The sequence below is a fragment of the Arthrobacter sp. Soil761 genome, from assembly GCF_001428325.1.
Lineage (GTDB): Bacteria > Actinomycetota > Actinomycetes > Actinomycetales > Micrococcaceae > Arthrobacter.
The window spans coordinates 167,287-223,629 of the sequence record NZ_LMSF01000002.1; the positions used below are offsets into that span (position 1 = coordinate 167,287).

51 protein-coding genes and 3 pseudogenes (2 of these 54 cut by a window edge) are annotated in these 56,343 nt (G+C 67.6%); 18 read left to right on the forward strand and 36 right to left on the reverse strand.

All coding sequences use genetic code 11. The features are described from left to right. Window positions 1–957, reverse strand: the 5' portion of a protein-coding gene (gene lysS, locus ASG79_RS03205; RefSeq protein ID WP_056388386.1) for a lysine--tRNA ligase. It extends 582 nt beyond the left edge of the window; only the first 957 of its 1,539 coding nucleotides appear in the window; its start codon is at window positions 955–957; its stop codon lies beyond the left edge, outside the window. A gap of 68 nt (window positions 958–1,025) precedes the next feature. On the opposite strand from lysS, the pseudogene ASG79_RS24370 reads away from it, so the two are divergent. Continuing rightward, window positions 1,026–1,594, forward strand: a pseudogene (locus ASG79_RS24370) (hypothetical protein). Here ASG79_RS24370 and atzF read toward each other — a convergent pair. The 5 genes from atzF to ASG79_RS03235 form a co-directional block, all read right to left on the reverse strand. Beyond that, window positions 1,572–3,419, reverse strand: coding sequence for an allophanate hydrolase (atzF, locus tag ASG79_RS03215; protein ID WP_056388387.1), 1,848 nt, complete (start codon window positions 3,417–3,419; stop codon window positions 1,572–1,574). The pseudogene ASG79_RS24370 and the gene atzF overlap by 23 nt on opposite strands. Next, a complete protein-coding gene (gene uca / locus ASG79_RS03220) occupies window positions 3,416–7,183 on the reverse strand; it encodes an urea carboxylase (protein WP_056388389.1) in 3,768 nt (1,255 codons plus the stop codon). Before uca ends, atzF begins: the two co-directional genes overlap by 4 nt. Further along, window positions 7,180–7,857 (reverse strand): urea amidolyase associated protein UAAP2, encoded by a 678-nt coding sequence (locus ASG79_RS03225; RefSeq protein WP_056388391.1) that lies wholly within the window; start codon window positions 7,855–7,857, stop codon window positions 7,180–7,182. The genes uca and ASG79_RS03225 overlap by 4 nt, the downstream gene beginning before the upstream one ends. Continuing rightward, window positions 7,854–8,744: an urea amidolyase associated protein UAAP1 gene (locus ASG79_RS03230; protein ID WP_056388393.1), complete on the reverse strand. Its 891-nt coding sequence runs from the start codon at window positions 8,742–8,744 to the stop codon at window positions 7,854–7,856. The genes ASG79_RS03225 and ASG79_RS03230 overlap by 4 nt, the downstream gene beginning before the upstream one ends. Before the next feature lie 65 nt (window positions 8,745–8,809). Beyond that, window positions 8,810–10,312, reverse strand: coding sequence for an amino acid permease (locus ASG79_RS03235; RefSeq protein ID WP_056388394.1), 1,503 nt, complete (start codon window positions 10,310–10,312; stop codon window positions 8,810–8,812). Between the two features lie 229 nt (window positions 10,313–10,541). Here ASG79_RS03235 and ASG79_RS03240 point away from each other — a divergent pair, with 229 nt between their 5' ends. Both ASG79_RS03240 and ASG79_RS03245 read left to right on the forward strand, forming a co-directional pair. Beyond that, window positions 10,542–11,213, forward strand: a complete 672-nt coding sequence (locus tag ASG79_RS03240) for a TetR/AcrR family transcriptional regulator (RefSeq protein ID WP_056388396.1) — start codon at window positions 10,542–10,544, stop codon at window positions 11,211–11,213. Window positions 11,214–11,271: 58 nt separating this feature from the next. Next, complete coding sequence (locus ASG79_RS03245) at window positions 11,272–12,108, forward strand: alpha/beta fold hydrolase (RefSeq protein WP_018770971.1); 837 nt, start codon at window positions 11,272–11,274, stop codon at window positions 12,106–12,108. 11 nt (window positions 12,109–12,119) lie between these two features. On the opposite strand, the gene ASG79_RS03250 is transcribed toward ASG79_RS03245, so the two are convergent. Then, the gene (locus ASG79_RS03250; RefSeq protein WP_056388398.1) at window positions 12,120–13,622 is read right to left on the reverse strand and encodes an MDR family MFS transporter; all 1,503 of its coding nucleotides are present in this window, start codon (window positions 13,620–13,622) and stop codon (window positions 12,120–12,122) included. 121 nt (window positions 13,623–13,743) lie between these two features. Next, a complete protein-coding gene (locus tag ASG79_RS03255) occupies window positions 13,744–14,310 on the reverse strand; it encodes a type 1 glutamine amidotransferase domain-containing protein (RefSeq protein ID WP_056388400.1) in 567 nt (188 codons plus the stop codon). Window positions 14,311–14,806: 496 nt separating this feature from the next. Here ASG79_RS03255 and ASG79_RS24435 point away from each other — a divergent pair. Next, on the forward strand, window positions 14,807–16,305 hold a 1,499-nt coding region (locus tag ASG79_RS24435), incomplete at its 3' end, for an HNH endonuclease signature motif containing protein (RefSeq protein ID WP_235509725.1). Between the two features lie 361 nt (window positions 16,306–16,666). Here ASG79_RS24435 and ASG79_RS03265 read toward each other — a convergent pair. Further along, window positions 16,667–17,194, reverse strand: coding sequence for a TetR/AcrR family transcriptional regulator (locus ASG79_RS03265; RefSeq protein ID WP_082581651.1), 528 nt, complete (start codon window positions 17,192–17,194; stop codon window positions 16,667–16,669). A gap of 251 nt (window positions 17,195–17,445) precedes the next feature. Here ASG79_RS03265 and ASG79_RS03270 point away from each other — a divergent pair, with 251 nt between their 5' ends. Further along, window positions 17,446–17,712: a hypothetical protein gene (locus ASG79_RS03270; RefSeq protein WP_018770249.1), complete on the forward strand. Its 267-nt coding sequence runs from the start codon at window positions 17,446–17,448 to the stop codon at window positions 17,710–17,712. 56 nt (window positions 17,713–17,768) lie between these two features. On the opposite strand, the gene ASG79_RS03275 is transcribed toward ASG79_RS03270, so the two are convergent. From ASG79_RS03275 to dacB, 14 genes and pseudogenes are all read right to left on the reverse strand, one after another. Continuing rightward, a complete protein-coding gene (locus tag ASG79_RS03275; protein ID WP_056388405.1) occupies window positions 17,769–18,698 on the reverse strand; it encodes a 4-phosphopantoate--beta-alanine ligase in 930 nt (309 codons plus the stop codon). After that, complete coding sequence (locus tag ASG79_RS03280) at window positions 18,699–19,592, reverse strand: Rossmann-like and DUF2520 domain-containing protein (protein WP_018770251.1); 894 nt, start codon at window positions 19,590–19,592, stop codon at window positions 18,699–18,701. Next, window positions 19,585–21,273 (reverse strand): PH domain-containing protein, encoded by a 1,689-nt coding sequence (locus tag ASG79_RS03285; protein WP_056388407.1) that lies wholly within the window; start codon window positions 21,271–21,273, stop codon window positions 19,585–19,587. The genes ASG79_RS03280 and ASG79_RS03285 overlap by 8 nt, the downstream gene beginning before the upstream one ends. Next, the gene (locus ASG79_RS03290) at window positions 21,270–21,782 is read right to left on the reverse strand and encodes a PH domain-containing protein (protein WP_056388408.1); all 513 of its coding nucleotides are present in this window, start codon (window positions 21,780–21,782) and stop codon (window positions 21,270–21,272) included. The genes ASG79_RS03285 and ASG79_RS03290 overlap by 4 nt, the downstream gene beginning before the upstream one ends. After that, a complete protein-coding gene (locus ASG79_RS03295) occupies window positions 21,763–22,311 on the reverse strand; it encodes a DUF3180 domain-containing protein (protein ID WP_018770254.1) in 549 nt (182 codons plus the stop codon). The genes ASG79_RS03290 and ASG79_RS03295 overlap by 20 nt, the downstream gene beginning before the upstream one ends. After that, entirely contained in the window at window positions 22,308–22,853 is a 546-nt protein-coding gene (folK, locus tag ASG79_RS03300; RefSeq protein WP_056388410.1) for a 2-amino-4-hydroxy-6-hydroxymethyldihydropteridine diphosphokinase, read from the reverse strand. Before folK ends, ASG79_RS03295 begins: the two co-directional genes overlap by 4 nt. Then, on the reverse strand, window positions 22,850–23,242 hold the full coding sequence (gene folB, locus ASG79_RS03305) for a dihydroneopterin aldolase (protein WP_056388411.1): 393 nt from the start codon (window positions 23,240–23,242) through the stop codon (window positions 22,850–22,852). Before folB ends, folK begins: the two co-directional genes overlap by 4 nt. A 13-nt stretch (window positions 23,243–23,255) precedes the next feature. Continuing rightward, the gene (gene folP, locus ASG79_RS03310; RefSeq protein WP_018770257.1) at window positions 23,256–24,194 is read right to left on the reverse strand and encodes a dihydropteroate synthase; all 939 of its coding nucleotides are present in this window, start codon (window positions 24,192–24,194) and stop codon (window positions 23,256–23,258) included. Window positions 24,195–24,203: 9 nt separating this feature from the next. Continuing rightward, entirely contained in the window at window positions 24,204–24,848 is a 645-nt protein-coding gene (gene folE / locus ASG79_RS03315; protein ID WP_056388414.1) for a GTP cyclohydrolase I FolE, read from the reverse strand. Between the two features lie 9 nt (window positions 24,849–24,857). Further along, window positions 24,858–26,921 carry an ATP-dependent zinc metalloprotease FtsH gene (gene ftsH / locus ASG79_RS03320; protein ID WP_018770259.1) on the reverse strand — a complete coding sequence of 688 codons (2,064 nt, stop codon included), beginning with the start codon at window positions 26,919–26,921 and terminating at the stop codon, window positions 24,858–24,860. Window positions 26,922–27,141: 220 nt separating this feature from the next. Further along, entirely contained in the window at window positions 27,142–27,693 is a 552-nt protein-coding gene (gene hpt / locus ASG79_RS03325; protein WP_018770260.1) for a hypoxanthine phosphoribosyltransferase, read from the reverse strand. A 30-nt stretch (window positions 27,694–27,723) separates the two neighbouring features. Then, the gene (tilS, locus tag ASG79_RS03330; RefSeq protein ID WP_200953139.1) at window positions 27,724–28,797 is read right to left on the reverse strand and encodes a tRNA lysidine(34) synthetase TilS; all 1,074 of its coding nucleotides are present in this window, start codon (window positions 28,795–28,797) and stop codon (window positions 27,724–27,726) included. 111 nt (window positions 28,798–28,908) lie between these two features. Beyond that, window positions 28,909–30,039: a zinc-dependent metalloprotease gene (locus tag ASG79_RS03335; protein ID WP_026265930.1), complete on the reverse strand. Its 1,131-nt coding sequence runs from the start codon at window positions 30,037–30,039 to the stop codon at window positions 28,909–28,911. Between the two features lie 162 nt (window positions 30,040–30,201). Further along, window positions 30,202–31,724: pseudogene (gene dacB, locus ASG79_RS03340) on the reverse strand (D-alanyl-D-alanine carboxypeptidase/D-alanyl-D-alanine-endopeptidase). Between the two features lie 155 nt (window positions 31,725–31,879). Between dacB and ASG79_RS03345 the strand changes: the two are divergent. From ASG79_RS03345 to ASG79_RS03355, 3 genes are all read left to right on the forward strand, one after another. After that, a complete protein-coding gene (locus ASG79_RS03345) occupies window positions 31,880–32,368 on the forward strand; it encodes an inorganic diphosphatase (protein WP_018770264.1) in 489 nt (162 codons plus the stop codon). A gap of 177 nt (window positions 32,369–32,545) precedes the next feature. Then, window positions 32,546–33,889, forward strand: coding sequence for a carboxylesterase family protein (locus tag ASG79_RS03350; RefSeq protein WP_082581652.1), 1,344 nt, complete (start codon window positions 32,546–32,548; stop codon window positions 33,887–33,889). Between the two features lie 4 nt (window positions 33,890–33,893). Further along, window positions 33,894–34,646 (forward strand): DUF429 domain-containing protein, encoded by a 753-nt coding sequence (locus tag ASG79_RS03355; RefSeq protein ID WP_018770266.1) that lies wholly within the window; start codon window positions 33,894–33,896, stop codon window positions 34,644–34,646. Between the two features lie 7 nt (window positions 34,647–34,653). Here ASG79_RS03355 and ASG79_RS03360 read toward each other — a convergent pair whose 3' ends face one another. Continuing rightward, entirely contained in the window at window positions 34,654–37,095 is a 2,442-nt protein-coding gene (locus ASG79_RS03360) for a phosphoketolase (protein ID WP_056388416.1), read from the reverse strand. 222 nt (window positions 37,096–37,317) lie between these two features. Here ASG79_RS03360 and ASG79_RS03365 point away from each other — a divergent pair, with 222 nt between their 5' ends. Continuing rightward, window positions 37,318–37,917, forward strand: a complete 600-nt coding sequence (locus ASG79_RS03365; RefSeq protein WP_056388417.1) for a hypothetical protein — start codon at window positions 37,318–37,320, stop codon at window positions 37,915–37,917. Between the two features lie 47 nt (window positions 37,918–37,964). On the opposite strand, the gene ASG79_RS03370 is transcribed toward ASG79_RS03365, so the two are convergent. The 4 genes from ASG79_RS03370 to serS all read right to left on the reverse strand — a co-directional run bounded on the left by ASG79_RS03370 (window position 37,965) and on the right by serS (window position 42,163). Beyond that, the gene (locus ASG79_RS03370; protein WP_056388418.1) at window positions 37,965–38,549 is read right to left on the reverse strand and encodes a histidine phosphatase family protein; all 585 of its coding nucleotides are present in this window, start codon (window positions 38,547–38,549) and stop codon (window positions 37,965–37,967) included. Window positions 38,550–38,611: 62 nt separating this feature from the next. Continuing rightward, a complete protein-coding gene (locus tag ASG79_RS03375) occupies window positions 38,612–39,505 on the reverse strand; it encodes an HAD family hydrolase (RefSeq protein ID WP_056388605.1) in 894 nt (297 codons plus the stop codon). Between the two features lie 195 nt (window positions 39,506–39,700). Beyond that, window positions 39,701–40,744 carry a hypothetical protein gene (locus ASG79_RS03380; protein WP_056388607.1) on the reverse strand — a complete coding sequence of 348 codons (1,044 nt, stop codon included), beginning with the start codon at window positions 40,742–40,744 and terminating at the stop codon, window positions 39,701–39,703. A 138-nt stretch (window positions 40,745–40,882) separates the two neighbouring features. Beyond that, window positions 40,883–42,163, reverse strand: coding sequence for a serine--tRNA ligase (gene serS, locus ASG79_RS03385; protein WP_026265933.1), 1,281 nt, complete (start codon window positions 42,161–42,163; stop codon window positions 40,883–40,885). Window positions 42,164–42,251: 88 nt separating this feature from the next. On the opposite strand from serS, the gene ASG79_RS03390 reads away from it, so the two are divergent. After that, entirely contained in the window at window positions 42,252–43,334 is a 1,083-nt protein-coding gene (locus ASG79_RS03390) for a diacylglycerol/lipid kinase family protein (protein ID WP_018770273.1), read from the forward strand. A gap of 67 nt (window positions 43,335–43,401) precedes the next feature. On the opposite strand, the gene ASG79_RS03395 is transcribed toward ASG79_RS03390, so the two are convergent. The 3 genes from ASG79_RS03395 to ASG79_RS03405 form a co-directional block, all read right to left on the reverse strand. Next, window positions 43,402–43,605, reverse strand: a complete 204-nt coding sequence (locus ASG79_RS03395) for a hypothetical protein (protein WP_056388420.1) — start codon at window positions 43,603–43,605, stop codon at window positions 43,402–43,404. A gap of 94 nt (window positions 43,606–43,699) precedes the next feature. Beyond that, complete coding sequence (pheA, locus tag ASG79_RS03400; RefSeq protein WP_056388422.1) at window positions 43,700–44,680, reverse strand: prephenate dehydratase; 981 nt, start codon at window positions 44,678–44,680, stop codon at window positions 43,700–43,702. After that, window positions 44,680–45,006, reverse strand: coding sequence for a rhodanese-like domain-containing protein (locus tag ASG79_RS03405; protein ID WP_056388424.1), 327 nt, complete (start codon window positions 45,004–45,006; stop codon window positions 44,680–44,682). The genes pheA and ASG79_RS03405 overlap by 1 nt, the downstream gene beginning before the upstream one ends. Window positions 45,007–45,215: 209 nt before the next feature. On the opposite strand from ASG79_RS03405, the gene ASG79_RS03410 reads away from it, so the two are divergent. The 5 genes from ASG79_RS03410 (at window position 45,216) to ASG79_RS03430 (ending at window position 48,693) form a co-directional block, all read left to right on the forward strand. Next, on the forward strand, window positions 45,216–46,625 hold the full coding sequence (locus ASG79_RS03410) for an amidase (RefSeq protein WP_056388609.1): 1,410 nt from the start codon (window positions 45,216–45,218) through the stop codon (window positions 46,623–46,625). Between the two features lie 148 nt (window positions 46,626–46,773). Next, window positions 46,774–46,998 carry a hypothetical protein gene (locus ASG79_RS03415; protein WP_056388427.1) on the forward strand — a complete coding sequence of 75 codons (225 nt, stop codon included), beginning with the start codon at window positions 46,774–46,776 and terminating at the stop codon, window positions 46,996–46,998. Between the two features lie 131 nt (window positions 46,999–47,129). Beyond that, window positions 47,130–47,333 carry a hypothetical protein gene (locus tag ASG79_RS03420; protein ID WP_018770279.1) on the forward strand — a complete coding sequence of 68 codons (204 nt, stop codon included), beginning with the start codon at window positions 47,130–47,132 and terminating at the stop codon, window positions 47,331–47,333. Between the two features lie 250 nt (window positions 47,334–47,583). After that, a complete protein-coding gene (locus ASG79_RS23985; protein ID WP_018770280.1) occupies window positions 47,584–48,048 on the forward strand; it encodes a lipopolysaccharide assembly LapA domain-containing protein in 465 nt (154 codons plus the stop codon). A gap of 63 nt (window positions 48,049–48,111) precedes the next feature. Continuing rightward, entirely contained in the window at window positions 48,112–48,693 is a 582-nt protein-coding gene (locus tag ASG79_RS03430; RefSeq protein ID WP_056388429.1) for a dihydrofolate reductase family protein, read from the forward strand. A gap of 63 nt (window positions 48,694–48,756) precedes the next feature. Here the strand turns inward: ASG79_RS03430 and ASG79_RS03435 are convergent, their stop codons facing one another. The 3 genes from ASG79_RS03435 to ASG79_RS03445 are packed head-to-tail and all read right to left on the reverse strand — an operon-like array spanning window position 48,757 to window position 52,908. After that, window positions 48,757–50,271: a carboxyl transferase domain-containing protein gene (locus tag ASG79_RS03435; RefSeq protein WP_056388432.1), complete on the reverse strand. Its 1,515-nt coding sequence runs from the start codon at window positions 50,269–50,271 to the stop codon at window positions 48,757–48,759. A gap of 1 nt (window position 50,272) precedes the next feature. Then, a complete protein-coding gene (locus tag ASG79_RS03440; RefSeq protein WP_056388435.1) occupies window positions 50,273–51,481 on the reverse strand; it encodes a CaiB/BaiF CoA transferase family protein in 1,209 nt (402 codons plus the stop codon). A 59-nt stretch (window positions 51,482–51,540) separates the two neighbouring features. Further along, the gene (locus ASG79_RS03445) at window positions 51,541–52,908 is read right to left on the reverse strand and encodes an SLC13 family permease (RefSeq protein ID WP_018770284.1); all 1,368 of its coding nucleotides are present in this window, start codon (window positions 52,906–52,908) and stop codon (window positions 51,541–51,543) included. A 136-nt stretch (window positions 52,909–53,044) separates the two neighbouring features. Here ASG79_RS03445 and ASG79_RS03450 point away from each other — a divergent pair, with 136 nt between their 5' ends. From ASG79_RS03450 to ASG79_RS03455, 3 genes and pseudogenes are all read left to right on the forward strand, one after another. Then, window positions 53,045–53,743 (forward strand): FadR/GntR family transcriptional regulator, encoded by a 699-nt coding sequence (locus ASG79_RS03450; RefSeq protein WP_056388437.1) that lies wholly within the window; start codon window positions 53,045–53,047, stop codon window positions 53,741–53,743. 164 nt (window positions 53,744–53,907) lie between these two features. Further along, window positions 53,908–54,186 (forward strand): annotated as a pseudogene (locus ASG79_RS24280) (cytosine permease); the annotation flags it as partial. 64 nt (window positions 54,187–54,250) lie between these two features. Beyond that, complete coding sequence (locus ASG79_RS03455; RefSeq protein ID WP_268760734.1) at window positions 54,251–55,312, forward strand: purine-cytosine permease family protein; 1,062 nt, start codon at window positions 54,251–54,253, stop codon at window positions 55,310–55,312. An 84-nt stretch (window positions 55,313–55,396) separates the two neighbouring features. Here ASG79_RS03455 and ASG79_RS03460 read toward each other — a convergent pair whose 3' ends face one another. Further along, window positions 55,397–55,858, reverse strand: a complete 462-nt coding sequence (locus ASG79_RS03460; RefSeq protein WP_056388438.1) for a DUF4190 domain-containing protein — start codon at window positions 55,856–55,858, stop codon at window positions 55,397–55,399. A 35-nt stretch (window positions 55,859–55,893) separates the two neighbouring features. Then, window positions 55,894–56,343, reverse strand: partial view of a LysE/ArgO family amino acid transporter gene (locus ASG79_RS03465; protein WP_056388440.1) — the 3' portion only. It continues 123 nt past the right edge of the window; only the last 450 of its 573 coding nucleotides appear in the window; its start codon lies off the right edge, out of view — the gene reads right to left on this strand; its stop codon occupies window positions 55,894–55,896.

Genomic DNA, 56,343 nt, shown 5'->3' on the forward strand with positions numbered 1-56,343 from the left:
AAGGACGCGTCCGGCACCCACGGCGTCGGCGGCGTCGAGGATGATCTCCTTGATCCGCTCTGCCATCACGAACTGGTCCGCCCAGGCCTCGTAGCACTCAAGGGTGGTGAATTCGGGGCTGTGGGTGGAGTCCACGCCCTCGTTGCGGAACACGCGGCCCATGTCATACACGCGGTCGATGCCGCCCACGACGGCGCGCTTGAGGTACAGCTCGGTGGCGATGCGCAGGGTCATCTTCTGGTCGAAGGCGTTCATGTGGGTTTCGAACGGCCGGGCCAGGGCTCCGCCGTGGACCAGGTTCAGGATGGGGGTTTCCACTTCCACGTAGCGGTGCCGGAACAGCGTTTCGCGGATGGAGCGGGTGATGGCGGCACGGGTGTAGACCATTTCGCGGGCTTCGTCGCGGACCATCAGGTCCACGTAGCGCTGGCGGACGCGGGTTTCCTCGTTCAGGTCCGCGTGCAGGACCGGAAGCGGGCGCAGGGCCTTGGAGGCCATGGACCAGGAGTCCGCCATGATGGACAGCTCGCCGCGGCGGGAGGAGATGACTTCGCCCTTGATGAACACGTGGTCGCCGAGGTCAACCAGGGCCTTCCAGTCGGCGAGCGCCTCCTCACCCACGTTGGCCAGGCTCAGCATGGCCTGCAGGCGGGTGGCTTTGCCGTCGGTGCCGCCTTCCTGCAGGGTGGCGAAGCAGAGCTTGCCGGTGTTGCGGATGAAGACAACGCGGCCGGTGACGCCCACGGTGTCGCCGGTGGTGTCGTCGGCTTCGAGGTGGGCGTACTTTTCCCGGATCTCGGCGAGCGAATGCGTCCGCTCCACCCCCACGGGGTACGCCTCCGTGCCGCGCTCAAGAAGTTTGGCGCGCTTTTCCATGCGGATCCGCATCTGCTCGCTGGCATCAACGGGCTCCGGGGCGTTCTTGGGCGAGGGGGTGTTTTGGGAAGTCACAATCATCAAGTTTACCGGGCATTGGGTGCCAGGACTTGCAGCTGGCCCGCAGGCTCACACCCTGGGATGGGCGGGTGAAAGAACGGGTACTTCCAGCGCACGACGGCGGCAGGCTGGCTTTGTACAGCTACGGCACCGAAGACGCGCCCGGGCAAAAGCGGGTGCTTCTGATCGGCGGCGCGTTCCTCACGGCCCTGATCTACCGCCCGTTCTCCATCGCTCTGGCGAAAGGCCTGGGAGAGGGCTGGGCGGAGCGGTGGCGCTGAACGCCGTGCAGGAGTTCACCGGAACCGCAAAGGTCCCGGACAGGCTTGCGGTGTACGACGCAGCGGTGAACATCGACGGCAACATCGACACCGCGTGGCTGGACGGATTCGAGGACGCCGTCAACGGCGGCAAGGTGGGCCACGCCCTGGCGCACATGAAGAAGGCCACCAGCCCGGGCTACAAGGAAACGGCGGAGCGGCTGCACCAGGCAGTTCCAGGCAGCACTTTCCAGCTCTCCCCCAAGTGCTTCCACGGGTCCATTCCGGCGGCCGTCAAGGAGCTTGTGACCGACATCGCGGCGTATTTCACGGGCGGGCATCCGGACGGCGGAACCCGCCCGGATGCTGCCGGCACTATCCCCGCTCGCCGCGGCTGAACCCGGCCAGGGCCGCCTCCCCCAGGTCCCGCCACACGGTCCGCGGCTTCGGTTCCACGCTCCGGTCCGCCAGCCAGTCACCCCAGGCCGTGATGTCCTTCCCGCCCGCAGCGGCAACCGCATCACAGGCGAACCCGACGGCGCTGGAGCCGTCCGAAAGCTCCACGGATCCCAGGAGCATGGGTTCCGGGAGGGCGGCCAGGAACGTCCCCAGGGCCGCAGGGGACAGCAGCCACCGCTCCCCCACCAGTTCCGCGCCGTCATCGGACCGGTAAACGCCCGGCTTTGCCGGCACCGTGTCCAGCGCCACCATGCGGTAGCGTGCGGCGGTCCGGACCGGACCATCCCACGAGGCTCCGAGTTCCTCCAGCTGCGGCGCTAGCGGCTGGCCCTTGCGGTGCGCACCCACCACCACCAGCGGCACGGCCGTTGCGCCCGCTGCCAAAGGCCAGGGCGTGGACGACGACGGGTGGGCGCCGGTGCGGCCAACCTCCGCTGCTGCGCCCGGAGCGAAGAGGGCGGGAGCGTCCGGGGTTAGCTCCAGGCGGCGGGCGATATCGGCCGCCACGGCATCGTCGAAGGTCCGGCCGACCACCGTGAGGCCGAACTGCGCGCCGTCCACTTCCCCGGCAGGGACAGCCACGGCACAGAGGTCGAACAGGTTACAGAAATTGGTGTAGGTGCCCATCAGCGAATTCACGCCTACCGGGTCCGCGGCCACCTCAGCCAGCGTGGGGTGGAAGGGCGCCGTGGGAACCAGGAGGGCATCGAAGCCGGCGATCCGGGCCAGCGCCCTGGTCCGCAGTTCCTCCAGCCGGGCGGTATCGGCAACGTACCGGGAGGCGGAAACGGTACCGGCCGCCCGGATGATGCCCGCCACGGTGGGATCGATGCCCGCCTGGCCGTCAGTGCCGGCGTCGTGCTTTGCCAGGAAGGCCCCCACCGCAGCGTGGCGTTCGGCCACCAGCGCGCCGTCGTACAGCAGCCGTGCTGCCTGCAGGAAGTCGTCGAATTCGATTGCTTCGGCATCCACCCCGCTGGACCGCAGGCGGTCAACCTGCCGCTTGAATTCCGCAGCCCACTCAGGGGGCAATGCGGGCAGGCTGGCGGGATATGCCACGCGGGGACGTGCCGGCGCGGCAAGTCTGATGTCCGCGGGCCAGGACCGGGAGTTGCCGGCCATGGAGCCCATGGCCAGCTCGGCGGTGGACAGGTGCCGGGCAAAGATGGTGACGGCGTCCCAGGACCGGCAGGCGGGCACCACCCCCTCCGTGGAGACGGCGTTCAGTGTTGCCTTGATGCCCACGATGCCCTGCAGCCCGGCGGGGACCCGGCCGGAGCCCGCCGTGTCCGTGCCGATCGCGATGTCCACCAGTCCCAGTGCCACCGCCACCGCGGAGCCGGAGCTGGAACCGCCGGAAATGTACTCCGGCCGGCGCGAATCCCGGACGGCGCCGTAGGGGCTGCGCGTCCCCACCAGCCCGGTGGCGAACTGGTCCAGGTTGGTGGCGCCCAGGACCAGGGCACCGGCGGCGCGGAGGCGGGCCACCGCTTCCGCATCCTTTTCCGGCGTGTAGGCAAAGCCAGGGCAGGCTGCCGTGGTGGGGATGCCCGCCACGTCAACATTGTTCTTGACGGCCAAAAGCAGCCCGGCCAACGGCAGATCCGCGCCACCTGCCACGGCGGCGTCGATCGCTGCAGCCTCCGCCAGGAGGTCCTCGCCGCTGCGGACCGTGATCCAGATTTCAGGCCGGTTTACTGATTCCAGCGCCGCGAGTGCCGCCTTGGCGCGACTGGTGGCACTGCTGTTGGTTGCCGGGCTCATACTGCTGCCTCTTCCAGTTCCTGGGCGTCGTCTGCCGGTTCAAGGCCCAAGTCGGCGCCGAGGACCACTACCGCCTCGCCGGCCACCACCTGGGAGCCGGCGGCCGGCAGGACGCGGAGCACCACGCCCTCGCACGGCGCTTCGAGGACCGTTTCCATCTTCATTGCTTCCAGCGAGACCAGCGGCTGGCCCTTGGCGACACGGTCGCCGGCCTTGACGTCCACCTTCCAGACGCTGGCGGCGAACGGTGCGGAGATGAGCGATCCGCCGTCGGGAACCACCACGTCGTCAACAGCGGGGGCCACGACGGAGGCGAGCGCGTCCGCCCGGTCGAACTCGCCGGCGTCGGCCCAGGCCTGCCGTTCCACCGCGAACGCTGCGCCCTGCTTCTCCCGGAACGCGTCGATGGACTGGCTGTTGTCGGCAAGGAACTGTTCGTGCTCGGCGAGGGAGAACGTGCCCTCCTCGATCTCCACGCCGCGGCCGCGTCCTGCTGCCATGTCCGCGCGCAGGTCCAGGAGTTCCTCGGGGCTGACGGGGTACCAGGAGATGCGGTCGAAGAACCGGAGCAGCCAGGGCGAACCGGGTTCGAACGGGGCCGAACCGGCGTACCGCGACCACACCTGGGTGGTGCGGCCGACGAACTGGTAGCCGCCGGGGCCCTCCATGCCGTAGATGCACATGTAGGCGCCGCCGATGCCTACCGCGTTCTCGGGCGTCCAGGTCCGGGCGGGGTTGTACTTGGTGGTGACCAGGCGGTGGCGGGGGTCCAGCGGGGTGGCCACGGGGGCGCCGAGGTAGACGTCGCCCAGGCCCAGGACCAGGTACTCGGCGTTGAAGACGGTGTCGAAGACGTCGCTGACGGAGTCCAGGCCGTTGATCCGCCGAATGAATTCGATGTTCCACGGGCACCAAGGGGCGTCGTCGCGGACGCCTGCCATGTAGCGTTCGATTGCTTCGCGGGTGGCCGGATCGTCCCAGGACAGCGGCAGCCGGACGGTGCGGCTGGGGACCACCAGTTCTGAGCTGGCGGGCAGGGCGGACTCGATTTCCTGGACCAGGTCCAGCAGCCGCCCGGTGGACAGGACGGACGGGTCCACCTTGATCTGCAGCGACCGGATACCCGGGGTGAGGTCCACGATGCCGGGTACCCGGAGCGCTTCGATGTGCTGGTGCAGGGCGTGGACCCGGGCGCGCAGGCCCAGGTCCAGCACCATCTCGCCGTATTCCACCAGCAGGTTGTCGTCTCCGGAGCGGCGGTACGTGACCGCGGGCCGGTCGGAACCTTCCGGCACCCGGCCCAGCACGCCGTCGTCGCCGTCGCCGCGTACCGTGCGTGCGGGACGGCCGGCTGCCGGGCTCACCGCCGGGAGGTGCGCTGAAAGATTGCCGGACCAGCCGGCGTCGCCCGGGAGCACCAGCTGGCGGCCGGGTCCCAGGTCCCTGGCCGACGGCGCCTGGCTGGCTTTGATGGGCACGAAGCGGACTTTGTCCCCCGGGCGCAGCTGGCCGAGCTTCCAGCGTTCGGCCGTCACCACGGTGACGGGGCAGACGAAACCGCCCAGGCTGGGTCCGTCCGGGCCGAGCAGGATGGGGGTGTCGCCGGTGAAGTCCAGGGCACCCACCGAGTAGGCGGTGTCGTGGATGTTGGAGGGGTGCAGGCCTGCTTCGCCGCCGTCGGTGCGTGCCCAGCGGGGCTTGGGGCCGGTGAGGCGCACGCCGGTGCGGGCGGAGTTGAAGTGGACCTCGTACTCCGCGCCGTACAGTTCCTCGATGTCCTCACGCTGGAAGAATTCCGGGGCGCCGTGCGGGCCCTCGGCCACGGCCAGTTCCCAGGTGGAGGTGAGGGCGGGACGGCTGTCGAGGGGCACCGCTGCCGCGGCGGCTTCCTCGGGTGCGCCGGCGGCAGGCTTGACCGTCCGCAGCACATCGCCCGCGCGCAGGACCCGTCCGGCGTGGCCACCGAACTGGCCAAGGGTGAAGGTGGAGGCGCTGCCCAGGTACTCGGGAATGTCCAGGCCGCCCTGGAACAGGATGTAGCCGCGCAGGCCCTTGCCGGCTGCGGTGCCGGCGTCGAGCGTTCCGCCTGCCGGGACCGTCACGGGCGTCCAGGCGGGCACCTCCGTTCCGTCAACTGTCACAGCCACTTCGGCGCCGGTAACGCAGACGGTGGTGGCGTGGGTGAAGGTCAGGCTGGGGCCGGTCATGGTGAACTCGAGGCCCGGGGCGCCTTCGGGGTTGCCCAGCGCGGTGTTGCCAAGCCGGAATGAGAGATCGTCCATGGGGCCGCTGGGCGGAACGCCGATCTGCCAGAGGCCGGTGCGGCCGGGCCAGTCCTGCACGCTGGTCTGCAGGCCGGGCCGGCCCACGGTGATGCGCGGCTCCGGGTCCCCCACGTTGTCCAGGGTGCTGGTGGAGTGCTGAACGCTGCGCACCACCTCCAGGCCGGTGGCGGCGCGGAGCAGCCCTAAGTTGGTCTCGATGCCGTCAATCCGGGTGTTGCCCAGCGCTGCGGCGAGGAGGTCGAAAGCTTCGGTGCGGTCAGTGCCGGAGGTGATGATCTTGCCCAGGAGGGGGTCGTAGTTGGTGGAAACGTCGGTGCCGGTTTCCACCCAGGCGTCCACGCGTGCTTCTGCCGCCGTGGGGTAGGCGGCGTTGGTGACGGTTCCGGCGCTGGGCTGGAAGCCCCGGGCCGGATCCTCGGCGTAAACGCGGGCCTCCACGGCGTGGCCGGTCACGGGCAGGCTGTCCGGCACGTCCGCAAGGACTGCCTGGGCCTGGCTGCCGCCCTGGGCCAGGCGGAGCATCCATGCCACCAGGTCCACCCCGGTGACGGCTTCGGTGACGGGGTGCTCCACCTGGAGCCGGGCGTTGACTTCCAGGAAGGAGGCTTCCTTGCGGGCGGAGTCGTAGACGAACTCGACGGTGCCGGCGGAGCGGTAGTTAAGGGAGGCGCAGAGGGCCCGGGAGCTGCGGTGCAGTTCTTCCCGCAGTTCGTCCGGAAGGTCGGGTGCGGGTGCCTCTTCGAGGACTTTCTGGTGGCGGCGCTGCAGGGAGCAGTCGCGGTCCCCCAGGCTGACCACGCGGCCTTCGCCATCGCCAAAGATCTGTACCTCGACGTGCCGGGCGTTCTCCACGTACCGCTCGGCGAAAACCCCTGCGGTGCCGAAGCTGGCGCCTGCCAGGCGGGCCACGCGGGGGAAGCTGTCCACAAGCTCGGCCTCGTTGCGGCAGACCGTCATGCCGATCCCGCCGCCACCGCCGGTGGCCTTGAGCATCAGCGGGAAGCCAATCGCGGTGCTGGCCGCAACGGCGTCGTCCACGTCCCCAAGCAGCCCTGAACCGGCGATCATCGGCACCCCGGCTGCCCGGGCGGCGTCGCGCGCTGTGTGCTTGGTGCCGAAGATGCGCAGTTGCTCGGCGGTGGGGCCCACGAAGACCAGTCCCGCCGCTTCCACGGCCTCGGCGAAGGCCGCATCCTCGGAGAGGAAGCCGTAGCCGGGGTGGATGGCGCCGGCGCCGGTTTCCTTTGCCGCCGCCAGGATTGCGTCCACCCGGAGGTAGGATTCCTTGGCCGGCGCAGGCCCCAGCAGTACAGCCTCGTCGGCGAGCCGGACGTGCTTGGCGCCGCGGTCCGCCTCGGAGAAGACGGCAACGGTGCGCAGGCCCAACCTGCGGGCGGACTCAATGATGCGGCACGCGATCTCGCCGCGGTTGGCGATCAACAGTGTGTCGAAGGTGTTCGGCGTGTCAAAGGGGTTCACAGCGCAGCCTCCGGCCGGGTGACGATCATGCGGACGGGGGTGGGGTTGAAGCCGTTGCACGGGTTGTTGATCTGCGGGCAGTTGGAGACCAGGACCAGGGTGTCCACCTCCGCCTTCAGTGCCACGCGCTTTCCCGCGGCGGACAGGCCGTCAACGATGCCCAAGGCGCCGTCCGGGTCCACCGGGACGTTCATGAACCAGTTGATGTTGGACACCAGGTCCCGTTTGCCCAGGCCCCAGCGCGAGCCCTCGATCAGGAAGTTCTCCACGCAGGCGTGCTGTTCGCGGGTGTGCTGGCCGTAGCGGAGGGTATTGGATTCCTGTGAGCAGGCGCCCCCGATGGTGTCGTGCACGCCCACTTCGTCTGCAACGACAGTCATCAGGGCAGCGCCGGTGTCGGCGCGCAGGACCGAACCGGTGGTGAGGACGATGGACTGCTGTGCGGCGATGGTGGCTGCCGCCGAGTAGCGCACGGTGGTGTCCGCCGCGGCGTACAGCAGGCAGTCAACCGCCTGGTTGCCTTCCAGGTCCACGATGGTCAGCACGTCGCCTGCTGCCACCACGGCAGACCAGGGGCCGCGGGCTTCGACGAACTCATCAAGTACAACGGCGCCAGGGGCCAGCGCGGTGGCGGCGGCGTCCGGGATGGGCGTGGTGTCAACGGCAGTGTTCATCGGGCGTTCCTTGCGGCGAGGTCGTGTTCGGTGTTGAGGAGGGCCTGCAGGTGTTCCGGGGCCAATGGTCCGGCCAGGTGGCCGGCCTCCAGTGCTGCCAGGTCCTGCGGCGCGTGCCAGGCGACGATGTCGACGGCCGTCCCCGCAAAGTCAGCGCGCGGGTCCAGGGGGTGGGCGGTGTTGGCCAGTACCAGCACGGTGTCCAGCTGGAGCAGGAGTTCGACGGCGGCACCGGGCCCGGCGCTTCCGGTAAAGGTGATGCTGCCGGCAGGGTCGACGGTGATGCCTTTGAAGAAGGAAATGGACGGCGCCACGTCGCGGGTGCCCAGGCCGTTCTTGAGGGCGCCCAGGGTGAGCAGTTCGCGTGCTGCCGGGGAGGGGCTGTGGGCGGTTCCAGCGCCGTACTTGGCGGTGTTGCCGGCGAGGGTGGTGGCGCCGGTGAGTGCGTCATGCCGGGACGACGTGTCCGCCACGATCGTTGCCATCAGGCGGCCGGCGTCGGACAGCAGCGGGTGCCCGGCGGCGGGGTAGGCCTGCCACGGGACCTTGACGGTGTCGGCGACGTTCAGTCGTTCGTGGGTGGCCCCGGCGCGGTACAGGAGTGCGTGCACGCAGGCGTCGCCTGCCGTGTCGGTGAGCCGGACCCGGGTGCCGCGCGCCAGGGACATGGTGGTGTAGCGGCCAAAGGCGACGGATTCCGCCCATGTGGGGGACGCGGCGTCGGCCCCGTCCACTCCGGGCAGTCCGGCCAGAAGGTGCGCGGGCGCGGACGCTGCCGGTACGTGGCGCATGGTCTCAGCGGTCCTGCCGTGCTGTTCCCGGGCGTGGGCGCGGGCACCGGCCGTGGTGGCCGTCCCGGCGGCTGGCGTTTCGATGGTCTGTGTCATGTCAGTCCTGTAGGTCTTGGAAGCGTGGCTTGCGGAAGCGTGGTTTTTGGGTGCGGGGCCGCGGGTCAGGCCTTGGCGGCCAGGTTCCTGCTTCGGACCCAGATGCCCAGGAGCAGCACCGCGGTGACCATCAGCGGCGCGGACCAGAGAAGGATGCCGTTCTCGCCTGTGGGGTCGTACACCTCGGGCCGGGGCCATGCCAGGTTGACCACCATGACGCCGCCGTAGAGGACGGCGAGGATGTTGACTGGAAGGCCCCAGCGGCCCAGGGAGAAGAGGCCTGCCGGCATGGTCTGCCCCACCCGGTTCCAGTCGCCGCGGAGGCGGTTGACCAGCTGCGGGACGGTGACCAGGAGGTAGGCGAGGTAGACCATCACGATGCAGACGCTGCACAGGGTGGTGAACAGGGCGGCGTTGCCGACGTTGATGGCCAGCACGGCGACTGCAAGGGCGCCGATCACGATGGAGGGCCACATGGGGGTGCCGCGGGTGGGGTGCACGGAGGAGAGCAGGGCCGACGCCGGGAGCTTGCCGTCGCGGGCCATGGAGAAGACCAGGCGGGAACCGGCGGTCTGGATCGCCAGGGTGCAGACGAAGATGGCGATGGCGACATCCACCAGCAGGACCTTGCCCCAGAAGGTGCCCAGGACCGCGGTGAGGACGTAGGGCAGGCCTTCGGTGGCGAGGCGGCCGTCGTCGAGGCTGGGCGCTGCCATGAGGGCGGTGATGATCATCAGCGCCCCGCCGATGCCGGAGATGAGGAGGGCGGAAAGGATGGTCCGGGGTGCGGTGCGGCGCGGGTCCTTGGTTTCCTCGGACAGTTCACCGGCGGAGTTGAAGCCCACCATGACGTAGGCGGCCATCAGCCCCGAGACCAGGAAGGCTCCCACGGCGCCCAGGTCCGATCCCTGCAGCACGGTGGTGTCCGCAACCACGTCGGGTCCGCGCTGGGCGGCACTGACGAGGGCCAGGATGACGGCAGCGACGCCCACGATCTCGCAGGTGACACCCACGGAGTTGACGTGGGCCATCAGCTTCACGCCCAGGGAGTTGATGATGGTGGTGGCGACCAGGAGGACGGCGCCGAGGACCACGGCGTTGGAAGCGCCGGTCACCGTGTTGAGCGCGGAGTCGCCGCCCACCACCTGGAAACCGTCCCAGAGCTGGGGCAGGACCACCTGCAGGGCGATTGCGGCAGCAGCTGCGGTGACCACCTGTGCGATCGCCATGAACCAGCCGGCGAACCAGCCTACGCCTTCCCCGCCCACGCGCCGCGCCCACTGGTAGACGGCACCGGACAAGGGGTAGCGGGCCGCAAGTTCGGCGAAGTTCAGGGCCACGAGCAGCTGGCCCACCAGCACTACGGGCCAGGTCCAGAAGAAGGCCGGCCCGGCGAAGGAGTAGCCGAACGCGAAGAGCTGGAAGATGGTGGTGAGGATGGAAACGAACGAGAAGCCTGCGGCAAACGAAGCGTAGCGGCCGAGCTTCCGGTGGAGGGTGGGCTGGTAGCCAAGGGACGTCAGGTCTGCGTCGTCCTGGTGGACGGTAGGGAGAACGGTTGATGTCATCGGGAATCTCCGGGGCTGGAAAGGGATCTTGGGGGCGAAGCCTCCCGGCACTGCAGCGCTCGGCCGAAGGCTGCGGATTACCGGTCACTTGATAGTTTTCCAGCGGGATGTCCCCAAACAGTTTCGCCTCTGTAAAAGGCGGATAGACATCCTGTTTCCGGCAGATTTCCGTCCCCTCACAACGTCCGGGCGTCATTTCCGCCGCGCCCGGCAATGCAAGAATGGGGCCGTGACTTCAGCCGGACCGGGACGCCCCCGCCACCAGCAGCCCTCGCGGCCAGGTGCCACCGCCCGCGATGAAATCCTGGACGCCGCGGCGGAGCTTTTCACCACCCACGGCTTTGCCAGCACCTCCACCCGGTCCATCGCGGACGCGGTGGGCATCCGGCAGTCGTCCCTGTACCACCACTTCAAGACCAAGGACGACATCCTCGAGGACCTCCTCGAGGGGACGGTGTCCGGTGGGCTGACGTTCGCACGCTCGGTGGCCGCGCTTCCTGCCGACGCACCTGGAACCGAAAGTCCGGCTGGAAGCCGGCTGCACGCCGTCGCGCTTTATGACGGCACCCAACTGTGCAGCGCCCGGTGGAACCTTGGCGTGCTGTACCACCTGCCCGAGGTCCGGAGCACCCGCTTTGCCCGGTTCCTCAACAACCGCCAGGAACTCAGGCGGCTCTACGGGGAACTGGGCGCCGGGTTGTCAGCCTCCCCGCACGGACCCGACGGCGGCGACTTCACCTTCCGCCTGGTCGAATCCCTGATCTACCTCCGCGCGGACGGCGCGGCCAACGCCGAATCGGCACTGCAGGCCGCCGACGCCGGGCTGATCCTGTGCGGGCTCGGGGACCGGCTGCCGGCCATCCGCGCCGCGAGCCAGGCCATCATCGACCGCCTTGCCTGACCTCCGGGCCGCCGGTGGCCGGGATGCCCCGCCCGGCTTGCTCGGCTAGGCTCGGAACATGACGCGAGAGAACATCAGGACCCCCGACGGCGGCACTGTGGAGCTCTTCTCCACCGGCGCTGAGCTTGCTTCTGCCGGTTCGGGCGTGGTGGTTGTGCCGCCTTCCATGGTGACCGCCGCGGATTACACCAAGTTCGCCCAGAAACTGAGCGCCTCCCTGGGCCGGCCCGTACACACCTTCAACCGGCGCGGCCGCGGATCCTCGTCACCGCAGCCCGAGGACTACACGCTGGACGTGGACATCCGGGACCTGGACACGGTCATGAAGCACACCTCCAGCACCGACGTCTTTGGGCACAGTTTCGGCGGCGCCGTCGCACTGCACGCGGCCCGGACCCTTCCGGTGGAGCGGCTGGCCGTCTACGACCCCGCGGTCTCGGTGAACGGCAGCGTCACGGCCGACTGGATCGTGGAGTACGAGCGTGCCATCGCCGCAGGAGACCATGACCGCGCCCTCGCCGTGATCCAGCGCGGGCTGGAAGCCGGCGGCTCCTTCTCATCGCGCATGCCGCTGTCCATGCTGACCCTGGCCAACAAACTGACCGCCGGCACCACCGAGGGCAAGCAGCAGCGCGAGCTGATGCGCACCGGAGTCCGCGAGATCAAAGCCATCATTGCCGCCGACATGCCGGCCGAACCGTTCCAGGCGCTCCCCCTGGAGACGCTGATCGTGGTGGGCGAAAAGAGCCCCGCCTACTTCGGCATCGCCTGCGGCCAGATCCACGACGTGCTTTCCGGCTCCAGCTACACCATCCTGCCCGGGCTGGGCCACGACGGCGCCATCAAGGCCCCGGACAGGCTGATCAAGGAACTGAGCGACTTCTTCGCCGGCTAGCGCGGCCTGGGCTAATGTCCTGCGCCGTGGCCCGCGCCGGCGCCTTCGGTCTTGCGCATCATCGCTGAAAGCACGACGGCGGCAAGGGCTATGACGGTTGCCGTCAGGAAGGCGGCGCTCATCCCGGCGACGAGTCCCGACGTCGCGCTCACAACCGCGAAGATTGACACCAGCAGCGCCGTGCCAGCGGCACCGGCCACCTGCTGGGTGGTGCTCATGATCGCGGAGCCGTGCGAGTAAAGGTGCGGCGGGAGCGGGTTGAGCCCGGTGGTGAAGGCGGGGGTAAACAGCAGCGCGAGGCCGAAACTCAGCCCAACGTGCAAGGTGACGATCCACCACACCGCTGTTCCGGCGTCGAGCATTGAAAACTGCCAGAGGGTCACCACCATCAGGACGGACCCGGTAATGGTGAGCGGCAGCGGACCCACCTTGTCGAACGCCCGGCCGATGACCGGGCCCAGCAGGCCCATGGCCAGGCCGCCGGGGAGCAATGCCAGGCCGGTTTCCAGCGAACCCAGGCCCCGGACCTGCTGGAGGTAGAGCGGCAGCAGGATGACGCCGCCGAACAGGGCCATCATGGCCACCACCATCAACAGGACGGAGACGGTGAACATCCGGAACTTGAAGGCGCGCAGGTCCAGCAGCGGCGCGGCTGCTTTCTGGAGGCGCACCTGGCGGAGGACGAAAACCGTCAGGGCGGCCACGCCGATGACCAGGGCTGCGATGGCGCCGGCACTGGGGCCGGCCTGGCCGCCATGCCCGCCGCCGATCTGGCTGAGCCCGTAGACCAGGCCGCCAAAGGCCGGGACGGTGAGGATGACGGACAGCACATCCAGCCTGGCCTTTTCAGGCTTCCCAACGTTGGTGAGGTATTTGGCCCCGATGGCCAGCGCCGCCAGGGCAACCGGCAGCACGAAGACGAACATGAAGCGCCAGGTGAAATGCTCCAGGATCAGGCCGGACACTGTGGGACCCATTGCGGGTGCCACAGAGATGGCAATGCTCACGTTGCCCATGACGGCGCCGCGCTTGGCCAACGGGACCAGGGTGAGGATGGTGGTCATCAGCAGCGGCAGCATGATGGCGGTGCCGCCGGCCTGGACAATGCGCGCCAGGAGCAGGACCTCGAACCCGGGAGCCACCGCCGCAAGCGCCGTTCCACCCGCGAACAGGCCCATGGCCAGCATGAAGACGGCGCGCGTGGACAGGCTCTGGAGGATGAAGCCGGTAGTGGGGATCACCACCGCCATGGTTAGCATGAACCCCGTGGATAGCCACTGGACCGTGGGAGCGTCCACGCGAAGGTCCACCATGAGCCGCTGCAGGGCGACGTTCATGATGGTCTCGTTGAGGATCACCACGAATGTCGCCACCAGCAGCGTGCTGATGATGGTTACCGATTCACGGGACATCTTCTCCGGCGCTGCGGACTGGGTTCCTTCGCGGGTTTCAGCGCGTATTCCTTCGCCCTGAACGGGCTTGCCGCTGGCGTTCGGAGAGACTTCGGTAGACATGGGTGTTCCCTCAGGGGTTTTTGGAAGTGATGCACGGCCGGCGCCGCTGCAGATGCAAACACTCTACCCGCTGGAGTAATTCCTCCATACGGGTTTTTCAACCCTGAGGGAACATTGGGGGTCAGGCGGTCTGGCCCGCGTGCTGGCCTTCGGAGATCTCTTCCACCAGCTTGTTGTTGAAGGCCGGGAGGTCGTCCGGGTTCCGGCTGGTCACCAGGCCCTGGTCCACCACCACTTCCTGGTCCGTCCAGTTGGCGCCGGCGTTCTTCAGGTCGGTTTCAAGCGTGAAGTAGGACGTGACGTTCCGGCCCCTGATGACTCCCGCCTCGATCAGCAGCCAGGGTCCGTGGCAGATGGATGCCACGGGCTTGTGCTGTTCAAAGAAGCTGCGCGTGAAGCTCTGGGCATCCTTGTCCACCCGCAGGTGGTCCGCGTTGACGACGCCCCCGGGAAGCACCAGGGCGTCAAAGTCCGTGGCATTCGCCTCTGCCACGGTGAGGTCGACGTCGAAGGTGTCGCCCTTCTCGGTGCCGTTGTAGCCCTGCAGCTTGCCGCTCTTGGGTGCCACCAGGGTGGGCTCGCCGCCGGCATCCTTCACTGCCTGCCAGGGGCTGGTGAGCTCCACCTGCTCCACGCCGTCAGTGAGCAGGAATGCCACCTTCTTGCCTGCGATGTTGTGCTCTGACATTGATCCTCCTCATACTTGCGGTTGCACGCTTTTGGCGCACAGGTCCCGCTTCGAGAGTTGTTTGCCTGACGCTTTCCAGCCTAGGAAAGTTGAAAGTCATAAGCAAGCTGACTATTTACTTTCCGGGGTACGTGCTTTGTTCGGTTCGGCGGCTGCGCCGGCAAGGACGACGGCGGCACGGGGCTGCACGCTGACGGGTTGTCTGCGGGCCTTTCGGGTTCCTTCTGCGCACGGCAAAGGGAGCTGCGAGTCCTGCGGATTGTGCCTCGGCGCCCTTTTCGCTGCGGATATCTTTTGGCGCTGCGCATCTTCCCTTTCGCGCGGCATATTTGGGGTGCGAAAAGGAATGTGCGTGTCGACAAGGCGTACGACGGCGGCACGGGGCTGGCACGCTCGCGGCACCTTGGCTGCGGCTGACGTTGGGGTACGGGCAGGAGCCTGGGGGCAGGGCTGGTCGGCAGGCCTGATTGTCAGTGCCTCGCTGGATGATGTACCCATGGGAATCGGCACGGGTGTTGGGGTGGTTTTGGAGGGTGTTTCTGCCTCTGTTGCTGCCCTCGATGCTCTTACCCGTAAGGATGCTTTCCTTGCTGCCGGGTCCGGTGTTGGTGCTGACGTGGATGTGCTGCAGCGGCGGTATGAGCTCCGGCTGGAACGGCTGGAGGCAGTCTCCCGGGTCGAGGCTCAGCTCGCCGCGGTGAAAGCTCGTGATGCCGTGGAGTGCGTCGGTTTCCAGCAGGCACTCCTTGCCCCCGACGCCCCCGCCCAGGACCGCACCTACGCCGAGATGTCCGCGGTGGAGGAGATCGCCGGTGTCCTGACTGTCAGTTCGGCGGCCGCGGGTGCTTTGGTGGAACAGTCCCGCTGGGTGTGTTCCCTGCCGCCGCTCCTGGGCGCCCTGTCAGCCGGTGCCGTGTCGTGGCAGCATGCCAGGATTGTCGCCGATGAAACCGAGGGGCTCAGCCCGGACGGGGCTGCTGCCTTGGTGGCGCACTTCTTCGACCCCGACGCGCCCAACCCCGCCCGAGGCGCCGCGCCCGGTGAACTTGTCCCTGCCCGGTTCCGCGCGAAGGTCCGCGCCTGGCGGGAACGCCACCACCCCGAAACCCTCGAAAAACGCCACGCCAAAGGCGTGGCGGACCGGCGGATGGAATACACCCCGGACCGTGACGGCATGGCCTGGCTCTCGCTCTATCTCCCCGGCGACACCGCCTGCGCCATCTGGAACCGCACCACCGCCACCGCCCGCGGCCTCCAAGGCCCTGACGAGCCCCGCACCCTCACCCAACTCCGCCCCGACATCGCATCATCATTCCTCCTCGGCGCAGGAATCACCACGGCCACGGGTGAGGCTGCTCCGGGTGAGGCTGCACGGGCTACAGGTGATACGGCGGCCGCAGGCAGCGTTTCCGGCACAGGGAGTAGCGGTGGCGTTGGCAAGGTCCCCACCCCTCGGGCCGATGTCCTGGTCACCGTCCCGGTCTTCGCCCTGCTCGGACTCACCGATGAGCCGGCGGTGCTGGACGGCCTGGGCCCCATCCCGGCGTCGATGGCACGGAGGCTTGTCGCGGACGGGGCGGAGTCGTTCTACCGCGTCCTGGTCGACCCCCGCGACGGGGCACCCCTGGAGATCGGAAGCACCCGCTACCGGCTCCCCGAAACCATCAAACAATGGATCCGCATGCGGGACCGGAAATGCACCTTCCCCGGCTGCACCAACCACACCCCCGACAACCACACCGACCACCTCACCGCCTGGGAACACGGCGGCAGAACAGCCGTCCGGAACCCGGCGCAGCTTTGCCCCAAACATCACCGTTTGAAGCACGCCCGCGCCTGGACCCCCGACCCCGCCACCAACAACGGACCGCCCGGCTGGACCTCACCCACCGGCCGCCACTACAACCCCGAACACCACGACCCCCAACCAACCCACCGGCCGCCAGGAATAGTGCCGCTTGCCGCCGTTCCAGGAAGAGTGCCGGAAAAACGGCANGGACCCCCGACCCCGCCACCAACAACGGACCGCCCGGCTGGACCTCACCCACCGGCCGCCACTACAACCCCGAACACCACGACCCCCAACCAACCCACTGGCCACAATGGCCCATGCCCGCTGCTGCAACCCCGGGTGGAGATCCCGGCCCGGAGCACCCACAGTGGGAACCAGACGACGACACCTTCATAGACCTCAACGACCTGTCACCGGACGACCCCCTCTGGGCAGACTTCTACACCACGCCATTCGCGCCCTTTCCGGACCGCGTTGGCGCCGGGCAGTAGCAACTGTGGCGCCGGAGCAATGCATCGCGTCGTACCTTATGCCTCGCCTCGGACGCCTATCTGGCGTCGGGCGCTATGCCCGGTGGTGCTCGATGAGCCAGCGCGCCATCTGCCGGGCGCGCTTGGCGGCCTGGAGGTCACCCTCGGTGGCTGAAGTTATGGAGCCCTTCATCAGGATGTGCCAGGAACGCGAAAATTCCTCCGGTCGGGCCAAACCGGCTTCCTCCGCCAGCCCCCGGACGTGCCCGCGGACCTTCGCCAGGTAGTCGATGCTCGCCTGGCCCAGAGGGTGGGAGGGCCCCATCTCCAGCAGGACATTGATAAAGGCACTGCCTTCGAAATCGTCCTGCTGGAACCAGTCGCCCAGGACGTCGAAGATCGCCAATAGTTGCTCAACGGGAGTGCTTCCCTTGCCGCGGGCCTTGGAAATGATGCTGTCCTCCGTCCACTGCTTATCCCGCCGTTCCAGGAAGGCCAGGACCAGCGAATCCTTGGATGGGAAATGCCGGTAGAAAGTCGCCTTCGCTACACCCGAACGCTCGATGAGCTCGTTGACGCCCACAGCCCGGATCCCCCGGCGCGAGAAGAGCTCGTACGCCACGGACAGGATCCGTTCCTCCGGGCTCGACTGGCCGCTCGGCGAAGCCGGCGCCGCTGGGAGTGGCACTGGCGATTCCGGCCCTGACGATGCTGGGGACGATGAATTTTCGGGCTCCGGATTCGTCACGTCCATGGGGTAATTCTGTCATGAGACAGACTTGTCTTCCCCGTTGTAATGTTTGTCCTACGTGCAGTGCATTCGAACGTCGCGGTGGTTCCCCGGCCACTGCAGCTTGATGCAAGGAGGCCACTATGACCGTAGAGCGGTCGGTCCAAGGCGTGCCGTCGGCTCCCGAGCCGTGGATCCCCAGTGATACTCCTGTGGAGATCCGCCAGTTCGCCATCGAATCCCTGCGCTGGCAGGCGCAGGAGATTATCGACGAACAGCTTTCCAGCACGGATCCGGCCGAAGAACTCTCCAGGGCACGGCTTCGACAGTTCGTTGCACGCAACCCCGGCCGTCCGGAAAAGGCACTCCTGGAACAGCTGATGGCCAGCGAGGACGGGCTTGCCCCTTAGCCCGCCATGCTCGTTCCCGGCGCTTCAGTCCGGCTGGAGGCCAGTGAAACAAGAAGTCAGGAACTGAGCGGCATATTGTCGATCAGCCGCACCGGGCCAACCTTGGCGGCGATGAGCGCCAGGGCCTCACCCCGGAAGGGAGTCTCGCGGCAGTTCTCGGCCAACGGTTCAAGGGTTCCCGGATCCACTACCTCGAAGTAGTCCAGTTCCACCAGTGGCTGGGACCTCACAAGCGCGAGCGCGGAGTCCAGGTCCAGCGGCTCATGCGCGTTTGCCCGCTCCTCCAGCAGCCGCAGGGCCCTGGACAGAACAAGCGCGGCATCCCGCTCGGCGTCGGACAGGAAGCGGTTGCGGCTGGACAACGCCAAGCCGTCCTCCGCCCTGACCGTGGGCACGCCGACGATCTCGACCGGAAAGTTCAGGTCGGCAGCCATCCGCCGGACCAGGGCCAGCTGTTGTGCGTCCTTCTGCCCAAAGTAGGCCCGGTACGCCGGCAGGCCGCCTGCTTGTGAAGCCCCGTCAGTGGAACCGGAAGGAAGGCCCGCTGCCGGCATTCCGTAGTGCAGCAGTTTTGCCACAACGGTCAGGGCGCCGTCGAAGTGTCCGGGCCGGGAAGCGCCCTCCCACTTCTCCCCCAGGCGGCCGGAGGTAATCCGGACCAACGGCTCCCCACCGGGGTAAACCTCCTCCACGGACGGCGCGAACACCAGGTCAACACCCTGTTCGTCCAGCAGCGCAAGGTCGGCGTCCAGCGTCCTGGGATAGCGGTCCAGGTCCACAGCGTCGCCGAACTGCAGGGGGTTGACGAAGATGCTGGCCACCACAACGTCATTGTGCTCGACGGCGGTGCGCGCCAGAGCGGCATGGCCTTCGTGGAGTGCGCCCATGGTGGGCACCAGGCCCTGCGAGGTCCCGCGCCTGGCGCCAAGGAGCCTGGCGCTTTCCGCGTGCAGTTCGTGAACGGTTTTGACGAGTTGAATGGACATTCAGTCCTCCTTTGGATCGAGGGCCTCGTGCAGCCCCTTCAGCTGGTCAGGTTTCAGCAGTCCGCGTCCTTCTGCCCTGAGGGCAGTGGCCCGCGCCATCGCAAGGTAGGCCTCAAGCACATCACCGTGCCCGCCGCCGTCGAACTCCCGCAGAGCCTCAGCATGGGCACGGACCGTCCCCACGTCCCCGCGGGCCACCGGGCCGGTCAGCGCAGACTCCCCTGAGGCCAGCGCGTTTTCCAGCGTGGCCCTCAGCAGCGGACCAAGCATGCGTTCGGGCGCCTCCACGCCAACCTCCCGCAGGAGCTGCGACGCCTGCGCCACAAGGGTCACCAAATGGTTGGAGCCGTGCGCCAGGGCAGCGTGGTAAAGCGTCCGGTCCGCCTCGGCGATTGCAACCGGTTCCGCCCCCATCTCCACTACCAGCGCCTGGGCGATGGGCAGCATGGCGGCATCGGCCGTCACCCCGAAGGTGCAGTCCAGCAGCCGGGTGAGGTCCAGGCTCATTCCGGTGAAAGTCATGGCCGGGTGCAGCGCCAATGGAATGGCACCGGCGGCGCGGACGGGATGCAGCACGCCGACGCCGAACCGTCCGGAAGTGTGTGCCACAAGCTGGCCGGGCTGCCATGCCCCAAGCTTCGCCAGGCCCTCCACCAGGCCCGGGAGGGCGTCATCCGGCACTGCCAGCAACACCAGTTCCGCGCGCTCAACGATGTCCTGCACTTCCAGGATGGGCACGCCGGGCAGTAGCGCTTCAGCCCGTTCCCGGCTTGCGTCGGACACCGCCGACACCCCGACGACGGCGTGCTCGGCTGCGCGCAAAGCCGCGCCAAGCACGGCTCCCACCTTGCCGGCGCCGATGATTCCGACGCCGAGTCGTCCGGGCTTAGCCATGCTGCTGGCCTTCCTGTTGGTGGTGGGTGCGGGTTTCGCCGGCCGCCGCCTGGGACATCGGCGCGGCAGGGGTCGGCCCGGCGGGCAATTGCACGCCCAATTGCATGCCATCCGGCAGCGTGGGCGCAACTGCCGGAACAACCTGCCGCAACCATTGTTCGGTGGTTTGCCGCTTCCGGGCCAGCCGTGCGCGTGCTGACTGGTCGTCGAAGAGTTGCCTGGCTTCGTCCAGCCCGGCCTGCCTCAGGCGAGGTATTACCGGCCCGGCGGTTGTATGCAGGGCCAGGTCCGCCACCCGGAACCGGCGCGCCAGGGGCCCCTGGTGCAGGGCCAGCGACTGCGTCCGCTGATGGGGAACCAGCACCAGCTCACGCCACCACCGCCCGGAACGGATCAGGAGGGCCGTGTCCGTTGACGTGAACCCGTTCCGGCGCCACGCGAGGGGCGCCAGCAGCCGGGCCCGGCGCGGCGTGGTGACGAATCCGCCGTCGGAATCCCTGCCTGCAAGCCCGGCGGTGAACACCAGCTCCGGCCGGTCCGTCCCGGGGTCCGGCAGGACCAGCGACAGCATTGCCATGACGTCGGCAAGCTTGCCGACGGGCAGGAGGATGGTCCTGGTGTTGCCCTCGACGGCGTTGCCGGAAACCCCGTAGCCGGCCGCATTCACCTGCATCCGATACCAGCCGAACGGCCGCCACAGCGGAGGCTGGGCGATTTTCACCGCCTGGATCCGGCCGGGCGGAAGCGTCTGCGCCTGGGTGTCCAGCAGCCCGTACCGCAGCCGGATGCCGTCGGGCGAAACCGCTGCGGTGAAGTTGAATCCCTTGTTGAAATAGTTCCAGTAGCCGGCGGCAAGGCCCAGGGCCGCCGGCACCAGGTAGAAGTAGAACGCGCGGTTGTCCGTCAGTGCCGACAGAACCACCGACGCAATGCCGCCCACCACAATGAAGACGCTTTGCTCGCTGAGGATCAGCGAGCAGAGAAGGCGCGACGGCGGCACGGCGAGGACAGTGATTTCCGGCGCCTCGGGTGCGGGTTGGGGAAAGCGTCCCGGCCCCTTAGTATCCCCGGAAAAACCATCCGGGGCGGAACCAGCGCCGGCACCGGTATGGGAACCGGCGCCGGAGACTGCTCCGGAAGCCTGCGCCAGGATGGTGGCACGAAGCTGGCGGGCGTCATCGATCTTCAGGTAGGCCAGGCGCACCGCTGATTCGCCGGCGTCGGCCACCTCGAATTTGAGTTCGGCCAGTCCGAAGATCCGGGCCAGCAGGGGCTGCACGATGTCAATGGCCTGCACCCGGTCCAGCCGTGCCTGCCGGTGCTGGCGGAAGATGAGCCCGCTGTTGACCCGGACGTAGCCACCGGATACCTGGTACTTGGTGAAGTACCAGGTAAGCACGAATCCCAGCACCGCCACGGCCAGCACCACGGCCCCGCCGCCCAGCAGCCATGGGGCGCGCCTGGCGAACCCCTCCTCGAACACGGGTTGTCCCTGCAATGTCCGCTCGAAGAGGTCCCGGCCGAAGAAGAACGTGATGGCTGCCAGGGCAACCCAGCCGCGGACGAACGGCGAGGCGGGATGTACACGCAGCCATTCGCCGTCGGGCGTTCCGTTGGTTTGCGGCCCGGCCGCAGCAGGCGGAACCGCTGCCTGCCCGGGCAGCTGGCCGTCAGTGGTCACAGCCCTGCCAGCCTGGCTTCGCCGCGGGCGGCCAGCTGTTCCCGGAGCCGTGCGCCCTCCGCTGCCGGCAGGCCGGGGATGCGTGCGTTCGTTCCGGGTGACGCGGTGTGCAGCTTCACGGTGCACAGGCCCAGCGAGCGTTCCACGGGTCCGACGCCGATGTCCACGTACTGCATGCGGCCGTAGGGGACGGCCATGGTGCGCTGGAAGAAGATCCCGCCCCGGATCAGCAGGTCCTCGTCGCGCTCGGCGTAGCCGATGGCCCTGACCTGCCGCGGAATGAGCACCAGCCGCCACAGGGCAGCCAGGAGCGTGGCAGACGGAACAGTGATGGCGAGCCACAGCGGCGGCCACCGCCACCAGCCCAGGAGGACAAACATCAGCGGAGCGGCCAGGACCACTACGGTGACAAGGTTGGCCACAGCCCATTCCACCAGGCGGACTGTGATGTATTTCGGTGAAACCCGCTGCCAGGCGATACCCGGCGGGTCAATCGCCTCGGTATGCATATTCGCCTTCCCCGGCGGCTTCCCCGCGGGCAGGGCGGCCCTTCTTCCCGTCGAGGCTGTTGGCGTCGCCGTCCTCCGGGGGGATCTTGCAGAAGCGCTCCACGAGGAGCCCCACCACGATCATCACCAGGCCGCCGCCGGCCATGGCCAGGGCCAGCCAGGTGATGCCCTGGTCGCTGCGCAGGCTCCAGATCCGCAGCTGGTCCAGGAAGATGCCCACGTGCCAGCCCAGGAGCACCGTTCCAGCGTAGGCGCAGGCCTGTGCCAGAATCAGCGTCCGCGCGGCCAGAAGGGGGTCCAGCTGAGTCTTCCTGGCCGTGCTGTTGGGCTTGAGGCTGTTGCGCCACCGCAGCACCCGGATACCCAGAATCAGCGTGATGGCAACGATGACGCCCATGGTGGCCAGCGCTGTGGCGGGCAGGACAGGCGTGGCCATGCTGTACCGGCTGGTGACTACCGTGGCTGACCAGCCCGCCACGGCGAGGATCACGCAGATCAGCAGGAGGCGCAGCGGGTTGATCGGCTTCATCGCTCCTCCACCGCTCCCGCCGTGGGCATGCCGTCAAAGTCGCCGAACCCGTCGAACGGCGACAGGTCCTTTAAATCCTCTGCCCGGGCTGCCAGGGCGCTGATCCGTTCGCCGTCCAGCGTGGCGGCTGGTTCGATAAGCGACCAGGGGTAGAGGACGAAAGCCCGCGACGCGGCGCGCGGGTGCGGCAGGGTCAGCGCGGGATCATCGCTGCGGTGGTCGCCGTAGGTGATGATGTCGACGTCGAGCGTCCGCGGCCCCCAGTGGACCTCGCGGACGCGGTGGTGCTTGTTCTCCACCGCCTGGCAGTGTTCCAGCAGTTCCTGGGGGCTCAGGCTGGTTTCCACCGTGATGACCATGTTCAGGAAGTCCGGCTGCCCGGCCGGGCCCCCCACGGCTTTGGTCTGGACTATGGGTGAAACGGCAAGGAGCCGGACCTCCGGCGGATCCACCAGGTCCCCCACAGCCTCGGTCAAGGTCTCGTTCCGTTCACCAAGGTTGCTGCCCAGGGCCAGCACGGCCTTGGTATAGGTCCCGTTCACGTCTGCACCCCGGCCAAGGCATGGCCAGCGGGGACCAGTGCCCGGTGGACGGTGACAGCCACGTCCCCGAAAGGAACCGCGATGGGAGCCTGCGGCTTGTGCACGGTGATGTCCACGGCCTGGAGCTTGAATTCGGACAGGAGGCTGTCGGCGATCCGCACTGCGAGTGCCTCGATGAGGTTGAGTGGTTCGCCCGTGATCCAGTCGGTGATACGCTGCGCCACCTCGCCGTAGTGCGCGGTGTCCCGCACATCGTCGGACTTTGCCGCTTCGGTGAAGTCCAGGTGGAGCACTGCGTCCACCACGAAAGGCTGGCCCTCCCGGCGTTCGAAATCAAAGACGCCGTGATGGCCGACGGCGGTCACTCCGGTCAGCGTAATCCTGTCCATGGGTCCCCCGGCCCTATTGGTTTTTGGGTACGGCTTGTGCCGTGGATGCTGCGGCCATGCGTGCAGCCACCTTCACGGCGTCAAGGCTGGACCCCACCTCGTGCACGCGGACGGCCCAGGCCCCGCGGTAGGCGCTGATGGCTGTGATCGCCGCTGTGGCCCCGTCCCGTTCCTCCGGGGCGGCGGACTTGCCGGCCACCGTCAGCAGGGTGCCGAGGAAGCGCTTGCGGGAAGCGCCCACCAGGACCTTGTGGCCCAGGCTGTCCAGCTGGTCCAGGTTCTGCAGCAGTTCCCAGTTCTGGGCGTCATTCTTGGCGAACCCCAGGCCGGGGTCGATGATGATCTGTTCCTGGCTGACACCGGCGGCGTAGAGCTTGTCGCGGACTCCTGCCAGCTCGGCCACCACTTCACCGGCAACGTCCGTGTACTCGGCGAGGGAGTTCATGGTACGGGCGTCCCCACGGCGGTGGGTGAGGACGTACGGCACCTTGGAGGCCGCCACGAACTCGGCCATTTCGGGCTCGATGCTCAGGCCGGAGATGTCGTTGATGATGGCTGCGCCGGCTTTTACCGCCGCTGCCGCCGTCGAGGCATGCGTTGTGTCGATGCTGACCAGTGCGCCGGCCTTCACCAGGGCCTCGATCACCGGCAGGACGCGGCGCTGTTCTTCTTCCGGGCTGACGTCGTCAGCGCCGGGCCGGGTGGATTCGCCGCCGACGTCGATGATGTCCGCACCCGCGTAAAACATCCGCAGGCCGGCGGCGATGGCGGTGTCCGCCGTGGCGTGCTTCCCGCCGTCGCTGAAGGAATCGGGGGTGACGTTGAGGATTCCCATGACCAGGGTGCGGTCGGTGGGCAGGCCTTCGAAGCGCGCGGCCGGGCGGGGCTTGCGCAGGATGGGCAGCGGGGAGGTTGCGGGCCCCGTTCCAGGGGCTGCAGCGAGTGAATCCATGGTCTGTAGTTACCTTCCGAGGATGAGGCTCATGGCTTCGGCACGGGTGGCCGGGTCATGAAGCTGCCCGCGGACCGCACTGGTGACGGTCTTCGCTCCGGGCTTGCGGATACCGCGCATCGACATGCACATGTGTTCGCATTCAACGACCACGATGGCGCCACGGGGCTTGAGGTAGCGGACCATCGCTTCGACGATTTCAGTGGTGAGGCGCTCCTGCACCTGCGGGCGGCGGGCGTAGATGTCCACCAGGCGGGCCAGCTTGCTCAGCCCGGTGACCTTGCCGTCGTGGGACGGAATGTACCCCACGTGGGCCACCCCGTGGAACGGCACCAGGTGGTGCTCGCAGGTGGAGTAGAACGGGATGTCTTTGACCAGGACCAGTTCCTCATGGTCCAGGTCGAAGGTGGTGGACAGCACGTCAGCAGGATCGTGGTGCAGACCCGCGAAGACCTCGGCGTACGCCTTCGCAACCCGCTTCGGGGTGTCGCGCAGGCCGCCGCGGTCCGGGTCCTCGCCAATGGCAAGGAGGATCTCGCGGACGGCCGCCTCGATCCTCGGCCGGTCCACCTTTTCGCGCTTCGAATGGTGGGATCCGTCCTCCGCCACGTGTACGGCGGAGGCGGGAACGTCGTCGTCGTCGAAAGAAGTCACAGGGAAAGCTTAGCCGCGAAGGGTGTCAGGCCCCGAGTCGGAGGTGCCTCCGTGAAACGGAGCGTCCTCCGGAACGCCCTGCGAGTGCGGCGGCTGGGCGTCCAAAGGCTCGTCCAGCCGGGCCTTCTTTGCCTCTTCCTGTGCCTCGCGTTCCGCCCTTTCCTGGCGGGACTCCACGGGGCCTGCCATCTGGACAGGACGGGTTTCCTTGGACAGCCACACTTCGCGGAAGTCGCGCTTGCGCACGTCGCGGAAGATGTCGGCAATCTCGGACTGGTTGAGGGTTTCGCGCTCCAGCAGCTCAAGGGCCAGGATGTCCAGGATGTCGCGGTTCTCGGTAAGGATCTCGTAAGCCTCGTCGTGGGCCTGCTCGATCAGCCGGCGCACTTCCTCGTCCACCACGTAGGCGATCTGGTCCGAGTAGTTGCGCTCGTGGCCGGCGTCGCGGCCCAGGAAGGGTTCGCCGCCGCCCTGGCCCAGGCGGACAGCGCCGACGCGTTCGCTCATGCCGTACTCGGTGACCATCTTGCGGGCAGTGCCGGTGGCCTTCTCGATGTCGTTGGAGGCGCCGGTGGAGGGGTCGTGGAACACGATCTCCTCGGCAACGCGCCCGCCCATGGCGTAGGCCATCTGGTCGAGGAGTTCGTTGCGGGTGATGGAGTATTTGTCGTTTTCGGGGACCACCATGGTGTAGCCCAGGGCCCGGCCGCGCGGAAGGATGGTGATCTTGGTGACCGGAGCCGAGTTCCGCAGGGCTGCCGCCACCAGGGCGTGGCCGCCTTCGTGGTAGGCGGTGATCTTGCGCTCGTGTTCCTTCATGACGCGGCTGCGCTTCTGCGGGCCGGCCATGACTCGGTCAATGGCCTCGTCCAGGGCGCGGTCGTCAATCAGGTTGGCGTTGGAGCGCGCGGTGAGCAGTGCGGCCTCGTTGAGGACGTTGGCGAGGTCTGCGCCGGTGTAGCCGGGCGTCTTCTTCGCCACACCCTTCAGGTCGACGCCGGGCGCCATCGGTTTGCCCTTGGCGTGCACCTGCAGGATCTGGTCGCGGCCAATGAGGTCCGGCGCCTCCACCGAAACCTGGCGGTCGAAACGGCCGGGGCGCAGCAGTGCCGGGTCCAGGACGTCGGGCCGGTTGGTGGCGGCGATGAGGATCACGTTGGTTTTGACGTCGAAGCCGTCCATCTCCACCAGCAACTGGTTGAGGGTCTGCTCGCGTTCGTCGTTGCCGCCGCCGATGCCTGCACCGCGGTGGCGGCCAACGGCGTCGATCTCGTCCACGAAGATGATGGCGGGCGAGTTGGCCTTGGCCTGTTCAAAGAGGTCGCGGACGCGGGATGCGCCGACGCCGACGAACATTTCCACGAAGTCCGAGCCCGAGATGGAGAAGAAGGGCACGCCGGCCTCACCGGCCACTGCGCGGGCCAGCAGCGTCTTGCCGGTGCCGGGCGGGCCGTACAGCAGCACGCCCTTGGGGATCTTGGCGCCAACGGCCTGGAACTTGGCAGGCTCCTGCAGGAATTCCTTGATCTCCTGCAGTTCCTCGACGGCCTCGTCCGCGCCTGCGACGTCGGCGAAGGTCACCTGCGGCATGTCCTTGCTGACCATCTTGGCCTTGGACTTGCCGAACTGCATGATCTTGGAGCCGCCGCCCTGCATCCGGGTCATCAGGAACCAGAAGAGGGCACCCAGCAGGATGACGGGGATCAGGAGGGAGAGCAGGCCGGAGAACCAGTTGCTTTCAATCGGCTGGTCGGTGAAGCCCTGGGCCGGCTTGGCGTCGGTGACAGCCTTCACCACGTCCTGTGCGCGGGCGTCAACGAAGAAGAACTGGACGCTCTTGCCTTTGTCCTGCCCGTCCACCTGCAGGTTGTCCTTCAGCGTGAGGTCAACGCGGTTCTCGCCGTCGAAGATCTTGGCCTGCTCCACCTTGTTGCCGGAGAGCAGTTCCAGGCCCTTGTCCGTATCGATGCGGGCGGCACCGCCGGGGGCGAGCGTTGCAAAGGCCACCAGGAGCAGACCGACCACAACGACGATCCAGATGCCCGGGCCTTTGAAGAAGTTCTTAGCTTTCATCTGTTCGGGGGCTGGCCCCGTCCCTTCCGGTAGTGCTTCACGGCGAGTAGTCTGCGCGCGTGATGGTGCTGCGTCAGCTTCTAGCTATACACCGTCCGGAGTACATCACGCATAGCGAAAAGCAAAAGTTCCCTGTGGGCGTAGCAGTGCCGGGACAGCCCAGGAGTTGCCCACATGGCGCGGTTTTACCGGAGTACGGCGGCGGAGTGTGCGGCGCCGCTTACTCGTAGACGTGCGGGGCCAGGGTGCCCACGAAGTCAAGGTTGCGGTACTTTTCGGCGTAGTCCAGGCCGTAACCCACCACGAACTCGTTGGGGATGTCATAACCGACGTACTTGACGTCGATTTCCACCTTGGCGGCTGTGGGTTTGCGGAACGCCGTGCAGATCTCCACGGACGCGGTGCCGCGGGACTCCAGATTGGTCTTGAGCCAGGACAGGGTGAGGCCGGAGTCGATGATGTCCTCGACGATCAGCACGTCCTTGCCCATCAGGTCGGTGTCCAGATCCTTCAGGATGCGTACCACGCCGGAGGACTGGGTGCCCGAACCGTAGGAGGACACTGCCATCCAGTCCATGGAGATGTGGCTGTGGAGTGCGCGGGCAAGGTCAGCCATGACCATGACGGCGCCCTTGAGCACGCCCACCAGGAGGATCTCGCGCCCCTCGTAGTCCTTGTCGATCTGCGCAGCGAGCTCGGTGATCCGCTGCTGGATCTGCTCCTTGGTGTAGAGAACGTGCTTGAGATCTGCCTGGACGTCGTTTGAATCCACCAATGGCTCCTGTTTAGATGCGGGGTGCGACTATTTTGCGGGCGGTTTTTGGGACCGGAATACTAGCTTCCCACAGCGCGCCCGTTCGCGGGGAACAGAACCGGGGCCGCCCTGGGCACCCGGCACGCCGGCGTCCTTTGATCCCTCCAGCTGTGCCAGCGACAGCCGGTACACGCTGACGCCGCCGGGAAGCTCCACCGGACCCGCGGAACCCTGGCGCCGCAGCAGCGCTTCCGCCGCCAAAAGGCGCTGGTAGCTGGGCTGCTGGCCGCCGACGTCGGCCGCTGCCTTGGCGATCACACGGAACCTGATGGCCGGGGCCACGGCACGCAACGCCTCCTCGGGCAGCGCCAGTGTGCCGCCGTCCCGCTCCACCAGGGAGGCGAAGGTGCTTTCCGCCACAGCCTCCAGGTAATCGGCGTCAAGCTGCAGGATGGCGGCGGTCCGGGCCAGGGATTCGGCAACCCCGGGACCCAGGTTCTCCTCGAGGTGCGGAAGGACCTCCACGCGGGTCCGGGAGCGTGCAAAGGCGGGATCGGCGTTGGTGGGATCGTGCCAGGGATCCAGGTCCTCCACCGCGCAGATCTCCTCGGTGTCCGCCCTGCGCAGGCCGAGGAACGGGCGCAGCAGGACACTGTTTCCGGCGCCTGCCCGGGACGGCCGCATGCCCGCGAGCGAGCGGGAGCCGGAGCCCCGGGCCAGGCCCAGCAGTACCTGCTCCGCCTGGTCGTCGAGCGTGTGGCCCAGCAGGATGGCGCCGGCGCCCTGTCCCGCCGCGGCGGCTTCGAGCGCGGCGTGCCGGGCTTCGCGTGCGGCGGCCTCTGGGCCCATACCGGCACCAGCCACCGTGACCGTGCGGATCTCAACCGGTGAAAGGCCCAGCTCCTCCAGGGTCTTGGCGGTGCGCGCGGCAATGTCGCCGGACCCCTCCTGCAGCTGGTGGTCCACCACCACGGCTCCCACGGTCAGCGGGCGTCCGTCCACATGCCCGCGCCGGGCAAAGTACGCAGCGACGGCGGCCAGCGCCAGGGAATCGGGGCCTCCGCTGCACGCCACGACGACGTGGCCGGGATATCCGGCATCGGCGAGCGCGTTTTGCAGCATCCTGCGCGCAGTCCCGACGACGGGCGCGAGCCTTCCGGGCCGGCGCCGTCCGCTGCGTGGCCCGGCGGTGCCGGCAGGCCACTCAGTCCCGGGTACAGGTGTGTCCGTCAATCAGTGACCCATCCGCTCAAGCCACAGCTTGGCGTCGTGGATTTCGGGCTCGGTAGGCAGGTGGTCCACGGACTCCCAGACTTTGTTGAAGCCGTCCATTCCGGCCACGTCCACCACGGCCCGGACGAAGCGGGCGCCGTCGGAGTACTGGCGCATCTTGGCGTCCAGGCCCAGGAGGCTGCGGATGAACTTCTCGATCACGCCCCGGTCCTTGCCGCGGTCGTTGAACCGCTGCCGGATGGTCTTCACGGACGGGACGATGCTGGCGTCGACGGCGTCCATCACCACGTTGGCGTGCCCTTCGAGGAGGCTCATGACGGCGGTGAGGTGCGAGATGGCGGCCTTTTCCTCCGGATCCTGCAGCAGGTCCAGGATGGCGCCGCGGCCGGGAGTGTTTCCGGTGGCGGAGCGGTCCTTCAGGGAGCGGGCAGCAGCGGTGGCGCGCTCCATCAGGGTGTCGACGTTGCCCAGCAGGTGGCCGCTGAGTTCGTCGATTTGTTCCAGCATGTGGTGCCGCAGCCAGGGGGCGGCCGCGAATTGGACACGGTGGGTTTGCTCGTGCAGGCAGACCCAGAGCCGGAAGTCCTCGGGCGTGACGTTGAGTTCCCGTTCCACCGACACGATGTTGGGGGCCACCAGCAGGAGCCGGCCGGCCGCGGGAGCCGTGGAGTTTTCTGCCAGCGCCGCGAAGGGATCGTACTGGCCCAGGACCTTGCTGGACAGGAAGGCAAGCACGGCGCCCAACTGGCTGCCGGTGATGGCGCCGCTGACCTGGGCGGCAGCGGGGCTGAGGCTTCCGCGGCGGCTGTCCAGCATCTTCTGCATTGCGGGTTTGAGCATCACCGCGAAACTCTGCGTGTTGGCTTTGGCCCAGGACGCTCGGTCCACCACCAGCACCGAGGAATCGCGAAGGTCGCGCGCCGCCTCCAGGCCGGTGATGTCGTGCACGTGCGGAACGGAAGCGTCCGCCAGCCGTCGAAGGCTGTCCACCGCTTCCCCGATGGCCTTTTCATCGAGCTCCGGCCCGGCGGGAGCCAGCCGCGCTGCGGCAGACGCAGCGAGGTCCCAGTTGATCAGGGACTGGGCTGTTGGGGACAACGTCGATGCGGATTCGCGCGCAGTGGACTCCATGGTTCCCATCAGAACACAGCAGGCTGGGGATCGTCCTTAAGTTCGCTGACCGGCGAACTTGCACAGCCCCGGCACAGGAGGCCAGAAGCGCCGTCCCAGTCCAGGCCGGCACGTTGGAAGTGCAGGAGGAATCCCCCTCATGGAGTACCAATGGCAGCCGTGCTAGCGGCAGCCGCAGCCCGCCAGCGCCGTGGCGGCCCGGTCCAGGGCTTCCTTGTTGCCGGCCGCGCCCGGGGTCAGGCCGTTGCCGATGAAGGAGAAGACCAGGAGCCGCCCGTCGGAGTCCACCACATATCCGCTCAGCGCCAGAACGGTGTTCAGTGTCCCGGTCTTGGCGCGAACCAGGCCGGCACCGCCGGACGTGGTGGCATCCCCGTAGCGGGTGTCCAGGGTTCCTGACAGGCCACCAACCGGAAAGCCGTCCAGGGCGGCCCGCAGCCTGGTGTCGGCGCCGGTGGTGATGGCCCGCACCACGTCAGTGAACTGGCGGGCCGCAACCTGGTTGCCCATGGCCAGCCCGCACACATCCACCAGCTTCACGGCGTCAGAGGGGATGCCCGCTGCCGCGAGTTCGGCCGCGACCACGGCCGTGGCACCGTCATTGCTTCCGGGCCGGCCGGTGGCCAACGCGGCCATCCGGCCCATGGTTTCGGCAAGGTAATTGTCAGATACCTGCAGCATCAGGTTCACCTGCTCAGCCACGGTGGCCGATTGGACGGCCGCCAGGGCTGGGGCGGCGGCTTGGGACGCGCCGGGTGAGCGTTCGACGCCGGCCGCCACGGTGAGGCCGGCCCCGGCACCTGCCGCACGGAGCCGGGCCGCGAACTCCTCCGCGGCGGTTATGGCTGAATCCTGGGGCCGGGGGCCGGTGGTGACGGCGGGGTCGAAGCGTGCAGAGTTGAGGGCCAGGGGGTACAGCGGCGCTATTTCGCCCGCCTCCACGTCGCCGCTCTGCCAGGCCGGATTCAACGCCGCGCCGGTGAAGAGGGAGTCATCCACCACTACCTTGATGTCTCCCGTGGTTCCGGCGGCCTGCAGGGCCTGCACCGTAAGGGCGGCAAGGGTGGCAAGGCCGGCGTGGCCCATAACCTGGTCCGGCTTCGACTCCCCGGCGGCCAGGAGGACGTCGCCGCCGCCCACCAGCACCACCTCCCCGGCGGCGGAGCCCGGCACCACCTTGGTGGCGAAGCGGTGGTCCGGCCCAGGGTGCGCAGTGCGGCCACCGCCGTCAGCAGTTTAAGGTTCGACGCCGGCACCCGGCTTTCCGCGCCGCCCCGGTCAAAGAGGACCTGGCCCGTGAGCGCGTCCTGCACCATGCCGGTGAAGGTACCGCCGCCGTCGGCCTTCAATGCCGGGTCCACCTGGGCTGCCACCGCTGACGGAAGGGGCACTGGGGCGGACTGCTGAAGCGGGGCGAGCGCCTGCGGGGCGGACAGGGTGGCGGGGGCCTGCTGCCAGGCGGGGGGCGCCGGGGCGGATTCGGGGGCTTCCGCAGCAAAGAACCCTGGGCCCAGGAATCCGGGGGCCACCAGCAGGGCTCCCGGGAGGGCGAGGACAAGCAGGATCAAGGCCGCCAGGGCCAGGGGCCAGGGCTTGCGCGGCCCTTTCGCGGGGGTCCGGCCAAGGCTGCCGGCGCGCGCGGACCGGTGCGCGCGCAACGGTTCCTGGCCGGTTGTTTTGGTCATGCTGGTGCTGGTCCTCAAGTCCTGAAATTTCCCCACAAGTTCCTGATTCCAGGGCCTCTCGCTATATCCTCAATAGTAGTCGGCGGCACCGACACTCTTTTTTGTGGGCCCGTCAAGTGTGCCGCGCACCCCCTGCAATTGCCGAGGAGCATTCCATGAAGCACGACGTGACCATCGAGATCCCCAAGGGATCGCGCGTCAAGTACGAAGTTGACCACGAGACCGGCCGTGTCCGCCTGGACCGCGTCCTCTTCACCTCAATGCAGTACCCCACGCACTACGGGTACTTCGAAAACACCCTCGGCGAGGACGGCGACCCGCTGGACGCGCTGGTGCTCCTGCAGGACTTCGACCTGCACCCCGGCGTCATCGTCGAGTCCCGCCCCATCGGTGTCTTCAACATGACGGACGACGGCGGCGGGGACGCCAAGATCCTCTGCGTCCCCGTGGATGCCCGCTTTGACCACATCCAGGAAGTCAGCGACGTCAACGAATTCCTGATCAAGGAGATCGAGCACTTCTTCACCCGCTACAAGGACCTGGAGCCCGGCAAGTGGGTCAAGGCCGAGGGCTGGGGCGACCGCGCCGCGGCCGAAGCCGAGCTGGAAGCCTCCATCAAGCGTTACGTGCCCGCGTCGCACTAGTTCCACGTCGCACTGGTTCCACCGGCGCACTGGTTCCACCGGGCCACCGCCTTAGTGCGGCCAGGCCCTGAATCCCCGTCGGCCGGACAAGTCCCCGCTTCATGCAAGAGGGATAGGTCCGGGAGGCGGGGATTTGTCGTTGTCCCCACTAAGGTAAATCTGTGGAATCGTGGGGCTGTGAGTTCTGAGCCAGCACTGACTTCCCAGCTCTTGTTCCATCCGCCCTGCGGCCCTGTCGCCGGCTGGCGGGACGGCGAGGTTATCCGCGCCTCAGGGATCCCGTACGCCGAGGCCGCCCGGTTCCAGCCGCCCGTGCAGGTCCCGGACTGGACCTCCGAGCTGTCCGCCACGTCCCTCTCCCCTGCCTGCCCCCAGGCGCCCGTGCCGTTCCTCGACGACGTCCTGGGCACCAGATACGGGGAGCTTCCGGGGAGCGAGGACTGCCAGAACCTTTCCATCACCATGCCCGGCGACGTCAGGCCGGACGAAAAGCTGCCCGTCATGGTCTGGATCCACGGCGGCTCCTACACCACCGGCTCCGGGGACCTGGCCATCTTCGACCCCGCCCGGCTGGTGGCCGAGAACCGCGTCATCGTGGTTTCCGTGACGTACCGGCTGGGGCTGTTCGGGTTCCTGGCCACACCCGCGGGGCGTCCCGGCAACCTGGGGCTCCTGGACCAATTGGAGGCATTCCGGTGGGTGCGGCGGAATATCCAGGCCTTTGGCGGCGACCCCCGCCGGGTCACCGCATTCGGCCAGTCCGCCGGTGGTGACGCGATCGCCCACCTGATGGCCACACCCGAGGCGCCCACACTCTTCCAGCGCGCCATCATCCAAAGTGCACCGCTGGGCATCACCCGCGGGCGGGCCAAAATGAACCACGCCATGGGCATCGCCGCCGAATCGGTCACCGAACAGACACCGGCCATGGACGTGGTGGCGGTCGAGGAACAGGTCACCCAGGTGGCCAAAAAGTTCGGCATGCTGGCCGCCATGCCCTTTGGCACACAGTACGGGCACGATCCACTCCCGGAGGAAGCCGGGATCGAAGCGGCGTGGGACCGGACGGCGCCCGGCATCGAGGTGCTGATCGGCCATACCTCGGAGGAGGCGCGCCTGTTCCTTCCCCGCAGCCCTCGACTGATGCGGCTGGCCGGGATCCCCTTGGTGGGTCAGCACGCCGTGCGTGCCATCGACTGGGTGGTCACCGAAACCGTGTACGGCCGGGCAACGCGCCGGTTCGCCCGGCGCCACGCCAAAGCGGGCGGAAACGCCCACCGGTACCTCCTGACCTGGCATGCCCCCGGCAATATCTTTGGCGCGGCCCACACCGTGGACCTGCCCCTGCTGCTCGGCACCAGGGAAACATGGGACGGGGTGGGACTGATCGCCGGCGCCCGCTGGGAGGACGTGGAGGCGGCTGGCCGGAAGATGCGGGCCCTGTGGGCCGGTTTCGCCCGCGGCGCCGACCTTGGGAAGTCCGGCGGCATCACCGGAGTCCTGCAGTATCAGGCAGCCTGAGAGCGTGAAAACGCTGGGCGTGGACCTGGCGGCGGCCACCAGGAAGACCGCCGTCGCGGTGATCGAGTGGGAGCCAGATACGGCCCGGCTCACCCACCTGGCCCTGGACGTGGACGACCAGGACATCGTGGAGCTGTTCGGCTCCTGCGAGATGACCGGCGTCGACTGTCCGGTGGGCTGGCCCGACGCGCTGATCCCGTTCCTTACCGGCCACCTGAACTTCGACGCCGATCCCGTCCTCGAGTACGACGGAATTGCCGGCCGGAGGCTGCTCGCCTACCGGGACACCGACCGCTTCGTCACGCGCGAAACCGGGCTGATCCCGCTCAGCGTCTCCGCCGACCGGCTGGCCCATCCTGCCATGCGCTGCGCCGTGATCCAGGCAAAGATCGCCGCCCTGCACGGCCCACAGGCGCGTGACGGCTCAGGACGCCTGGCCGAGGTCTACCCGGCAGCATCCCTGAAGATCTGGGGCCTGAACGGGCGCGGCTACAAGGGCCGGGGCGTCCCGGAAGCCGAACGCCTCGGCCTCCTGCTGGCGGCCCTCGAAGAGCAGGCGCCATGGCTGGACCTGGGCGGGCACCGGGGCACGCTGGCCGGCTCGGACGATCTCTTCGACGCCGTCGTCGCTTCCCTGACCGCCCGGGCCGCCGCCCGTCGTCGTACGCTCTTGCCGGACGGTTCCCATGCGCAGGCAGCGCGCAGCGAGGGCTGGATCCACCTGCCCTCCTGCACGCTGGACGAACTCCGTAACTAGGTGGGGGTCAGCCGCCCAGCTTCCAGTTCCGGATCTCCTCCGGGTCCTCGCCGTGGGTGCGGGTGTGCTCGCGCGCCCGGTTGCGGCGGTCCTGCAGGTCCTGGCGCAGGAGCGAGTGCTTCTCAGCCAGGCCGGGTACCCGGTCGATCGCGTCGATAGCCAGGGTGAACCGGTCGATTCCGTTGAGCATGGCCATGTCGAACGGTGTGGTGGTGGTCCCCTCTTCTTTATAGCCGTGCACGTGGAGGCCCTGCTGGTTGGTCCGCCGGTAGGCCAGCCGGTGGATCAGCGCCGGGTAGCCGTGGTACGCGAAGATGACCGGCTTGTCGGCGGTGAAAATCCCGTCGAAGTCATGGCCGGGGAGGCCGTGTGGGTGCTCGCTGTCGTCCTGCAGCCGCATCAGGTCCACCACGTTCACCACCCGCACCTTGAGTCCGGGCGCGCCCTTCCGGAGCAGTTCGGCGGCCGCCACGGTCTCCACGGTGGGGACGTCACCGGCGCAGGCCAGGACGACGTCGGGCTCCTCGCCGGGCACCTCGGAACCGGCAAACGTCCAGATCCCCAGGCCGCGGCGGCAATGGTTGGCGGCATCGGCCGGACCGAGCCAGGTGGGTGAGGGCTGCTTCCCACTCACCACGATGTTCACGTAGTCCGTGGAGGCCAGGCAGTGCTCCATGACGGAGAGCAGGGTGTTGGTGTCCGGCGGCAGGTAGACCCGGATGACCTCGGCCTTCTTGTTCACGGCGTGGTCGATGAAGCCGGGGTCCTGGTGCGAGAAGCCGTTGTGGTCCTGCTGCCACACGTGCGACGACAGCAGGTAGTTCAGGGATGGCACCGGCTGGCGCCAGTGCAGCTTCCGGGAGACCTTCAGCCATTTGGCGTGCTGGTTGAACATGGAGTCGACAATGTGGACGAAGGCCTCGTAGCAGTTGAAGACGCCGTGCCGGCCGGTGAGGAGGTACCCCTCCAGCCAGCCCTGGCACAGGTGCTCGCTCAGCACCTCCAGGACCCGGCCGGAGCGCGCAAGGTGCTCGTCGACGTCGTCGATCCTGTACTGCCACACCTTGTCGGTGACCTCATAGACGTTCTGCAGCCGGTTGGAGGCCGTCTCGTCCGGGCCGAACAGCCGGAAGTTATCCATGTTCTGCGCAATCACGTCCCGCATCCAGGATCCGAGCGTTACCATGGGGCTGACCCGCTCGGTGCCCGGGCTGGGAACCTCCACGGCGTGGTCGCGGTAGGCGGGCAGCTTCAGTGCGCGCCTCAACAATCCGCCGTTGGCATGCGGTGTGGCACTCATGCGGAAGTCGCCCGTGGGCGCACCTTCGGCGACGTCGGGCCGGAGCCGGCCGTCGCCGTCGAACAGTTCCGCCGGCCGGTAGGACTGCAGCCACTCCTCCAACTGCTTCAGGTGCTCGCCGTTGGTGCGGACCTCGGACAGCGGCACCTGGTGGGCCCGCCAGGTGCCTTCCACCTGCAGCCCGTCAACCATGCGGGGTCCGGTCCAGCCCTTGGGCGAGCGCAGCACGATCAGGGGCCAGCGGTGTCCGCCCTCCCCCGCCTCTTCACCGGAAGCGTCCTGCCGGTGGGCATTCTGGATGGCCTTGATATCCGCCAGGCACCGGTCCAGGACGCCGGCGAAATCGCGGTGCGCCTTTTCGGTGTCGTCCGGGTCCGCCACCGTGACGAAGTACGGTTGGTGCCCGTATCCGCGCAGCAGCTGCTCCAGCTGGTCCTGGGGCATCCGGGCCAGGATGGTGGGGTTGGCGATCTTGTAGCCGTTCAGGTGCAGGATGGGCAGGACGGCACCATCCACGGCTGGATCCAGGAAGTTGTGGGAGTGCCAGCTGGCGGCCAGCGGACCGGTTTCCGCCTCGCCGTCGCCAATCACCACGGCGGTCACCAGCTGCGGGTTGTCGAACACCGATCCGTACGCGTGGGCCAGGGAGTACCCCAGCTCCCCGCCTTCGCTGATGGAGCCGGGGGTTTCCGGGGCCGCGTGGCTGGGGATTCCGCCGGGGTAGGAGAACTGCCGGAAGAGTTCGGCCAGGCCTGCCTCGTCATTGCCCACGTGGGCATAGATTTCCGAGTACGTCCCCTCCATCCAGGCATTGGCGACGACGGCGGGACCGCCATGGCCGGGACCGGCGACGAAGAGCATCTCCAGGGAGTCGCGGCGGATCACGCGGTTCAGGTGGGCGTAGACGAAGTTGAGTCCGGGGGTGGTGCCCCAGTGCCCCAGCAGGCGGGACTTGGTGTCCTCTGCCTGCAGCGGTTCCCGCAGCAGGGGGTTGGACCGGAGGTAGATCTGCCCCACCGAAAGATAGTTGGCGGCCCGCCACCATTTGTCGACGAGGCCCAGGTCTTCCTGCCCCGGCCCCTCCTGCCGTGCGCCGCCCTGCTGCACGTCGTCCTGCTGCATCTCATCCTGCCCAGTGCTGCCGGCCATAACCATCCTCACGTCGGGTGTGCCGCTGCAGGCGGCCGTTCCCCCATGGCAACAGATGGAGGGGCAGGCAGGCAAGCCCCGCCGTCGGGCTTTCCGCTCTTGCCACCCAGCGCCAGCCGGCATGGGCTCGCCCGGGCCGGGAAAATCTCCTGCCCAACCGGCAACCGGGCCCTTCAATCGGCCGTTCCGTAGTTCCTACTTCCGGGTAGTGTGGATCCAGAAATGTTCACGTTGACCATCAATCAGACGGACAGCCGGCGCGACGGCGACCAGGTGCCGCAGCTGCTCAAGGCGCTGCGGCACATCCCTGCGCGCCTGGACTTCGACCGGTCGGTGGAGGACGAAGTCCAGGGAATCGTCGACTGCCCGCACCAGGCCGTGGATGCCGCACTGATCGCACTTCGCAGCGGGCACTGGTACGTGGGGATCGGCGCGGGGCCGGTAAATGAGCCGCTGCCCAACCAGATCAAGGACGCCTCCGGCCACGGTCTGGTGTACGCGCGCCGGGCCGTGGACAGGCTCCGCAGCAGCAAGGAGCGGATCCCGGTGGCGGTGGAAGGACCGCTGGCCGATGTCGCCCACGACGCCGAGGCCATCCTCAGGCTGCTGGGCCATATCGTGCGTGACCGTTCCGATGCTGAATGGCGGGTGCTGGACCTGCTGACCCCCGGGGTCCGGGGGCAGCAAAAAGCCGTGGCGCAGGAACTGGGCATCACCACCCAGGCCGTCAGTAAAGCGGTGGCCCGGGCGCAGTGGAACGAGGAGCACGGCGCCCGGCCCGCAGCTGCCAGGTTGCTGGCACTGATCCTCGAAGCCCGGTAGCCAGCTGACTGTCCTGCCAGCTCTCTTTAGTTACTTTCAGGGCCGGCCTAGTTGCCGGCGGCTGCCATCACGGGCTCGCCGTTGAAGTACTCCAGTTTCCAGCCGTCCACCGCGTGGTGGTGCGCCAGGTTCAGCACCGCGTTGTCCACGCTCGCCAGGGTCTGGCCAATGGCCCGGCTGAGGCTCACGCGCAGCAGGGTGCCGTGGGTGACCACCAGCAGCCGCTGGCCGCGGAACTCCTCCGCCAGCGCCTCAAGTGCGGCAAGGCCGCGGCCGGCGGCCTCGTCTTCACTTTCCGCGCCCTTGAAGCCGCCCGGAATGCGCAGCGCGTCCAGCTCGGGTCCGGCCTGCATCCCTTCGGCCGGGCCGAAACTGCGCTCGGTGAGTTCCGGAACGCGCCGGGAAACCGCCAGCCCGAGCCCTTCGGCAATCAGGTCTGCGGTTTCCGCGGCACGGCTGAGGGGCGACGAAACGATTGCGTCCCATTCGTACGGGGCAAGGACGGCGACGGCGTCGCTCGCCTGGCCGCGTCCGACGTCGTTCAAGGGGATGTCGGTGGCTCCCTGCAACCGGCGCTCGGCATTCCAGTCGGTCTGGCCATGGCGGACGAGGGCGAACGTCGTAAGGGTCATGCTTCTATTCTGCCTTGACCCAGGACGCGGTCCGGAATCGGGACGGACGGAAGTACCCCGGCCTAGAGGAGGCTGCGCAGCACGTGGGCGGCGCCGTCGTCGTGCACTGAATGGGTGACCTCATCAGCGGCGGCCACCACCTCCGCCGGAGCCTGGCCCATGGCTACACCCCGGCCGGCCCAGGTGAGCATCTCGATGTCGTTCCGGCCGTCACCGACGGCGACGGTGAGGTGCTCTTCAAAACCAAGGCGGACCCGAAGGTTTTCCAGGGCGCTGGCCTTGGTCACCCCTGCGGCAGCGATATCCAGCCACGCAGTCCATCCCACCGAATAGGTCACTCCCGCCAGGCCCACGTGGTTGATGGCCTCGTTGAACTCCTCCGGCGTGTTTTCGGTGCTGAAGACCACCACGCGGACGGCGGTGGCTTCCAGCATGGTGTGGAAGTCCACGCCCACGGCCTCCACCCCGAAGCTGGCGTCCTGGAACCGCTCGGTGGAGAGGAAATTGCCGTCGGCATCCTCGAGTGCGTACTTGGCGGACGGGAGGCGCTCCCGGAGCGCACGCAGGGCCGGAGCGGGATCGAACGTGGCCTTGTGGATCACTTCGTAGCCGTTTTCGAGTTCCGGGTGGAGCCGGAGCGTTACGCCGCCGTTGCAGCAGACGGCGTATCCGCGCTCGATTCCGATCTTCTCGATGATGGGAAGGGTGGCGTTCAGGGAGCGGCCGGTGGCGATCATCACCTGGTGCCCCGCTGCAACCACGGCCTGGGCGGCTTCCCGCACACCTGGGGACATGTGGCCGTCGTGGTTCACCAGGGTGCCGTCCACGTCCAGGGCGACCATGAACTTCTGGTCCACAGCGGCGAAGCCGAGGGTGTTGGTGTTGGTGTTGTTGTTCGGATTGTTGTCTCGCCGGTCATCGTTGCCGGCGACTGAGGTTTCAGTCAGCGTTGTCATCCACATAGTGAACCAGACGTAACTGACACGCGCTAGGACGCAGGACACAGGTTTATTGAACTGTTGGTAAACACGGCGGATTCCCACATCCCGGCGGTCCCTCGCGCAGCAGATCCCCCTGGGCGGACGAGTCCCCGTCTTCCCTGGACCAACAGTCCTCACCTCGTTCGCACATCCGTGCCTTCACGGTTCTGATTAGCGAACCAGCTTCTGATTCGCGGGCGAGGACGTGCCGCAGCCCGGGCGGAGTCCGGCTGCCAGGAGCTTGCACCGCAGCCGGCTGGGGTCCGTGAGGTCAGCCCATCGCCAGCGAACAAAGCCGTGGCCCAGCGCCCGGATCCGGTCCTCGCGGAGCTTCTCCCGATATACGGCCTCGTCGGCCGTCATCCCGTCACGCAGGGCGGCCTGGACGTACTTCCCCTTGCCGTCGAACTCACCCACCACCCTCTGGGAAGGCCACCAGAAATCGCTCCTGCCGATGAAGCCGTTGCCGTCCTTAAAGACCTGTTGAAGTACGGGCTGTTCGAAACCAAGGAACTCAAAGATGGCCCGGCTGTACGACTCCCCAACGGACTCCGGCTCGGGGCTCGCCAGGGCAGCGACCCGCTCCGCGCGGCGCCGGGCAGCCGCAGACGGAAGAGCCGCTATGCCGGCGGCAATGCCCGGCACGGACAGAAGGCTGGCACCACGATCCACAACGCCGTCGGCCAGGAGTTTGCGGGCGGCCCCGTCTGCGAGTACCAGTGCCTGGCTCAGGTTCGTGGAGGAAATGACATCCACGGTGGTCTCCATGAGTCCTGTGCAGAGGAACTCCCCATGGCGGACAGGTTCCAGCACGCTCTTGAGCCGGTACCTAAGCGGATAGGAACGCGTGCGGCGCACGTCTTGGGCCGTTCCGTCCCCGCCCAGGACCAACAGCGGCGATTTCCTGATGCCGCTTCGGCCGGGCAAGGCAGTCGCCAACTCCACGCACGGTGGCGTTCCCAGCGTCGGCAGACCGCTCGCCACCGCTGCCGTTTGCCCGCACAAAACGGCACCTTTGACCGATCTGGCGAGTGACGTCGTCGTCCATGCGAAGCGCTGGGACGGCAGCGCGTTGAGCCAGTCCTCGGTGGAGACGTAGAAGCCGCGCCAAATCCGCACCAGTTGCCCTGCCTTGAAGGCGCGGTGCACGCCGTCGGTGCCGGCGCCCGTGCGGAGAATGGCGGCAGTATCAATCAGTCCGGGCGGCATGTCCATTCCAACAGGATGTTGGACCATGGAAGCGCGGTCACCGGTCCGCTGCCTGTATGTGGACAAGCGTCCGTCAGGCCTAAGCATGTTCGCGGATCAGAACCATGAAGGTCCTGATCCGCGAACAAGCTTATGAAAGCTCCCTTAGAGAACCGGCAGGACCTCGAGGCCGCCCAGGTACTTCTGCAGCGCCTTGGGCACGTTGACGGAGCCGTCCGGGTTCTGGTGGTGCTCCAGCAGCGCCACGATCCAGCGGGTGGTGGCGAGGGTGCCGTTCAGGGTGGCCACTGCCCGGGTGCCCTTGGCGACGCCCTCGGAGTTCACCACGCGCTCACGGATATTCAGGCGGCGCGCCTGGAAGGTGGTGCAGTTGGAGGTGGAGGTCAGCTCGCGGTAGGCGCCCTGCGTGGGAACCCAGGCTTCGCAGTCGTACTTGCGTGCGGCGGAGGTGCCGAGGTCACCGGCAGCGGTGTCAATCACGCGGTACGGCAGTTCGCACTTGGCCAGCATTTCCTCTTCCCAAGCCAGGAGGCGCTGGTGCTCGGCGGCGGCCTCTTCAACAGTGGTGTAGATGAACATCTCCACCTTGTTGAACTGGTGGACGCGGATAATGCCGCGGGTGTCCTTGCCGTGCGAGCCGGCCTCGCGGCGGTAGCAGGAGCTCTGGCCGGCGTAGCGGATGGGGCCCTTGGAGAAGTCCAGGATCTCGTCTGCGTGGTACCCGGCCAGGGCAACCTCGGAGGTGCCCACCAGGTAAAGGTCGTCTTCGGCGAGTCGGTAGATCTCGGCGTCGTGCTTCACATCGAAGCCGGTGCCCTGCATGGTCTCGGGACGCACCAGCGTGGGGGTGATCATCGGGACGAACCCTGCCTCGATGGCCTGGTCCATGGCCATCTGCAACAGGGCCATCTCCAGCCGGGCACCCACACCGCGCAGGAAGTAGAACCGGGCACCGGAGACCTTGGCACCGCGTTCCATATCTATGGCGCCGATCAGCTCGCCAATCTCCAAGTGGTCGCGCGGCTCGAAGTCGGGGAATTCACGGGGGGTGCCGACGGTCTTGACCACCACGTAGTCGTCCTCGCCGCCCTCGGGCACGCCGTCCTCAATAAGGTTGGGGATGGTGCGCAGGAGTTCTTCCTGCTTGGTCTGCGCGGCATCGGCCTCGGCAGACGCCGCCTTAACCGAGTTGGCGAGCTCCTTGACCTCTGCCAGCAACGCCTGCTTCTCTTCACCCTTGGCCTGCGCCACCTTCTTGCCGAACACGTTCTGCTCGGCGCGGAGGTTTTCAAAGCGGATCAGGGCAGCGCGGCGGGCGGAATCCGCGGAGATGATCGCGTCCACCACTGATTCGTCCGCGCCACGGGCACGCTGGCTGGCACGGTATTTCTCCGGGTTTTCGCTGAGGTCTTTTACGTCGATCACCACACAAGGGTATCCAATACCGCGCACGACGGCGGGCGGCAGGGTGCGTGCCCCCACGCGCCGCCCGCACGGCTACTGTTGAAGCACCATGAGCGACTGGATTCTCTACCTGCTGATTGCGGTGGCGCTTGCCTTCGCCACCTCCAGCTGGTGGGGGGTGCGCCGCCTCAAAGCACTGCATATGCGCAGCACCGTGGCGGGGGAAGTTTACGACTCCGGGCTGGCGCAGCAGCGGGTGGCCGTGGTCCTGAATCCAATCAAGGCGCGGGCCGGGGAAGCGAGGGAAATCATCCAGCGCGCCTGCCTGGCAGCCGGGTGGGAGGAGCCTGTCTTCTTCGAGACGACCGCGGAGGACCCCGGCTTTTCCCAGATGCAGGCGGTTCTGGCCGGCAAGCCGGACGTCGTCCTTGCGGGCGGCGGCGACGGTACCGTCCGGGTGGTGGCCGAGGCCCTGGCGCACACGGACATTGCCATGGGTTTGATTCCACTGGGTACCGGCAACCTGCTGGCGCGGAACGTGGACCTGGATGTGAACGACCTTCACGGCAACGTCCAGACAGCACTGTTCGGCCGCCAGCGCTACATCGACACCGCACGGATGGCCATCGAGAACTCCCGGACCGGCCACTACTCCGAGCACATCTTCCTGGTGATCGCCGGGATAGGCATGGATGCCGAGGTCCTGGCCGACACCAATGACGGGTTGAAGAAGGCGGTGGGCTGGCTCGCGTACACGGAGGCGGGCGTACGCCACCTGCCGGGCCGGCGAAAGAAGGTTTCCATTGCGCTGGACGGAAACCCGGAGCAGGTAAGGAATATCCGCAGTGTGCTTTTCGCCAATTGCGGCCTTGTCCCCGGCGGCATCGACCTGATCCCGCAGGCCATGATCGACGACGGCATGCTCGACGTTGTGGTGATGAGCCCCCGCAGCGCGCTGGGGTGGCTGCTGATGTACGTGAAAATCATGTTCAAGCACAGCGGCAAGCTGCCCATCATGACCGTTTACCGGTCAGGCAGGGTGGTGATCAAGTGCCCCGAACCCATGCCCACACAGCTCGACGGCGACACTTCGGGTGAAGCCACGCAGCTCACCGTCCAGGTTCTGCCGCGGTCACTCCTGGTCCGGGTCAAGCGGGACGTCCATGGCAGCAGTGCCACGGCGGTGCGTTAGCAAAGGTGCGTTGACAAAAGAGCGCTGACAGCGCTGTTACGTGACAAAAGCAAGAGTGCTGCGCGGCTCAGGCGCTGGCCTGCTTCTTTGCATCGGCGGCCGCCTTGGCGGCAGCGTGGGCTTCAGACTGCTCGCGGATCATGGCCTGCTCTTCCTCGAAGCGCAGGCGGTCGGCGCGGTCAGCGTCATCCCCGTCCCAGTCCTGGTTGTCAGCGGTCGGCTTGGGGTTGACGATCATCCCCTGGCCGTCGTTCTCAGTGCTGCTGGTCATGACCCTCTCCCTTCGTCAGGGGCCATACCCCGTGTGGATCAAGCAAGCATACGCATTGTCCGCAGCCCGCGGAAGTAGTTCCCAAGCCATTTGCCTACGCTCTGGGCGAAGCTGCGGAACCGGTTTCACCTGCGAAGGATTCTGCATCGAGTATGGATTCCACCCATGATTGGGCCGCAGAGAACGCCGCGTCGGAGACATAGGCCGGGACCGGCGTCTCCTGCTTGTCTGCCCTGGCGTACGAGCCAAGGAAACGCGTCCCCGGGCTGATGCGGTGCAGCCCCGCCAGCGCGTCGGCCACCCTCGCCTCGCCTGCGTGGCCGTCGGCATCAATGCTGAAGAAATAGTGTCCCAGGTACTGGCCCGTGGGCCGGGACTCGATCCGGCTGAGGTTGACGCCGCGGCTGGCGAACTGGTCCAGGATCTCCATCAGGGCTCCGGGACGGTCCTCCGGAAGCGGCACCACAACCGTGGTTTTGTCCGCACCGGTCCGCGCCGGCAGGGCGCCTGGCAGGCTCACCAGGATGAAGCGGGTGACCGCACCCGGGTTGTCACCGATATCCTCCGCCAGCACGGACAGTCCAGCATGTTCGCTGGCCACCAGCGGCGCGCAGATGGCCGCGTCGTAGTGGCAGTCGGCCGCCAGCAACCCCAAGGCCGCGGCGGCGGTCGAGGAACCGGGAACGTATTCCGCATCGGGTATGTTCTTGTCCATCCACAGCCTGCACTGGGCCCAGGCGTGGCCGTGCGTGGAAACGCGCCGGACATCTTCCAACCGAGCCCCGGGACGGGTTACCAGGACAAAGCTGATGGGGATCAGGACCTCGCGGATGATCCGCAGTTCCTGGCCGGTGGCGATGGCGTCCAGCGTGGCCGTGACACCGCCCTCCACGGAGTTCTCGATGGGGACCATGGCGGCGTCGGCCGCACCTTCACGGACCTTCCCAAGGGCGGAGTTGACGTTCGACGCCGGGATCCTCACCGCCTCAAGGGCATCGGGTACCTGGAGGAGGGCAGCCTCGGTGAAGGTGCCTTCCGGACCCAGGAACGTGTAGGTGCGGGAAGTACCGGCCACTAAAGCACCAACGGCTTGAGTCCGTTGTCCGAAACCAAAGGTTTGCCGGCCTCCAGCCACTGGTCCATCCCGCCCGAGACGTTGATGGCGGAATATCCCTGGCCGGTGAGCCATTGGGCAACGCGGAAGGAGCGGCCGCCCGTACGGCAGATGACATAGAGGTCCTCGTCCGGATCGAGCTCACCCAGCCGGGCCGGGATCTGGTCCATGGGGATGTGGAGTGCGCCGTCAGCGTGGCCGGCGACCCATTCGTAGTCCTCCCGGACGTCCAGGATCACCGCGTCAGCGGGAATGTCATGCACGGGGACGGTATCGAAGTCACTCATCGGAGTCCTGTCTTGGCGGATCAGAGTCAGGTTTAAGCCTAGCTCTTCCGCCCCCTTCCACCGTGAACAGGTATGCAAAAAGCCCCGGGTTAGGCTGGTGAAGCCCAAGGAGGTTTTCATGTCCCAACAGCCCGCCGCCCTCCCCGCACCCCCGGCTCCGGCCGCCCGCACGGAACGGCCTGCCGGTGCGCAAACGGAGTCCCGGTTCCGTGACTGAACTCCATGAGCTTTCGGCACTGGCCCTGCGGGACCTCCTGCGGAGTGGAGCAGTGTCCGCCGCGGAGGCCGCCGCCCATTTCCTGGCCCGGACCGGCCAGCGGAACGCCCTTCTCGGCGCCTTCATCACCGTGACCGCGGAACAGGCCATGGACCAGGCCAAGGCGGCCGATGCCCTGCATGCCCGCGCCGACGCCGATGACCTGCCTGTGCTGCACGGCATGCCCCTTGCCTTCAAGGACCTGACGGACGTGGCCGGGGTGGTGACCACGCACGGCAGTGCCGCCCTTGACCACAAACCCGCCCCCGCCGACGCTCCGCTGGTGTCCCTCTTCAAGGATGCCGGCGTGGTTTCGCTGGGCAAGACACAGGTACCTGAATTCGGACTGACGGCCTACAGCGAAAACCGCATCGCACCGCCGTCGCGCAATCCCCATGCACCCAGCAGGAGTTCGGGAGGTTCGTCCGGCGGCAGTGCAGCGGCCGTGGCAGCGGGGCTGCTGCCTTTCGCTCCGGGGACCGACGGCGGCGGGTCAGTCCGCATCCCGGCGGCAGCATGCGGCCTGGTGGGCCTGAAGCCGGGCCGGGGGCTGGTGGCAGCCGGGGAAAGTGCCGGCGATCCCGCGCGGCTGGTGGTGCCCGGTCCCCTTGCCCACAGCACGGAGGACGCGGCGCTGATGATGGACGTCATGGTCCCGGAAAACCACTACCTCCGGGCAGTGCAACAAGAGGAGCCGCCGCGGCTGCGGATCGGCGTCACCCTGGACAGCCCGTGGTCCGGCACGTTTCCCTTCACGCCCGAACAGGACGCCCTGGACGCGCTCCGTGCCGGTGAGGCCCTCCTGGAACACGCCGGCCACAGCCTGGGTGATGCATCCATCCGCTACGACAACCGTTACCCGGATGCCTTCACGACGGCGTGGACCGCCGGGGTGGGCGCAGCCAGGATCAGTCCGACGCGTGAAGCTCTACTGGCCCCCTTGACGCGGACCTTCCGCCGTCGGGCACAGCAGCGCAGCCCCGCCAAGCTCGCGGAGGCACTGGCATTCCTGCGGCAGTTCCAGCATGACACGGTGGCGCAGTACGGGCAGTGGGACCTGATGCTGATGCCGGCCCTGGCGCAGACGCCGCGGCCGGTGGGATGGTTCACCGGCACGGCGCATGGCGGGGAGCGCTGGCCGTCGGCGCAGTGGCCCGGGGACGCCGACGGCGACTACCGGAAGCAGTGCGAATACGCCCCGTGGTCCTCCATGGTGAATGTGTGCGGCCTGCCGGCCATCACCGTTCCCGTGCACTGGACCGGGGGTAGCGCCGGCAGTGGACTTCCCATGGGAATCCAACTTGTTGGCCCCATGGGCTCCGAAGCCCTCCTCCTGCAGGTGGCCCACCAACTGGGCTACTAGGGAAACTTCGGGAAGCTTCGCCGGAGGGCAGATGTTGACCTGCTCCTAACACCGGCTTAATCCGCTGGTAACCCTGGCGGCGCACACTTGAAGGAGCACCTTTCAGCACCCTCCATTCGCCCTCCGCCCGATGAGGAGTTGCCCCACCATGAACGTTGAACACCCTGCCCCAGGCACCGAAGCCACCATGACGGCAGACGACGGACGTCCAGACATGAGCAACTCGAACGTCAGGGAAGACCTGGCGATGACAGGCCGGTGCGCGCTGGTCCACCTGCCCACGGGACGGACCTGCCTCCTCCCCCTCCGGCATCAGGGGCCCTGCGAGTTCCACCGCCCGCAGGAGGCACAGGACGTGGTTGACGGCGCCTGACAAGCGCGGACATCACTCATGCGGCCGCTGAGGCCTCTGGTGCGTTCGTTGCCCCTGGACTGCGTTGGCATATCGACTCCCCCGCCAATCAGGAGGACGATTAAAGGGCAGTCACCATGAGGAGGTCTGTGATGTGCTACGCATCGAACAAGGACTTCGGGTGGGGCGCCAGGAAAGAAACCAAGCGCCGGCCTGAAGCCGAAACGGAAGCCCCTGCGGAAACTCCGGAGGAGCCGGTCAAGGCACCGGACTTCACGTTCTGGGCCTTCCCCAACTGGCGCAGGATGCCTGCGCCCCGCACCCCCTCCGCCGAACGGAGCAAGGAGAGGGTCTGACCCGGGCGGTGAGACCCGGGCCGGGCTGACCGGACCGAAAATGGCCCGGCCAGACTGCCGGAAGGAGGGGTTCTCACGTGAGGGCCCCTCCTGGCCGACGGCTCCCCCGCACCCTTTCCTACGCAGGTCATTGCGCCGGTCATGATGCAATTCCTAACGCAGGACGCGGTACCGGTCGTTGTGCCGCGTCAACCGGGGCGTCTATGGTTAGACAATAAGCATGCTTAGCATTTTGGGAAAGGGGACGGACATGAGCGCAGGACAGTACACGCCAGGGCCGGAAGGCCGGCAGGAACCGGATGCCACCACGCCGTCGAACGCAGCGCAGCCATCGGGAGACCGGGCCGCAACCTACGGCGGCGCGCCGTCCTACGCACCGGACGCAGGGGGAACAGTCGGAACAACGGGGACACCGGCCACCGGGACAGCGGCGACGGGCCGTGGAGTCCCTGAACGCAAGGTCACCCGCGCCGGAGTCATCTGGGCAGGTGTAGTGGCATCCTTAGTGCTCCTGATCCTGCTGATCGTCTTCATCCTGCAGAACCAGGACCAGGCCCTGGTCCGGTTCCTTGGTTTTGAGGGGTCCGTCCCGCTGGGGATGGCACTGTTCATCGCTGCCGTATCAGGCGGCGTCTTGGTGGCCGTGGCAGGCGGAGCGCGCATCCTGCAGCTGCGCAGGAACGCCCACCGGACCAGAGTCCAGTCCAGGAGGTAGTCCCTTGGCAGCGGGTGCCGCCCGCCACCGCGGGCGCTTCCCGCCACGGAAAGGCTGACCGCAGTGGGCAAGGTCGTGGTGATGAACCATGTGACGCTCGATGGCGTCAGGCAGGGACCGGGGCGCCCGGATGAAGATCCGCGGGGAGGATTCACCGGCGGCGGCTGGGCCGTTCCGCATGCCGACCAGGCGACGGTCCAGAAGATGGGCGGGCGCATGGGCGCCGGCCACGCTTTCCTCTTTGGACGGCGCACCTACGTGCAGCTCCTGTCGTCATGGAACGCCCAGGGCGGTCCATTCAAGGACGCCCTGAACAACACGCCCAAGTACGTCGCCTCCGGTGACCCCGCCTTGAAGCTTGAGTGGCCAAACTCAACGCTCCTTCGGGGGGACGTTCCGGCGGCTGTGAAGGAGCTCCGGGAAACCTTCCCCGGGAACCTCGTGATCATGGGCAGCGGAGTGCTGATCCGCAGCCTTATGGCGGCAGATCAAATCGACGAGTACCTGCTCATGATCCATCCCCTGGTGCTGGGCAACGGTCACCAGCTTTTCACCGGGGCAACAAGAACGCCGCTGCGGCTCCTCGAAGCCGAACACACCGCCACGGGCGTCATTATGGCCCTCTACGTGCCGGACCAGCCGTAGGAAGCGCCGGAACCGATACTCCGGCGCCTCCCGGGCCTGCCCCCCACGACCAAGTGGCAACCGTCAGCTGCCGCCGAGGGATGCGAACTTCCGCGCCCGGGCAGCCACGAGTTCCGGCACGGGAACGCCGGCCACCGAGCCCAGCTCAAACTCAATCGCCCGGGCCATCCGGGTGCAGAATTCGCGCGGCTCCAGAGAAGCATCGTCCCGCTCATCCACAATGTGGTCCACCAGGCCGTTCGCGTACAGCGCGGCCACGTTCACTCCCTGCGCCTGGGCCATGGCCGGGGCGAACGCGGTGGTCCGGTGCACGATGGCGCTGGCACCTTCCGGAGGAAGCGGTGAAAGCCAGCTGTGCTGGGCCGCGATGGTCCTGTCCGCGGGCAGCAGTGCCAGCGCACCTCCCCCGGCGCCCTGGCCAAGCAGCACGGAGACCGACGGCGATTCCAGACCGATCAGTTCGTGCAGCGAGCGCGCAATTTCGCCGGCAAGTCCGCCCTCCTCCGCCTCCTGCGACAAAGCAGCGCCGGCGGTGTCGATCACGGTGAGCAGCGGCAGCCGCAGTTCCTCCGCCAGCTTCATGCCGCGGCGCGCCTCCCGCAAGGAACCCGGTCCCATCCCGGCGGCGTCCTTCCGAAGCGGGCGGGCGTGGCCCAGGACGATGCAGGACTGGGTGCCAAAACGCGCCAGTGCCAGCAGCAACCCGGGGTCCTTCTCCCCCTGTCCGGTTCCGTTCAGGGGGAGAGCGTCGGTGGCGCCGACCTTCAGCAGCTGGCGCAGGTCCGGCCGCCGGGGACGCCGGGAGATCCCGATGGACGTCCAGGCGTCAACTGTTGAAGGCCGGACGTTGAGGGTCTCGGGAGGGGCAGGGCGCGCAGCCACCGGGCCCCCGGGAGAGAGGATGTCCAGTGCCCGGCCCACCAGGTCTGCAAGATCGCCGGGTTCCACCACGCCGTCGATCAGTCCCTTGTGGAAGAGGTTCTCCGCCACCTGCACGTTCTCCGGGAACGCCTCGCCGTACAGCGCCTCGTACACCCGGGGACCCAGGAAGCCCAGCAGGGACCCAGGTTCCGCCACGTTGATGTGGCCCAAGGAACCCCACGATGCCATGACGCCGCCGGTGGTGGGGTGCCGCAGGTAGACCAGGTACGGCAGCCCGGCCTGGCGGTGCGCCCGGACGGCACCGGTGATTTTCACCATGGACAGGAACGCGAGCGTCCCTTCCTGCATCCGGGTTCCCCCGGACGCAGGACCGGCCAGCAGCGGCAGCCCCTCCGCGGTGGCGCGTTCGACGGCGGCAACGATCCGTTGCGCCGCCGCATGGCCGATGGAGCCGGCCAGGAAGGAGAATTCGCTGACGATCAGCGCAACGCGGCGGCCGCGGATGAGGCCGGCGCCGGTGACCACCGACTCATCGGCGCCGCTGCGTTCGCGCGCTTTTGCCAGGTCGCGGGCGTACTCGTCAGAGACGTCCGGCTGTTCCGGTTCGGTGTCCCAGGAGACGAACGAGCCTTGGTCCACCACGGCGTCCAGCAGTTCGGTTGCGTTCAGGTGCCGCACCTTTTCCTTCGTCGGCATGCTATTTGGCCCCCGCCGTTGCAGAAGCCAGGCCCAGCCACTCGCGGATTGCCGGCCCGTCCTCGTCCAGCAGCGGCGGTGCATCGTGCTGGGTGGGGGTGGTTTCGGCCGCATCCCCGGGAGCGAAGAACCGCAGCGGCGGACCGGGCAGGCTCATTTTTCCGAGCAGCGGGTGGTCCACATCCACCACCAGCCCCTGGGATGCCACCTGCTCCCAGGCGTACACCTCGTCCAGCGAGCGGACCTTCCCTGCCGGGATCCCGGCGTCGTTCAGTTTCGCCAGCAGTTCCGTCGCACCGTAGCCGGCGAAGGCGCGTTCGACGGCGGCAATCACCCCCGCACGGTTCCGCACCCTTTCGGCATTGCTGGCAAAGCCGGGGGCACCCGGCTCCAGGCCGAAGGCCGCAGCAAAGGACGCCCACAGCTTCTCGCTGCCGACGCTGATCTGTACGCTGCCGTCCTTGCAGTTGAACAGGCCGTAGGGGGCGATGGACGGGTGGTGGTTGCCCTGGGCCTGGGGAACTTCGCCTGCAACGGTGGTCCTGGTGCCCTGGAAGGCATGGACGCCGATCAGCGATGCCAGCAGCGACGTGCGTACCACCTTGCCCTGGCCGGTCCGGGTCCGCTCCACCAGCGCCGCGAGCACGCCGAAGGCGCCGTTCATCCCGGAAAGCAGGTCGGCAATTGGAACGCCGACGCGCTGGGGGTCGTCCGGCCCTGACCCGGTGAGGGACATGAGTCCGGCCTCGCCCTGCAGGATCTGGTCGTAGCCGCTGCGCTGGGACTCGGGCCCGTCGTGGCCAAAGCCGGTGATGGACAGGATCACCAGCCGCGGGTTGATCTCATGCATCGCCGCGGTGGAGAAGCCCAGCCGGTCCATGACCCCGGGCCGGAAGTTTTCGATCACCACGTCCGCCCGCTCCAGCAGGCCGCGGAGCACCGCCTGCCCGTCGCCGCTCTTCAGGTCCAGGCTGATGGACTCCTTGTTGCGGTTGCAGGACATGAAGTAGGTGGACTGGAGGTCGTCTTCGGGGCCGACGAAGGGCGGCCCCCAGCCGCGGGTGTCGTCACCGGTTCCGGGGTTCTCCACCTTGATGACGCGGGCGCCGAGGTCCGCCAGCATCATGCCTGCGTGGGGTCCGGCCAGTGCGCGGCTGAGGTCGACGACGGTGTGCCCGGCCAGGGGGCCTTGGCGGTTCTCGGTGCTCATGGTTTGGGTTTCCTTTCTGGAACGGGTGGCGGACGGCCGCCGGTGTGGGGCAGTGGCAGCTAGAGCCAGCCGGGCACCACCAGCGCCAGCCATGCCAGGACGGGGCCGGCCACGATCACGATGCCGCTGTAGCCGAGGATCCGCTTGTAGAACTGGTCCTTGTCCACGCCTTCCGGGGCATTGGCCAGAACCAGCGCGCCGTTGGTGGAGAACGGTGAGACGTCCACGATGGTGGCGGACACTGCGAGGGCGCAGATGACGCCGACGGCGCCGATCTCGCCGGTGGAGAGGAACGGAACCGCGAGCGGGATGAGCGCTGCAAGGATGGCGGTGGAGGAGGCAAAGGCGGATACCACGGCACCGATGAAGCAGATGATGAGGGCGGCCAGGAGCGGCATTCCCATTCCGGCAACGCCGCTGGAAACGAACTTGATGGTTCCAGCTTCCTCCAGCACTCCGACGAACGTCAGCATGCCGCAGATCAGCAGCACGGTGGACCAGCTGATCTTGTTGATGGCCCCCTTCTGGGCTGCGGGTGACACCAGGGCCAGCACAATGGCGATGGTGATGGAGACGAAGCCGACGTCCATCTTGAAGCCAAGGGCCACGACGGCCAGCACGATCAGGCCTGCAATGGTGACCAGCTGCGGAATCCGCTCTTTGCGCTCCTTGGTGGCCGCGACGCCGTCGCCTGCGGGGTCCCTGGGACCGTACATGCCGGAGCCGAAGCCCTTGAAGGGGACGTCGGCGCCGGCTTTGGCGCCGACGCTGACGGCCATCCGTGCCTCAGCTGCCTGCTCCACGAACTGTCCCACCTTGGAGGACATGAGGTTCCTGCCGCCGAGGACCACGAAGAGCACCAGTGCGATGACCAGGTTGAAGATGAAGCTGGACAGGAACAGCGCGGTGGGGCTGAAGGCAAGGTCCGTCTTGGCCAGGATGCCGTTGACGGTGACACCGTAGACGGCGATGGGCGAGAAGCCGCCCGCCTGCGCGCCGTGGATCACCATCATGCCCATGAGCAGCGGGCTGATCTTGTACTTGCCGGCGAAGCTCAGGGCGATGGGGGCAATGATGGCGACGGCGGCGGGAGACAGGGCGCCCACGGCAGTGATGACGGCGGTGATGGCGAACATGACCCACGGGATGAGGGCAACGCGGCTGCCCACCAGGCGGACTGCGCCGCGGACCAGCAGGTCAATGGTTCCGTTGTTCTGCGCTATGGCGAACAGGTAGGTGACGCCGACGATGGTGAGGAAGAGGCCGCCGGGAAAGTTGGCCAGGATCTCGTTGGTGGACATGCCCAGCACCAGGGCGCCGAGCAGGAACGCGCCGACGAAGGCGAGCGCGCCCATGTTGAGGGGCAGGACGGTGGCTAGCAGGAACATCGCCGCGAGGATGATGATCGATAAGACAGGAGCGGACATCGTTGGTCCTCCGTTGGGGGAAAGAAAGAATGTGACGTGAGTTACTGGCTCACTGGACTAGCCTCTTAGACAGTGAGTCTATCTGTCAATAGACGAAGGAGGTATTCTGGTCCCTACGACCCCGAGGGAGGGCTTTGTGGAGAAGACAGCACGGCTGGGCCTGGAACGCGTCACGCGGCCCCGGCTGTACGAGCAGCTGGTGGAGCAGATCCTCGCCTACATCGAGTCCGCCCAGCTCCGGCCGGGCGATCTCCTGCCGGCGGAGCGCGACCTTGCCGAACGGCTTGGGGTTTCCCGCGCCACGCTGGCGCAGGCGCTGGTGGCCCTGGAAGTGCTTGGCGTCATCGACGTGCAGCACGGCACTGGCGCAGTCCTGGCCCGGCGGCCCAGCGTAGCCTCGGTCATCAAGGGCCTGCGCGAGCACCAAAGCCGGCTTCCCGAAATCGTGGAGGCGCGCAGCACCCTGGAAGTGAAGCTTGCCGCCCTCGCCGCCGAACGCCGGACCGACCAGGATCTTGCCGCCATCGACGATGCCCTGGACGTCATGGCCAGGGAAATCAACGACGGCGACCGCGGCACCCACGGCGACGAACTGTTCCACCAGGCCATCACCGCGGCAGCACACTCGTCCGTCCTGGCACAGCTGATGGCCTTCATCGCCGAGATGATCCTGGAAACGCGGATGGAGTCGCTGGGGCAGCCCGGCCGGCCCGAACAGTCCCTGGCGTCGCATCGGAAAATCGCCGATGCCGTCCGGGCCCAGGACGCGGCGGCGGCCGCGGACGCCATGCTGGCGCACATCGAGCTTGTCTCGGACGTGGAGCTGCTCCGCTAGCCAGGCCGCGCGACACGCGGAGGCGTCTGGTTTCCCGGACAGCAGGACCCGGCTGCGGGTGTTGGCCGGCCGCCAAACCCGGTGTGATGGACCCTACGTTTCCATCACTGAGGAGTTAGGCCATGGCCGGAGGCAGTACCGCCGTTGAGGCACGATCGATCGACATGATCCCACCGGGCGAGCGGCACGGACACCCGCGCGGCCAGTTCACCCTGTGGTTTGGTGCCAATGCCCAGATCACCGCCATCGTGGACGGCGCCCTGGCCGTGGTGTTCGGCGCGGACGCCTTCTGGGCAATAGTGGGCCTGCTGGTGGGAAATGTGCTGGGCGGCGCGGTCATGGCCCTCCACTCGGCCCAGGGTCCCAAGCTGGGCTTGCCGCAGATGATCTCCAGCCGCGCCCAGTTCGGCGTCTACGGGGCCGTGATTCCGCTGGTGCTGGTCATCCTCATGTACGTCGGGTTCGCCTCAACAGGCACCGTCCTCTCGGGGCAGGCGATAAACCCTCATGCTGGGAGTGGACGCGCCCGCCGTCGGAATCCTGGTCTTCGGTGCCGCAACGGCCCTGCTGGCCATCCTGGGGTACAAGTACATCCACGCGCTGGGCCGCATCGCCACCGTACTGGGCCTGGCAGGCTTCCTGTACCTGACCCTGGCGGTTGCCACCAAGTTCGACATCACCCAGGTGATGATGGTCAAGGGCTTTGAATGGCCCACGTTCCTCACCGCCGTTGCCCTGGGTGCCGGCTGGCAGCTCACCTTCGGCCCATACGTAGCCGACTACTCCCGCTACCTTCCCGCGGACACCTCGGAACGGAAGACCTTTTGGTACACCTTCGCCGGCTCGGTGGGCGGGGCGCAGTGGGCCATGACCCTGGGCGCCCTGGCCGGCGGACTCTCCGCCGCCAAGCTGGGCGGGGACTTCCTGAAGAACCAGGTGGGCTACATGGGCGATCTCGCCGGCGGCGGGCTGATCGCCATCTTCATCTACCTGATGATCGTCACCGGCAAGCTGACGGTTAACTGCCTGAATGCCTACGGCGCCTTCATGTGCGGCGTGACCATCAGCACCGCCGTCAACCGGAGGGATACCGTCTCCAAAGTCGTGCGGGTTGCCTTCATCGTGGCGGTAATCGGCGCCAGCGTGCTCATCGCACTGTTCGCCAGCAAGGATTTCCTGAACCTGTTCAAGAACTTCGTCCTCCTGCTGCTCATGGTCTTCACGCCCTGGTCCGTGATCAACCTGGTGGACTACTACAAGGTCTCCCGGGACCGGCTGGACATCCCCGCCCTCTACAACCCGGACGGCCGCTACGGCCGCTGGAACGTGGCCGCCCTGGTTTCCTATGGAATCGGCGTCGTCATCCAGGTCCCGTTCCTGGCGCAGGCGCTGTACACGGGCCCCGTCACCAAGCTGCTGGGCGGCGCGGACATTTCCTGGCTGGTGGGAATCGTTGCCACCCTGGCCGTCTACTACCCCTGGGCCAAGGCCACCAACCGCGCGCCGGCGGAGACCATTTACCCCGGGTATCCGGTAGAGGTGCCCGCCACCGCAGCAGTCAAGGGGTAAGGGACGACGGCGGCAGAAGGGACGACGGCGGCACGGGCGCAGGTGCCCGGCCGCCGTCGCCGTTGCTTTCCCAGCCGGCCAGGGCTAGAAGGTGCCGGTATTGGAACCGGCGGTGCCGGCGATCGCCAGGCCGATGATGAGCAGCAGCCAAAGGGCGCCGTAGCCCAGGAGGCACAGGTAGCCCAGCACCAGGCCGGTGATGGACATCCCCCTGCCGGAGGGTTCGCGCCGGAGGGCCAGGTGGCCGGTGATGATGGCGGCAAACTGCGGAAGCAACAGCCAACCCGTGATGACCGAGGCGATGCCGCAGACCATGCTTGCGATGCTCAGGGTCTTCGCTTCCACCGGCCGGCCATAGTAGGACGGCTGGCCGAAATACTGCGGCTGGCCGTACTGGCCCTGGTTGTAGGAGCCCGGGTTGTACTGGGGCTGGCCGTACTGTCCCTGCCCGTACTGTCCCCGTCCGTACTCGGCCGGCGGCCGGTAGCTGGGCCACGGCGAACCGTCACGCTGGTAGTCAGGCCCCTGGGATGGCTGGTTACTCATGGTTTCTCCCCTGCGGATCTCGGCTCCAGCCTACTTCAGTGCAGGACCAGGCGGATGGCCAGGGCCAGCATCAGCACACCGATGGCAGCATCAATCCAGCGCCACGTTCGCGGGCTGCCGAGCACTCCAGCCAGCGCGCGTGCCCCATACCCCAGGGCGGAGAACCACAGCACGCTTCCGGTGACTGCGCCTGCGGCAAAGACCCAGCGCAGATCGGCTCCCTGCTGGTTGGCGAGGCTGCCCAGCAGCACCACGGTGTCCAGGTAGACGTGCGGGTTCAGGAAGGTCAGGGCGGCCGTGGTGGCGATGACCGAGTTCTTCGACTTGGGCGCCTGCTCCGCCAGGGTGGAGGGTTTAACCGCCGCCATGAAGGACCGCGCGGCGAACCACAGCAGGTACGCGGCGCCGGCCCAGCGCAGGACTTCCAGCGCCTCGGGGAACCGGGTGACCAACGCCCCGATGCCGGCCGTGCCACCGACGATGAG

Bases quoted from the DNA above. Each gene is read 5' to 3' on its own strand.
- atzF (WP_056388387.1), bottom strand. From the start codon at position 3,419: ATGAGCCCGGCAACCAACAGCAGTGCCACCAGTCGCGCCAAGGCGGCA.
- ASG79_RS03225 (WP_056388391.1), bottom strand. From the start codon at position 7,857: ATGAACACTGCCGTTGACACCACGCCCATCCCGGACGCCGCCGCCACC.
- ASG79_RS03230 (WP_056388393.1), bottom strand. From the start codon at position 8,744: ATGACACAGACCATCGAAACGCCAGCCGCCGGGACGGCCACCACGGCC.
- ASG79_RS03235 (WP_056388394.1), bottom strand. From the start codon at position 10,312: ATGACATCAACCGTTCTCCCTACCGTCCACCAGGACGACGCAGACCTG.
- ASG79_RS03245 (WP_018770971.1), top strand. From the start codon at position 11,272: ATGACGCGAGAGAACATCAGGACCCCCGACGGCGGCACTGTGGAGCTC.
- ASG79_RS03250 (WP_056388398.1), bottom strand. From the start codon at position 13,622: ATGTCTACCGAAGTCTCTCCGAACGCCAGCGGCAAGCCCGTTCAGGGC.
- ASG79_RS03255 (WP_056388400.1), bottom strand. From the start codon at position 14,310: ATGTCAGAGCACAACATCGCAGGCAAGAAGGTGGCATTCCTGCTCACT.
- ASG79_RS03270 (WP_018770249.1), top strand. From the start codon at position 17,446: ATGACCGTAGAGCGGTCGGTCCAAGGCGTGCCGTCGGCTCCCGAGCCG.
- ASG79_RS03275 (WP_056388405.1), bottom strand. From the start codon at position 18,698: ATGTCCATTCAACTCGTCAAAACCGTTCACGAACTGCACGCGGAAAGC.
- ASG79_RS03280 (WP_018770251.1), bottom strand. From the start codon at position 19,592: ATGGCTAAGCCCGGACGACTCGGCGTCGGAATCATCGGCGCCGGCAAG.
- ASG79_RS03290 (WP_056388408.1), bottom strand. From the start codon at position 21,782: ATGCATACCGAGGCGATTGACCCGCCGGGTATCGCCTGGCAGCGGGTT.
- ASG79_RS03295 (WP_018770254.1), bottom strand. From the start codon at position 22,311: ATGAAGCCGATCAACCCGCTGCGCCTCCTGCTGATCTGCGTGATCCTC.
- folB (WP_056388411.1), bottom strand. From the start codon at position 23,242: ATGGACAGGATTACGCTGACCGGAGTGACCGCCGTCGGCCATCACGGC.
- folP (WP_018770257.1), bottom strand. From the start codon at position 24,194: ATGGATTCACTCGCTGCAGCCCCTGGAACGGGGCCCGCAACCTCCCCG.
- ftsH (WP_018770259.1), bottom strand. From the start codon at position 26,921: ATGAAAGCTAAGAACTTCTTCAAAGGCCCGGGCATCTGGATCGTCGTT.
- tilS (WP_200953139.1), bottom strand. From the start codon at position 28,797: ATGCTGCAAAACGCGCTCGCCGATGCCGGATATCCCGGCCACGTCGTC.
- ASG79_RS03335 (WP_026265930.1), bottom strand. From the start codon at position 30,039: ATGGAGTCCACTGCGCGCGAATCCGCATCGACGTTGTCCCCAACAGCC.
- ASG79_RS03345 (WP_018770264.1), top strand. From the start codon at position 31,880: ATGAAGCACGACGTGACCATCGAGATCCCCAAGGGATCGCGCGTCAAG.
- ASG79_RS03360 (WP_056388416.1), bottom strand. From the start codon at position 37,095: ATGGCCGGCAGCACTGGGCAGGATGAGATGCAGCAGGACGACGTGCAG.
- ASG79_RS03365 (WP_056388417.1), top strand. From the start codon at position 37,318: ATGTTCACGTTGACCATCAATCAGACGGACAGCCGGCGCGACGGCGAC.
- ASG79_RS03370 (WP_056388418.1), bottom strand. From the start codon at position 38,549: ATGACCCTTACGACGTTCGCCCTCGTCCGCCATGGCCAGACCGACTGG.
- ASG79_RS03375 (WP_056388605.1), bottom strand. From the start codon at position 39,505: ATGACAACGCTGACTGAAACCTCAGTCGCCGGCAACGATGACCGGCGA.
- ASG79_RS03380 (WP_056388607.1), bottom strand. From the start codon at position 40,744: ATGGACATGCCGCCCGGACTGATTGATACTGCCGCCATTCTCCGCACG.
- ASG79_RS03390 (WP_018770273.1), top strand. From the start codon at position 42,252: ATGAGCGACTGGATTCTCTACCTGCTGATTGCGGTGGCGCTTGCCTTC.
- ASG79_RS03395 (WP_056388420.1), bottom strand. From the start codon at position 43,605: ATGACCAGCAGCACTGAGAACGACGGCCAGGGGATGATCGTCAACCCC.
- ASG79_RS03405 (WP_056388424.1), bottom strand. From the start codon at position 45,006: ATGAGTGACTTCGATACCGTCCCCGTGCATGACATTCCCGCTGACGCG.
- ASG79_RS03415 (WP_056388427.1), top strand. From the start codon at position 46,774: ATGAACGTTGAACACCCTGCCCCAGGCACCGAAGCCACCATGACGGCA.
- ASG79_RS03420 (WP_018770279.1), top strand. From the start codon at position 47,130: ATGTGCTACGCATCGAACAAGGACTTCGGGTGGGGCGCCAGGAAAGAA.
- ASG79_RS23985 (WP_018770280.1), top strand. From the start codon at position 47,584: ATGAGCGCAGGACAGTACACGCCAGGGCCGGAAGGCCGGCAGGAACCG.
- ASG79_RS03435 (WP_056388432.1), bottom strand. From the start codon at position 50,271: ATGCCGACGAAGGAAAAGGTGCGGCACCTGAACGCAACCGAACTGCTG.
- ASG79_RS03440 (WP_056388435.1), bottom strand. From the start codon at position 51,481: ATGAGCACCGAGAACCGCCAAGGCCCCCTGGCCGGGCACACCGTCGTC.
- ASG79_RS03445 (WP_018770284.1), bottom strand. From the start codon at position 52,908: ATGTCCGCTCCTGTCTTATCGATCATCATCCTCGCGGCGATGTTCCTG.
- ASG79_RS03455 (WP_268760734.1), top strand. From the start codon at position 54,251: ATGCTGGGAGTGGACGCGCCCGCCGTCGGAATCCTGGTCTTCGGTGCC.
- ASG79_RS03460 (WP_056388438.1), bottom strand. From the start codon at position 55,858: ATGAGTAACCAGCCATCCCAGGGGCCTGACTACCAGCGTGACGGTTCG.